46 protein-coding genes and 1 pseudogene are annotated in these 48,356 nt (G+C 72.9%); 21 read left to right on the forward strand and 26 right to left on the reverse strand.

From position 1 onward, the window contains the following. Both D476_RS31820 and D476_RS0102015 read right to left on the reverse strand, forming a co-directional pair. On the reverse strand, nt 1-1,164 hold a 1,164-nt coding region (locus D476_RS31820; protein WP_017622314.1), incomplete at its 3' end, for an NYN domain-containing protein. Beyond that, entirely contained in the window at nt 1,164-1,424 is a 261-nt protein-coding gene (locus tag D476_RS0102015; RefSeq protein WP_017622315.1) for a hypothetical protein, read from the reverse strand. The genes D476_RS31820 and D476_RS0102015, both read right to left, overlap by 1 nt. Nucleotides 1,425-1,511: 87 nt before the next feature. On the opposite strand from D476_RS0102015, the gene D476_RS0102020 reads away from it, so the two are divergent. The 3 genes from D476_RS0102020 to D476_RS0102030 all read left to right on the forward strand — a co-directional run bounded on the left by D476_RS0102020 (nt 1,512) and on the right by D476_RS0102030 (nt 4,443). Further along, a complete protein-coding gene (locus D476_RS0102020; RefSeq protein ID WP_017622316.1) occupies nt 1,512-3,302 on the forward strand; it encodes a DEDD exonuclease domain-containing protein in 1,791 nt (596 codons plus the stop codon). 72 nt (nt 3,303-3,374) lie between these two features. Then, nucleotides 3,375-4,139, forward strand: a complete 765-nt coding sequence (locus D476_RS0102025; protein WP_017622317.1) for a rhomboid family intramembrane serine protease — start codon at nt 3,375-3,377, stop codon at nt 4,137-4,139. A 28-nt stretch (nt 4,140-4,167) separates the two neighbouring features. Beyond that, entirely contained in the window at nt 4,168-4,443 is a 276-nt protein-coding gene (locus D476_RS0102030) for an Lrp/AsnC family transcriptional regulator (protein ID WP_017622318.1), read from the forward strand. Nucleotides 4,444-4,596: 153 nt separating this feature from the next. Here the strand turns inward: D476_RS0102030 and trpD are convergent, their stop codons facing one another. Together trpD and D476_RS0102040 are read right to left on the reverse strand one after the other, a co-directional pair. Continuing rightward, nucleotides 4,597-5,694, reverse strand: a complete 1,098-nt coding sequence (gene trpD / locus D476_RS0102035; RefSeq protein WP_017622319.1) for an anthranilate phosphoribosyltransferase — start codon at nt 5,692-5,694, stop codon at nt 4,597-4,599. Between the two features lie 247 nt (nt 5,695-5,941). After that, nucleotides 5,942-6,364 carry a hypothetical protein gene (locus D476_RS0102040; RefSeq protein ID WP_017622320.1) on the reverse strand — a complete coding sequence of 141 codons (423 nt, stop codon included), beginning with the start codon at nt 6,362-6,364 and terminating at the stop codon, nt 5,942-5,944. 384 nt (nt 6,365-6,748) lie between these two features. Here D476_RS0102040 and ctaE point away from each other — a divergent pair, with 384 nt between their 5' ends. The 4 genes from ctaE to qcrB are packed head-to-tail and all read left to right on the forward strand — an operon-like array spanning nt 6,749 to nt 11,119. Continuing rightward, nucleotides 6,749-7,375 (forward strand): aa3-type cytochrome oxidase subunit III, encoded by a 627-nt coding sequence (gene ctaE, locus D476_RS0102045; RefSeq protein ID WP_192826341.1) that lies wholly within the window; start codon nt 6,749-6,751, stop codon nt 7,373-7,375. Nucleotides 7,376-7,392: 17 nt separating this feature from the next. Beyond that, a complete protein-coding gene (gene qcrC / locus D476_RS0102050; protein WP_192826342.1) occupies nt 7,393-8,322 on the forward strand; it encodes a cytochrome bc1 complex diheme cytochrome c subunit in 930 nt (309 codons plus the stop codon). Next, complete coding sequence (gene qcrA, locus D476_RS0102055) at nt 8,315-9,445, forward strand: cytochrome bc1 complex Rieske iron-sulfur subunit (RefSeq protein WP_017622323.1); 1,131 nt, start codon at nt 8,315-8,317, stop codon at nt 9,443-9,445. The genes qcrC and qcrA overlap by 8 nt, the downstream gene beginning before the upstream one ends. Nucleotides 9,446-9,448: 3 nt before the next feature. Further along, on the forward strand, nt 9,449-11,119 hold the full coding sequence (gene qcrB / locus D476_RS0102060) for a cytochrome bc1 complex cytochrome b subunit (RefSeq protein ID WP_017622324.1): 1,671 nt from the start codon (nt 9,449-9,451) through the stop codon (nt 11,117-11,119). A gap of 392 nt (nt 11,120-11,511) precedes the next feature. Here the strand turns inward: qcrB and D476_RS0102065 are convergent, their stop codons facing one another. The 4 genes from D476_RS0102065 to ctaC form a co-directional block, all read right to left on the reverse strand. After that, nucleotides 11,512-12,855 carry a L,D-transpeptidase gene (locus D476_RS0102065; RefSeq protein ID WP_017622325.1) on the reverse strand — a complete coding sequence of 448 codons (1,344 nt, stop codon included), beginning with the start codon at nt 12,853-12,855 and terminating at the stop codon, nt 11,512-11,514. Nucleotides 12,856-13,095: 240 nt separating this feature from the next. Continuing rightward, nucleotides 13,096-13,521: a cytochrome c oxidase subunit 4 gene (locus D476_RS0102070; protein WP_026123141.1), complete on the reverse strand. Its 426-nt coding sequence runs from the start codon at nt 13,519-13,521 to the stop codon at nt 13,096-13,098. A 12-nt stretch (nt 13,522-13,533) separates the two neighbouring features. After that, entirely contained in the window at nt 13,534-15,213 is a 1,680-nt protein-coding gene (ctaD, locus tag D476_RS0102075) for an aa3-type cytochrome oxidase subunit I (protein ID WP_017622327.1), read from the reverse strand. Beyond that, complete coding sequence (gene ctaC, locus D476_RS0102080; protein ID WP_449289389.1) at nt 15,213-16,286, reverse strand: aa3-type cytochrome oxidase subunit II; 1,074 nt, start codon at nt 16,284-16,286, stop codon at nt 15,213-15,215. The genes ctaD and ctaC overlap by 1 nt, the downstream gene beginning before the upstream one ends. A 333-nt stretch (nt 16,287-16,619) precedes the next feature. Between ctaC and D476_RS0102085 the strand changes: the two genes are divergently transcribed. After that, nucleotides 16,620-16,871, forward strand: a complete 252-nt coding sequence (locus tag D476_RS0102085) for a sulfurtransferase TusA family protein (RefSeq protein WP_017622329.1) — start codon at nt 16,620-16,622, stop codon at nt 16,869-16,871. Nucleotides 16,872-17,049: 178 nt separating this feature from the next. On the opposite strand, the gene rpsD is transcribed toward D476_RS0102085, so the two are convergent. The 8 genes and pseudogenes from rpsD to D476_RS0102125 all read right to left on the reverse strand — a co-directional run bounded on the left by rpsD (nt 17,050) and on the right by D476_RS0102125 (nt 24,704). Then, the gene (rpsD, locus tag D476_RS0102090; protein ID WP_017622330.1) at nt 17,050-17,661 is read right to left on the reverse strand and encodes a 30S ribosomal protein S4; all 612 of its coding nucleotides are present in this window, start codon (nt 17,659-17,661) and stop codon (nt 17,050-17,052) included. 370 nt (nt 17,662-18,031) lie between these two features. Further along, nucleotides 18,032-19,003: a carbohydrate kinase family protein gene (locus D476_RS0102095; RefSeq protein WP_017622331.1), complete on the reverse strand. Its 972-nt coding sequence runs from the start codon at nt 19,001-19,003 to the stop codon at nt 18,032-18,034. 834 nt (nt 19,004-19,837) lie between these two features. Further along, nucleotides 19,838-20,191 (reverse strand): HesB/IscA family protein, encoded by a 354-nt coding sequence (locus tag D476_RS0102100; protein WP_017541402.1) that lies wholly within the window; start codon nt 20,189-20,191, stop codon nt 19,838-19,840. 401 nt (nt 20,192-20,592) lie between these two features. Beyond that, nucleotides 20,593-21,717, reverse strand: coding sequence for a glycerate kinase family protein (locus tag D476_RS0102105; RefSeq protein WP_040724960.1), 1,125 nt, complete (start codon nt 21,715-21,717; stop codon nt 20,593-20,595). A gap of 156 nt (nt 21,718-21,873) precedes the next feature. Beyond that, nucleotides 21,874-22,430: pseudogene (pspAB, locus tag D476_RS31825) on the reverse strand (PspA-associated protein PspAB). Nucleotides 22,431-22,510: 80 nt separating this feature from the next. Then, entirely contained in the window at nt 22,511-23,431 is a 921-nt protein-coding gene (gene htpX, locus D476_RS0102115; protein WP_017622333.1) for a zinc metalloprotease HtpX, read from the reverse strand. Between the two features lie 218 nt (nt 23,432-23,649). After that, nucleotides 23,650-23,928 (reverse strand): PspA-associated protein PspAA, encoded by a 279-nt coding sequence (pspAA, locus tag D476_RS0102120; protein WP_017622334.1) that lies wholly within the window; start codon nt 23,926-23,928, stop codon nt 23,650-23,652. Then, complete coding sequence (locus tag D476_RS0102125) at nt 23,925-24,704, reverse strand: PspA/IM30 family protein (protein WP_083939379.1); 780 nt, start codon at nt 24,702-24,704, stop codon at nt 23,925-23,927. The genes pspAA and D476_RS0102125 overlap by 4 nt, the downstream gene beginning before the upstream one ends. Before the next feature lie 176 nt (nt 24,705-24,880). On the opposite strand from D476_RS0102125, the gene D476_RS0102130 reads away from it, so the two are divergent. After that, nucleotides 24,881-25,471, forward strand: coding sequence for a DUF3043 domain-containing protein (locus D476_RS0102130; protein ID WP_017622336.1), 591 nt, complete (start codon nt 24,881-24,883; stop codon nt 25,469-25,471). Between the two features lie 77 nt (nt 25,472-25,548). Then, nucleotides 25,549-26,553 carry an aldo/keto reductase family protein gene (locus tag D476_RS0102135; protein ID WP_017622337.1) on the forward strand — a complete coding sequence of 335 codons (1,005 nt, stop codon included), beginning with the start codon at nt 25,549-25,551 and terminating at the stop codon, nt 26,551-26,553. A 98-nt stretch (nt 26,554-26,651) separates the two neighbouring features. Here D476_RS0102135 and D476_RS0102140 read toward each other — a convergent pair whose 3' ends face one another. Then, complete coding sequence (locus D476_RS0102140) at nt 26,652-26,855, reverse strand: hypothetical protein (protein ID WP_017622338.1); 204 nt, start codon at nt 26,853-26,855, stop codon at nt 26,652-26,654. Nucleotides 26,856-26,959: 104 nt separating this feature from the next. On the opposite strand from D476_RS0102140, the gene D476_RS0102145 reads away from it, so the two are divergent. The 9 genes from D476_RS0102145 (at nt 26,960) to D476_RS0102185 (ending at nt 38,470) form a co-directional block, all read left to right on the forward strand. After that, nucleotides 26,960-28,021 (forward strand): bifunctional adenosylcobinamide kinase/adenosylcobinamide-phosphate guanylyltransferase, encoded by a 1,062-nt coding sequence (locus D476_RS0102145; protein WP_026123144.1) that lies wholly within the window; start codon nt 26,960-26,962, stop codon nt 28,019-28,021. A 310-nt stretch (nt 28,022-28,331) separates the two neighbouring features. Beyond that, nucleotides 28,332-29,168 (forward strand): adenosylcobinamide-GDP ribazoletransferase, encoded by an 837-nt coding sequence (locus D476_RS0102150; protein WP_017622340.1) that lies wholly within the window; start codon nt 28,332-28,334, stop codon nt 29,166-29,168. A gap of 291 nt (nt 29,169-29,459) precedes the next feature. Beyond that, the gene (locus D476_RS0102155; RefSeq protein ID WP_017622341.1) at nt 29,460-30,965 is read left to right on the forward strand and encodes a leucyl aminopeptidase; all 1,506 of its coding nucleotides are present in this window, start codon (nt 29,460-29,462) and stop codon (nt 30,963-30,965) included. 96 nt (nt 30,966-31,061) lie between these two features. Further along, entirely contained in the window at nt 31,062-32,438 is a 1,377-nt protein-coding gene (gene lpdA / locus D476_RS0102160; protein WP_017622342.1) for a dihydrolipoyl dehydrogenase, read from the forward strand. A gap of 84 nt (nt 32,439-32,522) precedes the next feature. After that, nucleotides 32,523-33,929 carry a 2-oxoglutarate dehydrogenase, E2 component, dihydrolipoamide succinyltransferase gene (gene sucB / locus D476_RS0102165; RefSeq protein WP_026123145.1) on the forward strand — a complete coding sequence of 469 codons (1,407 nt, stop codon included), beginning with the start codon at nt 32,523-32,525 and terminating at the stop codon, nt 33,927-33,929. Between the two features lie 839 nt (nt 33,930-34,768). Next, a complete protein-coding gene (locus tag D476_RS0102170) occupies nt 34,769-35,677 on the forward strand; it encodes a TIGR01777 family oxidoreductase (RefSeq protein ID WP_017622344.1) in 909 nt (302 codons plus the stop codon). 153 nt (nt 35,678-35,830) lie between these two features. Continuing rightward, nucleotides 35,831-36,559 carry a lipoyl(octanoyl) transferase LipB gene (lipB, locus tag D476_RS0102175; RefSeq protein ID WP_017622345.1) on the forward strand — a complete coding sequence of 243 codons (729 nt, stop codon included), beginning with the start codon at nt 35,831-35,833 and terminating at the stop codon, nt 36,557-36,559. A gap of 58 nt (nt 36,560-36,617) precedes the next feature. Continuing rightward, on the forward strand, nt 36,618-37,562 hold the full coding sequence (gene lipA, locus D476_RS0102180; protein ID WP_017622346.1) for a lipoyl synthase: 945 nt from the start codon (nt 36,618-36,620) through the stop codon (nt 37,560-37,562). A 170-nt stretch (nt 37,563-37,732) separates the two neighbouring features. Then, on the forward strand, nt 37,733-38,470 hold the full coding sequence (locus tag D476_RS0102185) for a DUF4191 domain-containing protein (protein ID WP_026123146.1): 738 nt from the start codon (nt 37,733-37,735) through the stop codon (nt 38,468-38,470). 140 nt (nt 38,471-38,610) lie between these two features. Here D476_RS0102185 and D476_RS0102190 read toward each other — a convergent pair whose 3' ends face one another. Further along, nucleotides 38,611-39,045, reverse strand: a complete 435-nt coding sequence (locus tag D476_RS0102190) for an RDD family protein (protein ID WP_017622348.1) — start codon at nt 39,043-39,045, stop codon at nt 38,611-38,613. A gap of 276 nt (nt 39,046-39,321) precedes the next feature. Between D476_RS0102190 and glnA the strand changes: the two genes are divergently transcribed. Continuing rightward, nucleotides 39,322-40,746, forward strand: coding sequence for a type I glutamate--ammonia ligase (glnA, locus tag D476_RS0102195; RefSeq protein ID WP_017622349.1), 1,425 nt, complete (start codon nt 39,322-39,324; stop codon nt 40,744-40,746). 69 nt (nt 40,747-40,815) lie between these two features. Here glnA and D476_RS37840 read toward each other — a convergent pair whose 3' ends face one another. The 8 genes from D476_RS37840 to D476_RS0102235 form a co-directional block, all read right to left on the reverse strand. After that, nucleotides 40,816-41,301: a hypothetical protein gene (locus D476_RS37840; RefSeq protein ID WP_017622350.1), complete on the reverse strand. Its 486-nt coding sequence runs from the start codon at nt 41,299-41,301 to the stop codon at nt 40,816-40,818. Nucleotides 41,302-41,348: 47 nt separating this feature from the next. Then, a complete protein-coding gene (locus D476_RS0102205; protein WP_017622351.1) occupies nt 41,349-41,597 on the reverse strand; it encodes a hypothetical protein in 249 nt (82 codons plus the stop codon). Beyond that, nucleotides 41,594-41,869, reverse strand: coding sequence for a DUF6247 family protein (locus D476_RS0102210; protein ID WP_017622352.1), 276 nt, complete (start codon nt 41,867-41,869; stop codon nt 41,594-41,596). The genes D476_RS0102205 and D476_RS0102210 overlap by 4 nt, the downstream gene beginning before the upstream one ends. Nucleotides 41,870-42,153: 284 nt before the next feature. Continuing rightward, on the reverse strand, nt 42,154-42,789 hold the full coding sequence (locus tag D476_RS0102215) for a copper chaperone PCu(A)C (protein WP_239648569.1): 636 nt from the start codon (nt 42,787-42,789) through the stop codon (nt 42,154-42,156). Then, complete coding sequence (locus D476_RS0102220; protein ID WP_017622354.1) at nt 42,786-43,442, reverse strand: SCO family protein; 657 nt, start codon at nt 43,440-43,442, stop codon at nt 42,786-42,788. The genes D476_RS0102215 and D476_RS0102220 overlap by 4 nt, the downstream gene beginning before the upstream one ends. A 40-nt stretch (nt 43,443-43,482) precedes the next feature. Then, entirely contained in the window at nt 43,483-44,073 is a 591-nt protein-coding gene (locus D476_RS0102225) for a hypothetical protein (protein WP_017622355.1), read from the reverse strand. Between the two features lie 796 nt (nt 44,074-44,869). Further along, the gene (locus D476_RS0102230; RefSeq protein ID WP_017622356.1) at nt 44,870-45,475 is read right to left on the reverse strand and encodes a TetR/AcrR family transcriptional regulator; all 606 of its coding nucleotides are present in this window, start codon (nt 45,473-45,475) and stop codon (nt 44,870-44,872) included. Then, entirely contained in the window at nt 45,472-45,795 is a 324-nt protein-coding gene (locus D476_RS0102235; RefSeq protein ID WP_017622357.1) for a DMT family transporter, read from the reverse strand. Before D476_RS0102235 ends, D476_RS0102230 begins: the two co-directional genes overlap by 4 nt. A gap of 205 nt (nt 45,796-46,000) precedes the next feature. Between D476_RS0102235 and D476_RS0102240 the strand changes: the two genes are divergently transcribed. Then, on the forward strand, nt 46,001-48,356 hold a 2,356-nt coding region (locus D476_RS0102240; RefSeq protein ID WP_026123149.1), incomplete at its 3' end, for a bifunctional [glutamine synthetase] adenylyltransferase/[glutamine synthetase]-adenylyl-L-tyrosine phosphorylase.

Here is a 48,356-nt window from a genome sequence, read left to right on the forward strand (position 1 = left end):
CGCCGGGGCCTCCACGTCCGCGCCGTCGAACACGCAGGTGATCTCGGCCTTGGTACGGCTGGCCAGCCCCTCCAGCGCGGTCAGCAGCCGCGCCCGCTGGTCGGCCAGCGGCAGCTCCGGGTAGCCGGTCTTGGTCACGTTGTAGCCGTCCACCAGCAGGTGCATCCGCGGCAGCTCCAGCAGCCGGTCGATCAGCGCCGGGTCGTCGGCGGGCGCCCCCACCTCCGGCACGGCGCGCCGCTGCGCCGCCCGGTCGTCGGCCACCAGGTCGGCCGGGGTGGCGATGGAGCTGGGCAGCGCCAGCTCGCGGCGGAGGCCGTGCGCGGCGTCGACCAGCACGTCCAGCAGCACCCGCAGCCGCGCGTCGTCGGCGCTGCGCCCCGCCCGTGCCGCCCGGCGCGCGGCCTCCACCTGGCTCTCGGCCGCCTCCAGCCGCGCCTTGAGCCGCCGGTTCTCCGCCTCGACCGCGCCCACCTGCGAGGAGGTGATCCTGGTGCTGTCCTCGGCCTCGGCCACCGCCCTGGCGGCGCGCTCCTCGGCCTCCCGGGCCCGCTTGCGCTCGGTGTGCACACGGCGGCGCAGGTCGGCGATGGTGCTGCGCTGCTCGCGCAGCTCCTTGCGGAGCCGGTGCGTCTCCTCGCGGTGCTCGGCGCGCGCCTCGTCCAGCCGCGACCGCAGGTCGGCCAGGGCCTCGGCGGCCTCGTCGGCCTCCCGGGCGCTGTCCCGGCGCTCCAGCTCCCCGGCGACGCGGTCGACGATCTCCTGCCACCCCTCGGGCCGGATCAGGTAGGCCGCGGCCCCCACCGCCACCGGGTCGGCCGCTGGAGGGAGCACCCCTCGGCGCAGCCCCTCGGCCAGCTCGGGCCAGACCTGTTCCACCCGGGCGGCGACCAGCCCACGGAAATCGGGGTCGGTCTCCATCTGGGCGGCGATCTGCGGCCCGGCCAGGCGGGCGCGGCGGCGCGGCTCGAACTTGGCCACCCGGCGCAGTGCGGCGGGCAGCTCGGCGGCGCGCATGCCGCCGAGCACATCCGAGCCGTACTCGACCACCCGGGCGCGCACCGCCTCCGGGAGCGGCCGGTGCCCGCCGGCGCCGCCCGCGCCGCCGCCCGAACCGTCGTCCGTGCCGCCATCCGTGCCGTCGGAGGTGTCGGCGGGCTCCATCAGCCCTCCGCGCCGCTCTCGGCCGCGCCGGCGTCGGGGCGGTCCACCGCCTGGACGGCGTCGTCCGCCCCGCACCAGCGGCAGCGCACCTGCTCGATGGCCTCCTCCAGCACCCGGCTCTCCTCGACGCGCGGCTCCCCGGCCAGGTCGAGGTGCACGTAGTCGCGACTGCGCACGGTGCGCACCACGTCGAACCTGGTCAGGTTGCCGCACTGGGCGCACCGCCAGCGGCGGCCTTCGGCCGGGGCCTCGATGCTCACCTGTACCTACCTCCCTCTCATCACCGCTAATCCCGCGGTCCGGGACATCTTTCCACGTCCGGGGCTCTTCGCGGCTACCCTGTCGGCGTGCCCCAGCCCGCCGCCCGCGCCGCCGCCCCGGTCCAGGAGACCCTGGACGACCTGGGCACGCCGCTGGCCGAGGGCACCTTCCTGGTGGTCGACCTGGAGACCACCGGGGGCCGCGCCGGGGGCTCGGCGATCACCGAGATCGGCGCGGTCAAGGTGCGCGGCGGGCAGGTCGTCGGCGAGTTCTCCTCCCTGGTCAATCCCGGTTCCCCGATTCCGGCGCACATCACCCTGCTGACCGGGATCACCCAGGCGATGGTGGCCACCGCCCCGCCCATCGGGGCGGTGCTCCCGGCCTTCCTGGAGTTCGCGAACCTGGAGAGGCCCCCGGAGGGAGGCCTACCAGGGGACCCGGAGGGCGGCGACACGGTGCTGGTGGCCCACAACGCCACCTTCGACGTGTCGTTCCTCAAGGCCGCCTGCGCCGAGCAGGACCGGCCCTGGCCCCGCCCCCGGGTGGTCGACACGCTGCCGCTGGCGCGCCGCCTGGTCACCCGGGAGGAGGTGCGCGACCACAAGCTCGGCACGCTGGCCCGTTTCTTCGCGGTGCCCGACCGGCCGGTGCACCGGGCCCTGGACGACGCCCGCGCCACCGCCGGGGTGCTGCACGGGCTGCTGGAGCGGCTCGGCCCGATGGGGGTGCACAGCGTCGAGGAGCTGTGCGCGTTCCGCACGGCCCCCACCCGCGCCCAGCGCGGCAAGCGGCACCTGGCCGAGGGGCTGCCGGACGGGCCCGGGGTGTACGTGTTCACCGACGCCCGCGGCGAGCCGCTGTACGTCGGCAAGAGCACGTCCCTGCGCAAGCGGGTGCGCTCCTACTTCACCGCCGCCGAGACCCGCGGCCGGGTGCGCGAGATGATCGGCCTGGTCGAGGCGGTCACCCCGATCCCGTGCGCCACCGGGCTGGAGGCCGAGGTGCGCGAGATGCGGCTGATCGCCGAGCGCAAGCCGCCCTACAACCGCCGCTCCCGCAACCCCGAGCGGGCGAGCTGGCTCAAGCTCACCCCCGGGGCCTTCCCCCGGCTGTCCAAGGTGCGCACGGTCCGCGACGACGGCGCCCCCTACCTGGGCCCCTTCTCCTCGGCCCGGGAGGCCGAGCTGGCCCGCGAGGCGCTGCTGGACGCCTTCCCGCTGCGCCAGTGCACCCGCAGGATCGGCCCGCGCGGCGGTGCGGGCCCGGCATGCGTGCTGGCGCAGATGGGCCGGTGCGGGGCGCCCTGCACCGGCGAGGAGACGCCCGAGGAGTACGCCGAGCACGCCCGCGCCGCCCGCGAGGCCATGGTGGGCGACCCCGAGGAGGTGGTGCGCGCGCTGCGCGAGTCCATCGCCGACCTGGCGGCCGGACTTCGCTACGAGGAGGCGGCGGTGCGGCGGGACCGGCTGGCCGCGTTCCTGCGCGGCGCCGCCCGCTCCCAGCGGCTGGCCGCGCTCACCGGTATCGGCGAGCTGGTGGCCGCCCGCCCCCTGGCGGGCGTCCCCGGCTCCTGGGAGGTGCACGCGGTGCGCCGGGGGCGGCTGGCGGCGGCCGCGGTGATGGAGCCCGGCGCCGATCCGCACGCCTTCGTCGCCGCGCTCACCGCCACCGCCGAGACCGTGCCGCCCGGCCCCGGTCCGGCCCCGGCGGCGGCGCCCCAGGAGACCGAGTGCGTGCTGCGCTGGCTGGAGTCGCCGGGGGTGCGGCTGGTCGACCTCGACGCGCCCTGGACATGCCCGGCCCGAGGCGCCGAACGGCACCGCGAGCTGACAGACTGGGCGCGGGAGGCGGCCGAGGCCACCGCCGAGCCGAGCTGACTCCGACCCGATCCGGGACACCGCCCCCGTGCCGAGCCGACACCGACCCGAGCCGAACGGACCAGCGCCCCTATGGCAGGCATACCGCTGAGCGACGACTACCCGGTACGCCGGGTGCCGGCCGTGACCTACCTGCTCATCGCCGCCAACGTCGCGGTGTACCTGGCGTCCCCGATGTCGCTGATGGCGGTCTGGTACGGCGCCGACCTCGGCGAGCGGATCTGCGCGGTGGACCACTACATCTTCCGCTGGGGCGCGGTCCCGATGGAGCTGTTCACCGGGCGGCAGGCCGCCTCGCCCACCCCGTGCCCGGGCGAGCCCGCCGCCACCGCCCCCTGGCTGACCGTGTTCACCTCGATGTTCCTGCACGGGGACGCGCTGCACCTGCTGAGCAACATGGTCTACCTTTTCGTGTTCGGCCCGGTGGTGGAGGACCGCCTGGGGCGCGTCCGCTACACCGGCCTGTACCTGGCCTCGGGCGCGGTGGCGACGGTGGCCTTCGCGCTGACCGACACGGCCGCGCAGGTCCCGCTGGTGGGCGCCTCCGGCGCGATCTCCGGGGTGCTCGGGGCCTACCTGGTGGTGCAGTTCCGCAGCCGCGTGATCACCCTGGTGTTCTTCGTGCTCCCGGTCCGGCTGCCGGGGTGGGCGCTCGTGGGCACCTACTTCGTGCTCCAGTATGTTCTCTACGTCAGCGTCTCGCTGTACCCCGGCGCCGGGGAGACGAGCGTGGCCTACGCCGCGCACGTCTACGGGTTCGTCGCGGGTGCGGCCATGGCGCTGCTCATCCACCGCATCCGTTGGCGCGCCGGGACCCGGCTGTCCGACGTGTACTGAACACCCTCGCACCCAGGAGGCTCCGACCGTGATCACCGCGATCGTCATGATCAAGGCCGACGTCGACCGCATCCCGGAGGTCGCCGAGGCGATCGCCGAGATCGAGGGGGTCAGCGAGGTCTACTCGGTGACCGGCGGGATCGACCTGATCGCCGTGGTGCGGGTCCGCCGCCACGACGAGCTGGCCGAGGTGATCCCCGGCCGGGTGAACAAGATCGCGGGCGTGCGCTCCTCCGACACCCACATCGCGTTCAACGCCTACTCCAAGCACGACCTGGAGTCGGCGTTCTCCCTGGGCATCTGAGGGACGTCCAGGGGACGTCCGAGAACGTCCCAAGGACGCCCAAGGACGTACCAGGGGGCGCCTGAAGACGTCCGGGGAAAGCCGAACGCCGGAGCCCGGCGGCCTCGGAAAGGCCGGGGCCGGGGCGCCCGTAGGCTCCCCGGCCCCGGCTCCTCAGTCCTGCTTGGCCCGCTCCTGGCTGACCGCGACCCAGCGGTCGAGCACGTCCTTGGCCCGGCCCTCGTCGACGGCGGCGGCCGCCCGCTCCATCCCCTGGGCGAGCATCTCCTCCAGGCTCCCGGGCAGCTCCTCGGCGGCCGCGATCGCCGCCGCCGCGTTCAGCAGCACCGCGTCGCGCACCGGCCCGCGCTCGCCCTCGACCAGGGCGCGCACCGCGCGGGCGTTCACCTCCACGTCGCCGCCGCGCAGGTCCTCCGGGGCCGCGCGGCCGATCCCCAGCGCGCGCGGGTCGAGCACCTCCTCGCGCACCCGGCCGCCGCGCACGGTCCACACCCGCGACGTGGTCGTGGTGGTGAGCTCGTCCAGCCCGTCGTCGCCGCGGAAGACCAGCGCCGAGGTGCCGCGCCGGGCGAACACCCCGGCCACCGTCGGGCACATGGCGGCGTCGAACACCCCGACGGCCGCCGCCCCGGGCCGGGCCGGGTTGGTCAGCGGCCCGAGGAAGTTGAAGACGGTGGGCACGGCCAGCTCCCGGCGGGGCTTGGCGGTGTACCGGAAGGAGGGGTGGAACAGCGGGGCGAAGCAGAAGGTGATCCCCGCGTCCTCGGCCACCGCGGCGGTGGAGCCGGGCTGCAGGTCGATCACCACGCCCAGGCGCTCCAGGACGTCGGCGGTGCCGCAGGAGGAGGAGGCGGCCCTGTTGCCGTGCTTGACGACCTTGGCGCCCGCTGCGGCGGCGGTGATCGCGGCCATGGTCGACACGTTGACGGTGTGCGCCTGGTCGCCGCCGGTCCCCACGATGTCCACGGTGCGGCCGGGGACCGTGATGCGCACGGCGTTGTCCAGCATCCCCTCGGCGAGGCCGACGACCTCGCCCACGGCGGCGCCCTTGGCGCGCAGCGCGATCGCGAACCCCGCGATCTGGGCGTCGGTGGCCGAGCCCGACATGATCTCCTCCATCGCCCAGGCGGTGGCGGACTCGGGCAGGTCCTGCCCCGCGAGCAGGGCGGTGATCAGCGAGGACCAGGTCGGTTCGGCGGCTTCGGGGGCGGTTTCGGCTACGGATCGGCCGGCACGGGCGGAACTGCTCACGGTGCTACTTCCTCTGCTCTTCACGCCCGTCACGGGCGGGGTCTGCGGGTCAGGCTCGGGCGGACGGCGTGTGCCATCGCCATCGGGGCCATCGCGCGAGCTCGCAGTGGCGCAGAGGGGAACCGCCGGTGCACGGCCCGGCGGCGCGGTTTCGCAGCATCGGAGTCGGGTTCCGTTCGGTGATCCTGGGGACCTGACAGGGACCGGGCCCGTACCGTTCGGGCCCGGTCCGACACTACCGGGCGCCTTACCTGGCCGCCAGCCCGTCCGCGCGGCTGCGCATCAGCCCGGCCAGCGACTCGGCCAGCGCGACCGGGTCGATCGGGTGGCTCACCACCGCGTCCGCGCGCGACCACGCGGCCAGCCAGCCGTCGTCCCGGCGGCCGATGAGCACCAGCACCGGCGGGCACCGGTAGATCTCGTCCTTGGCCTGCCGGCACAGGCCCATGCCGCCGGTGGGGGCGGCCTCCCCGTCGAAGACGCACACGTCGGCGCCGCCGTCGTCGAGCCGCTTGAGCACCGCGGCGGAGGTGGCGCACTCGACCAGCTCCACCTTGGGCACGTCGGCGGCGGGGCGCCGCCCGATCGCCGCCCGCACCTGGTCGCGCACGTGCGCCTTGTCGCTGTAGACGAGCACCCGCATCCTGGGGGCGCCGGCGGCGTTCTCCATGGCTGAACCGTCCCTCACATCTCGCGCGGCGCGGATGCGCCCCGCCGCGTCACATCTCGCGCGGCGCGGGGGCGCCCGGCCGCGTCCCGGTTGCGTCGAGCCCTACGCTCTTGAGACCTTCGCCACGACAGCATGCCACCCGGAGTGCGACGCAGGCCACGCCGGAGCGGCCTGTACGGCCGCCGCCGAGACCGATATGAGACGTCCGGGGCGCCATCGGGCCCCGCGGCGGGCGTTTCGGAGCCCGCGGGGACCGGCTTGCATCACGGCCGGATCACGATCGTGGGCCCCCCGCGCGCCCTGCGGCTCCGCAGATCAGACGAGAAGCGCCCCCTTCCGGGGGGTCGTGCACCAACCTCCGCCAGATGCCGCAATAATGCAGGCGTGGCGACAGCAACCGCGAACCAAGAAACAGCACCGACACCAGTACATGGTGCGGCCAAGCGTCCTGACCTGGTGAGCGTTGGCACCATCGTGTGGTTGTCCAACGAGCTCATGTTCTTCGCTGCGCTGTTCGCGATGTACTACACGATCCGATCCGTGACCGTGGGCAACCCCGACCTCGGGGAGTGGCCGGCCGCGCACCTCAACGTCGAATGGGCGCTGGGCATCACCATCATCCTGGTGGCCTCCAGCTTCACCGCCCAGGCAGGCGTGTGGGCGGCCGAGCGCGGTGACGTCCGCAAGCTCCGCCTGTGGTTCTACATCTCGTTCGCGATGGGCCTGATCTTCGTGTTGGGCCAGGCGTACGAGTACTACGAACTCATCGTGCACCAGGGCCTGACCCTGCAGTCCAGCGCCTACGGCTCGATGTTCTACCTGACCACGGGCTTCCACGGGCTCCACGTGATCGGCGGTCTGATCGCGTTCCTGATCATGCTGGGACGCACGTACGCCGCGAAGCGCTTCACCCACCAGCAGGCCACCAGTGCGATCGTCGTGTCCTACTACTGGCACTTCGTCGACGTGGTCTGGGTCGCTCTGTTCGCAACCATCTACTTCATCCAGTAACCCGGAACGGGGAAACCGTGAAATGGATTACCGCGCGGCGACGGCATCCCCTAGCGGGGTACGTCGTCGTCCTACTCGCGTTGGCCGTGTTCGGCGTGGGCTACGCCATGGTGGCGCCCAGTGCCGACCGTGCCGAGGCCCAGGTCATGGCGGCCGCCCAGACCGGTGCCGAGCCTGCTGACGGGCAGACCGTCGACATTGCGCAGGGGCGCGACATCTGGGAGCGCAGCTGCGCGAGCTGCCACGGGCTCAACGGCGGCGGCAGTGACAACGCACCGGACATCACCGGTGCGGGCGGCGCCGCGGTCGACTTCCAGGTGAGTACCGGCCGCATGCCCTCCTCCAACCCGGACGCGCAGATGCCCCGCAAGGAGCCGGCGTGGGACCGGGAGGAGATCGACAACCTGATCGCCTACTACGAGCAGGAGATCGGGCAGGGCGCGGGCCCGGCCGTCCCCGAGGAGGCCCCGGGCGATGAGCCCGTCCGCTCGGACTACGAGGACGAGGACGCCTACAAGGAGGCCAAGGCCGAGTACGACAAGGCCTTCCAGGCCTACATCGACGGCGCCTCGGACACCGAGGCCGGCATGCAGCTCTACCTGGCCAACTGCGCGCACTGCCACAGCTGGTCGGGCGCCGGCGGCGGCCTGACCGGCGGCCACTGGGCCCCGGAGATCCACGACGCCACGCCGCGCCAGATCTACGAGGCCATGCTGACCGGACCGGGCCAGATGCCCGTGTTCACCGAGGGCACCATCACGCCCGACGACAAGCAGGAACTGATCTCCTACGTGAAGACCCTGCAGGCCGAGCCGAACGCCGGCGGGATCTTCGACCTGAACCGCGTGGGCCAGGTCGCCGAGGGCTTCATCGCCTGGACGGTCGGTCTCACCCTGATCATCGCGTGCGCGATCTGGATCACCGCGAAGCAGCGAGCCCATGACTGACAAGAGCAACAGCAACGACAACGGCGCGTCCGACGGGTCCGCCGACCGCGTCATCGGCACGCCCTCCCCGTCGGAGGGCGAGACGATCGTGGCCGGAGCCGACGACCCCGGCGCCGAGCACCCGGGGGCCTACCCCGCCGAGGAGACGCACGCGCACAGCGAGGAGGAGCAGCGCCGCGCTGAGAAGACGGCGGCGGTGTGGTTCCTCATCGCCTTCCTCGCCGGTATCGGCTTCTTCGTGGCCTACTTCGCCTTCCCGCCCAACAGCGCGGGCGAGCCGGCCATCGCCGACCCGCAGATCGGCCAGTACTCCAACATGGCGCTGGGCGGCACGCTCGCCCTGGCCCTGTTCGGCATCGGCGCCGGGATGACGGTGTGGGCGCGCAGGATCATGCCGCACTACGAGGTGGGCTCGCCCTACGACGAGCTGCCCTCCTCGCCCGAGGAGAAGGGCTCCTTCGGCGACTTCTTCATGCGGAGCGCCGACGAGAGCGGCTTCACCAAGCGGCCGCTGCTGCGCCGCACCCTGCTGCTGTCCATGGTGCCGCTGGGCCTGGCGCCCATCGTGCTGCTGCGCGACACCGGGCCGCTGCCCGGCGACAAGCTCAAGCACACGCTCTGGGAGGACGGCCTGCGGATGGTCGTCGAGGGCACCAACAAGCCGATCAAGGAGGCCGACCTCGCCGAGGACGGCGCCATGATCACGGCCTTCCCGCTGGTCGAGGAGGGCGGCGGCCACGGTGGCGAGGGCGGCCACCTGAGCCTGAACGACCAGGCCAAGACCGTGGTCCTGCTGATCAAGATCCCCGAGGGCGACTTCAAGCCGGGGATGACCGAGCAGCAGATGAACTGGACGCACAACGGGATCGTGGCCTACTCCAAGATCTGCACGCACGTGGGCTGCCCCGCGGCGCTGTACGAGCGGGGGAGCCACCGCATCCTGTGCCCGTGCCACCAGTCGACCTTCGACGCCGCCGAGGGCGCCAAGGTCGTCTTCGGGCCTGCGCACCGCCCGCTGCCCCAGCTGCCGATCGGTGTGGACGACGAGGGGTACCTCATCGCCAAGGGCGACTTCTCCGAAGCGGTCGGCCCCACGTTCTGGGACGCGGAGAAGGGGGACTAGCCGATGAGCACCACGACGCAGGCGCCCAAGGCGCTGCGCGGTGTCGGCAACTGGATCGACGACCGCTTCCATCTCGCCAAGACCGGTGAGAAGAACCTGCGCAAGGTCTTCCCCAACCACTGGTCGTTCATGCTGGGCGAGATCGCGCTGTACTCGTTCATCATCCTGCTGGTCACGGGCGTCTTCTTGACCCTGTGGTTCAACCCCAGCATGGCCCACACCACCTACGAGGGCTCCTACCAGCGCCTCAACGGGGTGCAGATGAGCGAGGCCTACGCCTCCACGCTGCGCATCGACTTCGACGTGCGCGGGGGCTTCCTCGTGCGGCAGATCCACCACTGGGCGGCGCTGATCTTCGTCGCCTCGCTGGTGGTGCACATGCTGCGGGTGTTCTTCACCGGCGCCTTCCGCAAGCCGCGCGAGATCAACTGGCTGATCGGGGTGGGCATCTTCACCCTGGCCATGCTGGAGGGCCTGTTCGGGTACTCGCTCCCGGACGACCTGCCCTCCGGTATGGGTGTGCGCATCCTGCAGGGCGTCATGCTCTCGCTGCCGGTGGTCGGGACCTACATCTCGATGTTCCTGTTCGGCGGGGAGTTCCCCGGCGAGGACATCATCCCCCGGCTGTACATGCTGCACATCCTGCTGATCCCGGGGATCCTGCTGGCGCTGATCGTGGCGCACTTCATGATCCTGTGGCACCAGAAGCACACCCAGTACCCGGGGACCGGGCGCTCGGAGAAGAAGGTCGTCGGCACGCCGATGTTCCCGGGCTTCGCCATCAAGGCGGGCGGGTTCTTCTTCTTCGTGTTCGCCGTCATCGTCGCGCTGAGCGCGTTCGTGCAGATCAACCCGATCCACCTGTTCGGGCCCTTCACGCCCACGGCCATCACCTCGGGCCTGCAGCCCGACTGGTACATGGGCTTCATGGAGGGGTCGCTGCGCATCTTCCCGAACTGGCTGGACTTCCCGATCTTCGGGTACGCGGTGCCGACCGGCGTGCTGGTGCCGGGCCTGGTGATCCCGGGCCTGATCTTCGGCGGGCTGGCGGCCTGGCCGTTCATCGAGCAGTGGATCACCGGGGACAAGCGGGCGCACAACGTCGCCGACCGCCCGCGCAACGCGCCGGTGCGCACCGCGGTGGGCGTGGCCGGGGTCGTCTTCTACGGCATCCTGTGGCTGGCGGGGGCGAACGATATCCTGTCGCACACGTTCTCCATCAGCCTGTACTGGACGACGTACTTCTTCCGCGTCGCTGCCATCGCCGGGCCGATCATCGGCTTCATCGTCGCCAAGCGCATCTGCCTGGGGCTGCAGCGCCGGGACCGGGAGACGCTGGAGCACGGCTACGAGAGCGGCACCATCCAGCAGCTCCCCAGCGGCGAGTTCATCGAGGTGCACAAGGAGTCCTCGCAGGAGACCGTGCACGTGCTGGAGAGCAAGACCGAGGTCGACCGGATCGATGACGAGGCGATCGCCTCGGTGGAGGAGTCCGAGTCCGACGGTGTGGAGGCCCCGGCCGCGCGCGGCCTCAAGGGCAGGCTCCGCGCCAAGCTCGCGCACTGGTACACCAAGGACAACGTGTCCTTCGAGGGCGTGGAGGCCCACACCGGCCACCACCTGCACCACGGTGCGGGCCACGAGGAGCACGAGGAGATGGCGGGCAGCCACTAGTCCGCCCTCGCCCGGCTCTGACCCGGCACCGAGGCCCGGCCCCCGATCCGTTCGGGGGCCGGGCCTCGTTCGTGTCCGGGGCCCACTCCCCCGGTCCCCCTGCCCCGTTCCGTCCCGTCCGTCCCGCAGCGTGTCGCTCCCGGGGACGTCGGCCCGATCCGGGCCCGCTCGCGGCCGACTGCCCCCCCCGGGAGGGGTCGGCGACAGGCGGGCGGAGTGCGGGGCCCACGCGCCTGGGCCGGATTCCGGGCGTCCCTCATTCGCTTTGTGTGCGCTCCACTCCCCCGGACCCGACCCCTATATGCCGCGGACACACGAAAGGCCCCTCACGGAGCCGTGAGGGGCCTTCTCGGGGTCGTCCGCCGCGGCGGACGGCGGCCGAGCGGGTGCGGCTACTCCTGCGGGTCGCCGTGGACCGACCCGGGGGTCCCGGTGTCGTCGGTCGTGTCGGGCTCGCCGGTCTCGCTCTTGGCCAGCCAGTCCTCCCAGGACAGCTCCCAGTACGACCAGCCGTTGTCCCACTCCACCTGGCGGTCGGTGCCGGTGACCTCCAGCGGGTCGCCCATGTAGGAGTTCTCGTAGAACCACTTGGCGTCCGAGGTCGCCATGTTCGGGCACCCGTGGCTCAGGTTGGCCTCGCCCAGGGACCCGTTCCAGGGCGCCGCGTGCGTGAACTCGCCGCTGTTGGAGAAGCGGACCGCGTAGTCCACGTCCAGCTTGTAGCCCTCCGGGCTGTCCACCGGCACGCCCACCGTGGAGGAGTCCATGACCAGGTTGGCGTACTTCTCCATGGTCAGGTGGTTGCCGCTGGTGGTGGTGTAGGCGCGGGTGTTCGCCTTCCCGACGCTGGTCGGGAAGTCCTTGATCTCCTCGCCGTCGCGCTCGACCACCATCCGGTGGCTCTGGGCGTCGATCGTGGTCCGCTGGTCGCGGCCGACCTCGAACTCCAGCCGGTGGTTCTCCACGCCGTAGGTGCCGCCCCCGGCGTCCACGCCGGCCAGCCGCATGTTCACCGCGACCTTCTGGTTCGGCTTCCAGTACTCCTTGGGGCGGAAGACCGCGGTCTGGTCGTCCAGCCAGGCCCAAGACCCCTCGTTGGGCTCCTCGGAGACGACCTCCATGGAGTTCTCCACCCGGGACTTGTTCTCCACCGGCAGGTCGAAGTTGACGATGACCGGCATGCCCACGCCGACGGTGTCCCCGCTGGTCGGGAAGTTCGACTCCAGCTCCAGGGCGTTGCCCTGCTCGGCCGCGGCGGTGGAGAACTGAGCGGTGTACTCCTGTTCCTCCCCGGCGGCGTTCTCGACCACGGCCTCCACCGTCACATCCCCGCCGGGGACGAGGTTCCAGTCGCTGGTCCAGGTGGCGCCGTCGTCGCTGAGGGTTCCGGTCACGGTGTCGGCCTCGGAGGCGCCGCCCTCACCGTCCCCGCCGCCGTCCTCGCCGGTCTCCTCGCCGGTCTGGGCGTCCTCGGACGCCGTGCCCCCGGGGACCTCCTGGACGACCTGCACGTCGGTGACCTTGCCGCCGTCGGCCTCCACGGTGAGCGGGACGTCGGGGCGGACCCCGGTGGCCCCGTCCCCGGGCGTGATCACCACGTCCACGGGGTCGGCGGCCGACTCCGACCCGGACGGGTCCGCGGTGGAGCCCGTACAGGCCGAGGCGAGGACCAGCGCCGCCCCGGCGGCCAGGCCCGCGCCAACGCCGCGCGCCGTCGGCTTCGCTGTGAGCTTCACTAGGTGCGCCCTCCTGACGTCCGCTCGGCGGGGTCCGTCCCCGCCGCATCCGGGGAGACGCCTGCGGGAGCGGAAAGGTTCCGCCCCGCCCCTCCTGGGCCCCGATCCGGACGGATACCGCCAATGGGTATGAACATCCCGAAAAATACTACCCCGGCCGGCCCACCGTCCCCGCGGAAGGCGGGGGGTGGGCCGGCCGGGGCCGTGTCTCGCGCGGGCCGGGGCCCGCCGCCGCAAGGGCTAGTGCTGGAACTCCTTGCGGTAGTACTCGAACACCCAGCCGATCGCGGTGAGGATGATCGCGAAGCCGCCGATGAAGACCATCCACCAGCCGATCGCCACGCCGACGGCGGTGAAGGCCACCGCCATCGCGACGAACAGCGGCCACCAGCTGTGCGGGCTGAAGAACCCGTACTCGCCGGCGTTCTCGGCGATGTCGCCGTCCAGCCGGTCCTCGGGGGCCAGCCCGTGGTGCGACTCACTGCGGCGCGCGGCCTGCCACAGCCAGAACCCGACCATCCAGCCGAAGCCGACGGCCACGATCAGCGCCACGGTGCCGGTCCACTCGATGTGCCCCTCGGCCGCCCAGGCCCAGTAGGCGTACAGCGCCGCCGCCAGGCCGAAGAAGGTCGAGACGCCCATAAACAGATATGCCTGCATCTTCATGGTGTCGACGCCCTACTTCTCGGAGGTGGCGGCCGCCGGGACGGCACCGGGGGCGGCCGCGTGCGGGTGGTTCAGGTCGAACGCGGGGCGCTCGGACCGGATCCGCGGCAGCGACGTGAAGTTGTGCCGCGGCGGCGGGCAGGAGGTCGCCCACTCCAGCGAGCAGCCGTAGCCCCACGGGTCGTCCACCTCGACCTTGGTGCCGTTCTTGTGGGTGATCCACACGTTCCAGAAGAACACCAGCGTGGAGGCGCCCAGCACGAACGCGCCGATCGAGGAGATCTGGTTCAGCTGGGTGAACCCGTCGCTGGGCAGGTAGTCGGCGTAGCGCCGGGGGAACCCGGCCGCGCCCAGCCAGTGCTGCACCAGGAAGGTGGCGTGGAAGCCGGTGAACAGCAGCCAGAAGTGGGCCACCGCCAGCTTCTCGTTGAGCATCTTCCCGGTGAACTTGGGCCACCAGAAGTAGAACCCGGCGAACATCGCGAAGACCACGGTGCCGAAGACCACGTAGTGGAAGTGGGCCACCACGAAGTAGGAGTCGGTGACGTGGAAGTCGATGGGCGGGGAGGCCAGCAGCACACCGGTCAGGCCGCCGAACAGGAAGGTCACCATGAAGCCGATGGTGAACAGCATCGGGGAGGCCATGACCAGCTGGCCGCGCCACATCGTGCCGACCCAGTTGAAGAACTTCACACCGGTCGGGACCGCGATGAGGAAGGTCATGAACGAGAAGAACGGCAGCAGCACGGCGCCGGTCGGGAACATGTGGTGCGCCCACACGGTGACCGACAGGCCGGCGATGGCGATGGTGGCGCCCACCAGGCTCTTGTAGCCGAAGATCGGCTTGCGGCTGAAGACCGGGAGGATCTCGGTGGCGATGCCGAAGAACGGCAGCGCGATGATGTAGACCTCCGGGTGGCCGAAGAACCAGAACAGGTGCTGCCACAGGATGGCGCCGCCGTGCTCGGGGTTGAAGACCTGGGTCCCGACCATGCGGTCGGCGCCCAGCGCGATCAGCGCCGCGGTCAGGACCGGGAACGCGATCAGCACCAGCACGCTGGTGAGCATGCCGTTCCAGGTGAAGATCGGCATGCGGAACATCGTCATGCCCGGTGCGCGCATGCACAGGCCGGTGGTGATGAAGTTGACCGCGCTGAGGATGGTGCCCAGACCGGACACGACCAGGCCCAGGATCCACAGGTCGCCGCCGAGGCCCGGGGAGCGGACCGCGTCGGACAGGGGGGTGTAGGCGAACCAGCCGAAGCTGGCCGCGCCGCCCGGGGTGAGGAACCCGCCGACCGTGATGAGCCCGCCGAACAGGAACAGGTAGTACCCGAACAGGTTCATCCGGGGGAACGCCACGTCGGGCGCCCCGATCTGCAGCGGCATGATGATGTTGGTGAAGCCCACGAACAGCGGCGTCGCGAACAGCAGCAGCATGATCGTGCCGTGCATCGTGAACATCTGGTTGAACTGCTCGGAGGTCATCACCTGCAGTCCGGGCAGGAACAGCTCGGCGCGCATGAGCAGCGCCAGGATGCCTCCGAAGATGAAGAACCCGAACGAGGTGATCAGGTACATGTACCCGATGACCTTGTGGTCGGTGGAGGTCAGCCAGCTGACGATGATCGACCCTTTGCGGGTCGGGGCGGGCCGCTGAGCGGTCCCCGGTGTCGATGTCGCCGTCGCCATCAGCGGCCAGCCTCCTCGTCCTCGGACTCCTCGTCGCGCGCGGCGGCGTCGTCGGCCTGCTCGCCCTCGGAGGCGTCCTGGGCCTGGGCGTCGCCCTCGGCGCCGTCCTGGCCGCCGTCGGCCTGCTCGCCCTCGCCCTCGGTCTGCGCCTCGGCCTCGGCGTCGCCCTGCGGCTCGCCGCCCTCGGCACCGGACTGGGCGTCCTCGGCCTCCTCGGCGGCGGCCTGCTCGGCCTGCTCCGCCTCGGCGGCCTCCTGCTGCTCGGCGTACCAAGCGTCGTACTCGTCGGGCTCCATGACCTCGACCTGGAAGAGCATCCGGGTGTGGTCGGCGCCGCAGAGCTCGGCGCAGCGGCCCATGTAGGTGCCGGCCGTGCCCTCGTTGACCTTGACCTGGAACTCGTTGTCGTGGCCCGGGACGACGTCCATCTTGAAGGCGAACGCCGGGATCCAGAAGGAGTGGATCACGTCCGGGGAGTGCAGGTCGAAGTGGACGACGTCGCCCTCGCGCAGGACCAGGGTGGGCATCTGGTCCGGGGTGCCGACCTCGGAGAAGAGGATCTCGGGGTCGGCCTCCTCGTCTCCGCCGGCGGCCTCGGCGGCCTCGGCCTTGGACTGGTCCAGGTAGTTGAACTCCCAGCTCCACTGGAACGCGACGACCTCGACGTTGGCGTCGGCCTGTTCGTCGGTCTCCAGCAGGTAGGTCTGGTCGCGCGCCGTGAAGTAGAAGAGCACGGCGATGACCACGATCGGGAGGACGGTGTAGAGCGCCTCGATCGGCATGTTGTACCGCACCTGCGGCGGCAGCTGCTCGGAGCGCTTGCGGTGGAAGATGATCGACCAGACGATCAGCCCCCACACGAGGAGACCGACCGCGAACGCCGCCACCCATGAGCCCTGCCACAGCGCGAGCACGCGCTGCCCCTGCTCGGTGATCGGCTCCGGCACACCCAAACGAGTGAACTCGTTCGACGCGCACCCGGTCGCGGCCAGTCCCAACGCGGCGAGCACGGCGCCACGTGGTGCCCATCGGCGCACTGCCTCGCGCCGATTCCTATGGCGGGTCGGACTCACGGATTGCCTTCCCAGCGGTGATGCCCGCGTCGAGTGCGCGGGCGGTCGTCTATCCGAAGCTTGTCAGGGGGAACATTATCGCGAACCGCCCGCTGCGCCGTTCACGGGTGTGCCTGGTCAGCGTGTTGCTCGACACCCCTTTCACGGAGCGGGCGGCCCGGGTCCGGCCAGCGGGCCGGAGCGGTGTCCCCGTCCCGCTCGGACCGCCCCCCTCGAAGGGGCTCCCGGGCGGGCTAAGGCGAGAGTATCGCTGGATTTACAGCACCCTTAACCGGGTGCCCGTTATCCGCGGGCGCGGGTAAAGATCAGGACACAGAGCAGGACGAGCAGGCGATGGAGGAGCCGCCCGTGGGGGATCAGCCGCTGGTGACCGTTGAGGCGGTCGGGCGCAAGTGCCCGATCCCGATCATCATGCTCGCGGAGCGCATCCGCGAGGTGCCGATCGGCTCCGTGATCGCCGTGACCGCCGACGATCCGGCCGCCTCGTCCGACATCCCCGCGTGGTGCCGGATGAAGCTGCAGGAGTTCGTGGCCGAGGTTCCGCTGGAGCGCGGGAGCGCCTTCCACATCCGGCGGAGGTACTGAGCCCGCCCCGCGGGCGCGCGCGGCCGTGTCCCCGCCGTGACCATCGTGATGTTGGTCCGATCGGGTGCGGGGCCCGGGGCGGGCGCCCGCGGGGCCGGGAGGACCGGGAAAAGGCGCGAGGGCCGCGCCCCGGACGGATCCGGGGCGCGGCCCTCGCCGCGCACGCTCCCCGAGGGGGTCAGCGCGCGTAGTACTCGACGACGAGCTGCTCGTCGAAGGGCACCGGGACCTGGTCGCGCTTGGGGCGGTCGACGACCGCGCAGCGCAGGTCCTTGTGGCTGACCGCCAGGAAGCCGGCGATCTTGTCGTCGGCGTGCACGCCCTCGGCGGCCTCGACGAACGGCACCATGTTCCGGGACTTCTCCCGGACGCCGATCACCTGGCCCGGCTTGACCTGGAAGGACGGGATGTCGACCTTCTTGCCGTCCACGGTGATGTGGCCGTGGGTGACGTACTGGCGGGCCGCGTAGATGGACGGCGCGAAGCCGGCCCGCAGCACCAGGGTGACCAGGCGCAGCTCCAGCTCGGAGATCATCTCCTCGCCGGTGCGGCCCGGGCGCTTCTTGGCGTTGTCGTAGACCCGCGCGAGCTGCTTCTCGGACAGGTCGTAGTACCAGCGCAGCTTCTGCTTCTCGGCCTGGCGGACCGCGTAGTCGCTGGTGGAGCGGCGGACGCGGCGGCCGTGCTCACCCGGGGGGTAGGGCCGCTTCTCGAAGTAGCTGACCGCCTTACGGGTCAGCGGGGTACCCGCGCGCCGGGACAACCGCACCTTAGGTCCGGTGTAGCGCATGCTTTCCTCTTTCCGCTTCGTGAGTGGAGGGAATCCCAGGTAAGGCTCGCCTAGTTCTGGGAGGAGGCCCACAGGCCCCCCGGGTCGCGGCGGCATGGCCGCCTGCGCGCCGTTCCCCGCCGGTGCGGCCGACCCTGGCCGCGTGCCGGTGGTGGCGCGTGCGGAGGTGCTCCCATCCGCACGAACGCCGCCGCGCGTCTCAGCGCGGCGGCCGGATCACCCGCCCGGACGGCGCCGGGCAGGCGGGGTCGGTGTCCTACTTTACGCGGTCGGGCGGGGTGCCCGGGCCACGAGCCCCAGCGCACGGCGTCCCACCCCGCCGTCGCGGTGCCCGCGCCCGGTCCCCGCCCGGGTCCGGCGCGTGCCGGTGCTACGCCAGGTGCGGCTCCACCTCGTCGGCGACCTCCTTGCCGTAGCTGGCGGTGATCCGCGCGAGCAGGCCGGCCGTGGTCAGCTCGTACTCGGTCGGACCGTTGACCTCCAGGCTGTGCACCGCGATGCAGTTGCCCACCTGGGCGGCGCGCTCCAGGGAAAGGCCCCAGGAGGTGGCGGCCAGGAACCCGGCGCGGAAGGCGTCGCCCACGCCGGTGGGGTCGACCTTCTCGGAGACCTCGGCGACGTCGACGCTGACCGGCGGCTCGCCCTTGCGGTCGATCCGCACGCCCTTGGCGCCCAGGGTGGTGACCCGGATGCCGACGCGGTCGAGGATCTCCTCGTCGCTCCAGCCGGTCTTCTGCTCGGCCAGGCCCTTCTCGTACTCGTTGGTGAACAGGTAGGCCGCGCCCTCGATGAGGTTGCGGATGTCGGCGCCGTCCATCAGCGCGAGCTGCTGGGAGGGGTCGGCGGCGAACGGGAGGCCGGTACGGCGGCAGTCCTCGCTGTGCCGCAGCATGGCCTGGGGGTCGTTGGCGCCGATCAGCGCCAGTTCGAGGCTGTGCTCGGCGGCGAGCGCCGCCAGGTCGATCTCGCGCGCCTCGGACATGGCGCCGGCGTAGAACGAGGCGATCTGGTTCTGCTCGCGATCGGTGGTGCACACGAACCGGGCGGTGTGCTTGCGGTCGGAGGTGCGGACGCCGGAGGTGTCCACGCCGTGCTTCTCCAGCCAGGCGCGGTACTCCGCGAAGTCGGCGCCGACGGAGCCGACCAGCAGCGGCTTGAGGCCGAGGCGGCCCATGCCGTAGCTGATGTTGGCGGCGACCCCGCCGCGCCGCACATCGAGCTCCTCCACCAGGAATGACAGGGAGACCTGCTCCAGCTGGTCGGCGATCAGCTGTTCGGCGAATCGCCCGTCGAAGGTCATCAGGTGGTCGGTGGCGATCGATCCGGTAACCGCGATGCGCACTCGGAGTGCTCCTTGGGTCGGGGAGATCTGAACGGGGCACAAGCCTACCTACGGGCTCGGCGCCACAGGGAAGGACCCTGCAGGCACTCGGTGTCCGTGCACGTCCGAGCGCATACGCCGACGGGCCCCGGCGGCGGGGGACGGGACAGGGCCCGGCGCCCCGCCGGTGGTCCCGGCGGCCGCGCCGCCACCACGGCTGCGGGCCCCTCGGCCGCCCTCCGGACCGTCATGCGTGCACGGCTCGCACGCCTCGCGGTGGCCGGGCCTGCCGCGGTCCGGTTCCGCGCACGTCTCCGCAGGTCTGCGCACGGCGGCCGGACCCCTGTCCCGGGACCGGGAGGAGCGACGGCCGGATCGTTGATGGGAAGCGTGCGCCCCGGCCGGTGGCCGTAGACCACGAGCGACCGCTCGGCCGGGGCACCGGTCGGCCGCTCGTGCCCGATCTCGGCGTGGAGCGCACAGCCTCCCCGGCACCCCCGGCCCATGGCCTCCGGCAGCGCACCCGGCACGGCGCCCCGGCCCCCGACCGGCCCTTCAGGGCCCAGACCACCGCCCCGATCTTCCGGCGCGCCCGGCCCCGCACACACCGATCACGGGCGCCCCTCCCCGTGTCCGCAGCCGATGCGGAGTTGCCCATCAACGTTCTCGGGCCCACCCCGTTCGTGCCGCCCGTACAGGCGGCCGCCCCCGAAGGCGGCGCGGGCGCGTCCGCCCCGGAGACGGCGACGGGCCCGCCCCGGCGTGTGCCGGGACGGGCCCCAGACCCTCGGCGGCGACGCCGACCTGGGCGTGCCGCGCGTCGGCCCCGCGGGGCCGGTGTCTCTACCGCTCTCCTTAGTTGAAGGAGTCGCCGCAGGCGCAGGAGCCGGTGGCGTTGGGGTTGTCGATGGTGAAGCCCTGCTTCTCAATGGTGTCGACGAAGTCGATGGTGGCGCCGATCAGGTAGGGGGCGCTCATCCGGTCGGTGACCACCTCGACGCCGCCGAACTCGGCCGTCACGTCGCCGTCGAGCTCGCGCTCGTCGAAGAACAGCTGGTAGCGCAGGCCCGAGCAGCCGCCGGGCTGGACGGCCACGCGCAGCCGGAGGTCGTCCCGGCCCTCCTGGTCAAGGAGCGCCTTGACCTTGCCCGACGCCTCGTCGGTGAGGATGATCCCCTGCGCCGTGGCCTCGTCGCTCTGAACCGTCATCTGCAAGCTCCTCCAAGAAGGCGTGTACGTCGGCCCCCGGTCGCCGGGCGGCGCCGGTGGCCGTCCGGATCCCCGCACGGCCGCGCACGGGTCCCATCGGTCCTCAGCGGTCCCAACACCGAGGTCCGACGGCGCATTCCGCCCCGCTCGGGGCGCCTCGGTGCACCACCTCCAGGTTAGGTGCTGCACGCGTCCCCCGCCATCGCGGCCCGGGGGCCTACGTCACATGGGGGCGGGGCCGCGCCCCCGTCCGCCTCCTTGGGAGGGCATCCGCGGGAACTGTACGGCCATCCGCGGCGGGTGGGCTGCAGGCCGGGAATCCGAGGACAGGCCCGCCCCGATTCCGCGACACCCGTGCCGACCTGGTCGGCCGGAAGCCGCGCCGCTCCAGTGCCGGAGCCTCAGTCCCCTCGTCCGGCCCTGTCCACGCGGGGCCAGGCGCGGGCGATGGCGGCGGCGAGGGCGCGCAGCTCCTCGGCGGAGCGGGCCATCGCGGCCTCGGTGGACCCGGCGGACTCCACCAGGGAGTAGGCGGCGGTGACCCCGGCCTTGGCGGCCTCGTCCGGGTCGGCGGAGACCGCCCCGGCGGTGACCACGCACGGCACCCCGTGCCGGGCGGCGGTGCGGGCCACCCCGTGCGGCAGCTTGCCGCGCAGCGACTGGAAGTCGAACGAGCCCTCGCCGGTGACGACCAGGTCGGCCCCGGCGGCCAGGGAGTCCAGGCCGACCGCTTCGAGCACCCGGGCGACGCCGGACTCCACCGTCCCGCCCAGGACCAGCAGGCCGTACCCCAGTCCCCCGGCGGCGCCCGCGCCGGGGGCGGCGCGCAGGGTGCCCTCCGGGTCGGTGGCGTCGGCGAAGTCGGCCAGTGCGGCGTCCAGGGCGCGCACGGCCCCGGGGTCGGCCCCCTTCTGCGGTCCGAACACGGCGCTGGCGCCGTGCTCGCCGAGCAGGGGGTTGTCCACGTCGGTGGCGGCGATCAGCCGCACCCCCTCGACGGCGCGCAGGGCGGGCGCGGTGTCGGCGGCCTCCAGCCCGGCCAGGGCCCCGCCTCCGGCGGCGAGCCGGTCGGCGGGCCCGGCGCCGAGCGCGGCGAGCATCCCGGCGCCGCCGTCGTTGGTGGAGCTGCCGCCCATGCCCACCACGACGGTGCGCGCCCCGGCCTCCACCGCGCGGGCGATGAGCTCGCCGACCCCGCGGGTGGTGGTGCGGGCGGGGTCGCGGTCGGCGGCGGGCACCAGGTGCAGGCCGCAGGCCAGGGCGCTCTCCACGTAGGCGGTGTCGCCGTCGAGCAGCACGTCGGCGCGGACGGGGGCGCCGAGCGGGCCGGTGACCTCGCAGCCGAGGAGCCGACCGCCGATCGCGGCGTGCAGCACCTCCACGAAGCCGGGGCCGCCGTCGGAGAGGGGCACGGTCCGTGTGTCGGCACCGGGGTGCACGTCGCGCCAGCCGGTGGCGACGGCCTCGGCGGCTTCGACGGCGGTCAGGGTGCCGGCGAACTTGTCTGGGGCAATCACGATTCGCACCCGACCAGTCTGCCCCGGCCGCCCGTCCGGGACCAGGGGATCGGGCAGATTTTATCCACTTCGCGATAACTCGTTTCCGTGGAACGGAAAATTTCCCGCGCCCCTCCCCGGTCCCGCACCGCCCCGCGGCGGCCGGTCAGAGGTCGGGGGCGCCGGTCACAGGCCCGGGGCGCCGTAGACCGGGAACCAGCGGCTCTTGTCCTGCTCCATCGGCAGGGGGCCGCCNGCAGCTCCAGGGCGTTGTCCCGGCGCTGGCCGCCCAGCGGGGCGAACGGGTAGAAGGTGCCCCGCTTGTACAGGTAAACCAGCGCCACCGAGCGGCCCTTGGCGTCGGCGAAGGCCGTCAGCGAGCACAGCAGGGAGGGGCCGAAGCCCGCGTTCTCCAGGCTGGAGTTGACCGCGTGCACGTCGGTCACCAGGTCGGAGATGCCGCTCTCGGTGGAGGAGCGCAGCACCAGCCAGGTGTAGCCGAAGTCGTCGGCGGTGGTCTCCACCGGCGGGCCGCCGTCCGCGTCGAGCAGCGCGGTGACCTCGCGTTCGAGGTCGGCGAAGGCCTTGCCCTCGGCGGCGCGGAAGGCGACCGACCCGGTGCCGGTCGGGGTGAACCCCGCCGCGGCCTCCAGCGTCACGGCCGCCGACGGCAGCGCGAACAGGGCGTCCAGGTCGGGACGGGCGGGCTTGGACCGCCCGAGCAGGGCTCGGAGAAAACTCAACACGACTCCTCATGTGCGTGCGGCGCTCGTCCGGAGACTACTCCTGCCGCCCTTGCCGTCCGTCGGCCCACGCGCGCCCGCTAAGCTCCGGTCCCCAGCTGCCGGGAGATGGAGGAGAGCTGCTCCAGGCGGCGCTCCACCGGCGGGTGCGTGGCCAGGAGCTGGCCCATGTTGAACCCGCTCTTGGAGAAGGCCGGGGTGAAGAAGAAGGCGTTGAACGGCTCGGCCTGGCGCAGGTCGCGGCTGGGGATGCGGGCCATGTCCCCGGTGATCTTGGTCAGGGCGCTGCCCAGGGCCGACGGGCGGCCGGTCAGGTACGCGGCGGCGCGGTCGGCGGCCAGCTCGCGGTAGCGGGACAGGGCCCGGGTGAGCAGGAAGCTCAGCGCCCACACGATCGCGCTCACCACCACCACGGCCAGGGCGATCATCGCCGGGGAGGGGCCGTTGCTGTTGCGGTTGCCCCCGCCGCCGAACGCGGCGAAGCGCAGCCCCATCTGGGTGAGGAACCCGGCCACGATCCCGAGGAACCCGGCGATGGTCATCACCATGACGTCGCGGTGGGCCACGTGCGACAGCTCGTGGGCGAGCACCGCCTCCAGCTCCTCGGGCTCCAGGCGGCGCAGGATGCCGGTGGTCGCGCAGACCACGGCCTTCTTCTCGTTGTGGCCGGTGGCGAAGGCGTTGGGCACGTCGGTGTCGGCCACGGCCACACGGGGCTTGGGCATGTCGGCCATGGCGCAGAGCCGGTCGACCACCGCGTGCAGCTGCGGCGCCTGCTCGGGGGTCACCTCGTGCGCGCCCATCGCGTACAGGGCGATCTTGTCGGAGGTGAAGTACTGGACCACGGCGAAGCCGACGACCAGCAGGACCACCAGCGGCCAGGGCAGGCCGACCAGGATCAGCGCGATGATGAACGCCACGTACACCACGCCCAGCAGCGCCATGGTGAGCACCATGCGGGCGGTGAGCCCCCGGTCGGGGGTGAACTTCGAGCCTGCCACTGCGTGCCTGCCTTCGTCTGGTTTGCCCCTCGGCGCCCAGTCTAGGCGGGACGGCGGCGGAAAAGGGTGAGAGCCAGGTGAGACACGCGGGCCGGGCGGCGGCGGCCGGGCCGCACCGTCCCCCGGTACGGACGATACAGGGCCGCCGCGGCGTACCGCGGCGGCCCCGGGTGCCCTGTCCGGTCAGGGCGCGCGCTCACCGGAAGACGGGCGAAGGGTCAGTCGGGGATGAGCCCCTCGTCGCCGAGCATCGCCCGGACCTCCTCCATCGAGGCGTCCGAGGGGGGAAGGACGAAGTCCGACGGGTGCAGCGACTCCGGCGGGAGCGGCTTGCCGTGTTCGCGGATGCGCTCCAGCAGGGTGGCCAGGGCCTCGCGGAACGCCGCATCGTCGCCGGACTCGATGGCCTCCTCAAGGGTGGTGTCCACCGAGTTCAGCAGGTCCATGTCGGCCTCGGAGAGATCGAGCTGGCCCTCCCCCATGATGCGGACGATCATGCTCCCTCCCCCTGCCGGTTCGGCTGGGACTGGGCGTCGGAGCCGCTCTCGAGCTGCGGGGCCGCGCCGCCGCCGCCCTGGCCCAGCTCCTGCTTCATCTTCTCCAGCTCCAGTTCGACACCGCTGGAGCTGGCCATGCGGTCCAGCTCGGACTGGATGTCGTCCTTGGAGCTGCCCGAGACGTCGTCCAGGGCGCCGGACTCCAGCAGCTCGTCCACGGCGCCGGCGCGGGCCTGCATCTCGGCGGTCTTGTCCTCGGCGCGCTGGACCGCCATGCCCACGTCGCCCATCTCCTCGGAGATGCCGGAGAAGGCCTCACTGATCTGCGTCTGGGCCTGCGCGGCGGTGTAGGTGGCCTTGATCGTCTCCTTCCGGGTGCGGAAGGAGTCGACCTTGGCCTGCAGGCGCTGCGCGGCCAGGGTGAGCTTCTGCTCCTCGCCCTGAAGCTGCTCGTGCTGCTGCTTGAGCCCGTCGATCTGGGACTGCAGGCCGGAGCGGCGGGTCAGGGCCTCGCGGGCGAGGTCCTCGCGCCCCTGCTGGAGCGCGGCCCGGCTCTGGTTCTCCAGCTTGCCCGACTGCTGCTCGAGCTGCTGGATCTGCAGCTCGACACGCTTGCGGGAGGTGGCGACGTCGGCCACCCCGCGCCGGACCTTCTGCAACAGTTCCAACTGCTTCTGGTAGGAGTAGTCGAGTGTTTCCCGAGGGTCCTCGACGGAGTCCAAGGCCTTGTTCGCCTTGGACTTGAAGATCATGGAAAGTCGCTGAAACACGCTCATCGGCGTGGCCGTCCCCTTCTCGGTCCGTACGATCGGCTGTTCCCGGCGGGCGCTGTGCCCCAACCCTACGCGCTCTGACCGGCCCTCGCCATGCAGCGCCATTCACACCACGGGGAGCCGATACCCTGATGGATGTGTTCCGACGTCGCTCCGCTTCCGAATCCAAAGAGCCGGCCGTGACCGGTGCCGCCGAGACCGCTGAGGGCTCGCAGAAGGGCTACACCCCGAAGAAGGGTGTGCCCACGCCCAAGCGCCGGGACAGCCAGGCCGAGCTCCGCCGCCCCCTCAACGCGCCGCAGTCGCGCAAGGAGGCCTACCGGCAGTACCGCGAGCGCCGTGCCCGCGAGCAGCAGCGCACGGCCTCCAAGTCCGGTGCCCCCAAGGGCGAGGAGCGGTACTTCCGCCCGCAGGACTTCGGGCCCGCGCGCGCCTACGCGCGGGATGCGGTCGACTCCCGGCGCAGCCTCAGCGAGTTCTTCCTGTACTTCTCGCTCGTCATCATCGTCGCGCTGATCGCGGCACCGGTGGAGATCCAGGCCGCGATCACCTACATCGCCTGGCCGGTCATGATGGTCACCATCGTGGTCGAGGGCGTCTTCATCGCGCGCAGGGTCAAGAAGTACACGGCCGAGCACTTCCCCAATGACGACAACCTGCGGGGCATCGGGCTGTACGCGGCCATGCGCCAGCTCCAGATCCGGCGCCTGCGCCTGCCCAAGCCGCGGGTCAAGCCGGGCGAGCCGATCGGCACGGCCGCCAAGGGCTGACCGCCCGCCGCACCCCCGGAACCGACGCGCGGGGCCCACTCTGCACAGGGCGGGCCCCGCGCGCATATCGTGCCCCCATGGAATTCCGTCACCTCGGCAGCAGCGGTCTCGTCGTCAGCGAGATCTCCTACGGCAACTGGATCACCCACGGATCGCAGGTGGAGGAGGACGCGGCCGTCGCGTGCGTGCGCGCCGCCCTGGACGAGGGCATCACGACCTTCGACACCGCGGACGTGTACGCGCGCGGGCGCGCGGAGGAGGTGCTGGGCCGGGCGCTCAAGGGGGAGCGCCGGGACGGCGTCGAGATCTTCTCCAAGGTCTACTGGCCCATGGGCGAGGGGAAGAACGACCGGGGGCTGTCGCGCAAGCACATCGTGCGCGGCTGCGAGGAGTCCCTGCGGCGCCTGGGCACCGACTACCTGGACCTGTACCAGGCGCACCGGTTCGACTACGAGACGCCCCTTGAGGAGACCATCCGGGCCTTCGACGACCTGGTCCGCCAGGGCAAGGTCCTGTACGTGGGGGTCTCGGAGTGGCGCGCGGACGAGATCGAGCGGGCGCAGAAGATCGCCGACGACATGGGCTTCGACCGGCTGGTGTCCAACCAGCCGCAGTACAACATGCTGTGGCGGGTCATCGAGTCGGCGGTGGTGCCGGTGTGCGAGCGCGAGGGGCTCGGGCAGATCGTCTGGTCGCCGATCGCGCAGGGGCTGCTCACCGGCAAGTACGCGCCCGGCCAGGCCCCGCCCGCGGGGTCCCGCGCGACCGACGAGTCCGGCGGTGCGCAGATGATGGCCAAGTACATGGACGACGAGGAGCTGCTGCGCCGGGTGCAGCGGCTGCGCCCGATCGCCGACGAGGTGGGGCTGAGCATGGCGGCCCTGGCGGTGGCGTGGGTGCTGCAGAACCCGAACGTCTCCTCGGCCATCATCGGCGCCAGCCGCCCGGAGCAGGTGCGCGACAACGTGCGGGCGTCGGGCGTGATCCTCGCCCCTGAGGTGATGGAGAGGATCGACGAGGTCCTGGGCGAGAGCATCCGGCGCGACCCGGGCCTGACCCTGAGCCCCGAGCGGCGTCCCTGAACGCGGCGGGGCCGGGGCGGCGCCCCGTACGCGCCGTTCCGGCCCCGCGCGGGCTCCAGCGACGCACCCGCGCCGCCAAGGCAGTGAGGCCGGGGCCCTCAGCCCTCGCCGAGGCTCATCGTGTACTGCACGCGCTCATCCTCCAGAAGGCTGACCTGCTCCACGCCCGCCTCGGCCAGGTCGCGCCACTCCTCGCCCAGCCAGCTCTCGGCGTCCCCGCGCGAGGGGAACGTCTCGGCGGGCAGGTCCTCGCCCTCAAGGACCGCTCCGCCTTCCTTCTCGTAGCGCCAGCTCCAGGCCATGGGGCTCCTTCCTTCAGCCGCGCCGGGCCACCCGGCCCGGCGGTGCCGAGCCTACGCGTCCTGGTGTTCACTGGCGGGGGTGCGNCTGGTGTTCACTGGCGGGCATGCGCATTCGTTTCTTGGGGACCGCCGCGTCCCGGGGCTGGCCGGTGCCCGAGTGCCGGTGCGCCTCCTGCCGCCGCGCCGCAGCCGAGCCCCGGCGGCCGCTGGCCGTCCATGTGGAGGGCTCACTCCAGACGGCCCTGCGCGCCGAAGGCCGAACGTTCTTCGGGGGCGACTCGGTGCTCCTTGAGTGCGATCCTCCGGAAGCCTCCTCCACCCCTCCGGACCCCCTCTCCGCCGACCGAACCTCCGATGCACCGTCCGGCAGGGAACGGCAGGGTCCCGGTGCCTGGCTCCCACCCGATGTCGCCGTCGTGCACGCCGACGCCCCTGAGGCCATCGGGGATCTGCGGCGCCGCGGGGTCGTCCACGACCGGACGCGCTTCCTCCTGGTCGGCGGCGGCCACGGGGTGCACTCCCCCGCCGAGCTGCGGCGCCGGGCGGCGCTGTGGGGCGCCGAGGCGGCGGCCGACGGGCAGGTCGTCGAGGTCGCCCCGCTGCCGGAACCCGCCGAGCCGGTCGCCCGGCGGGTCCTGGTCACCGGCGGGGCGCGCTCGGGCAAGTCCGCCGAGGCCGAGCGGAGGATGCTCGCCGAGCCGCGCGTGGTCTACGTGGCCACGGGACCGCGCCCCGAAGGGGATGCGGCGTGGGTCGAACGCGTGGCCGCGCACCGGTCCCGCCGCCCGCCGTGGTGGAGGACCGAGGAGACCGGGGACGCGGCGGCGGCGCTGGACGAGGCGGCCGGGACGGGCGAGGCGGTCCTCTTCGACTGCGCGGGCACCTGGCTGGCAGGGGCCATGGAGGAGGTCGGCATGTGGTCCGACACCCCGCCTGCGGACGCCCGGGAACGCCTGGACCGCCGCATCGGGGAACTGCTCGATGCCTGGCGCCGCTTCCCCGGCCATTCGGTGGCGGTGACCAACGAGGTCGGATCGGGCGTCGTCCCTGCGACGCGGAGCGGTGGCCTGTTCCGCGACATGCTGGGCCGGTTGAACCAGGGCTTGGCCCAGGAGTCGGACGAGGTCCTGCTGGCGGTGTCCGGAAGGATCATCGAGTTGCCGTAGTCGGCGCCCCGGTGGCCATCGCCCCCGAACCGGCAGGCGCCCCACTCACGGTCCCAGCCCGGCGGCGGGCCACCGGAGCGCAAGGTGGCAGGCGCCCCCTGCCCGCGATGATCTCGACAGAAGTGCTGCCGTTCCGGCGGTTGCAACAGCACCCTCGTCGAGATCATCACCGAGGGGGCCGTCCGCAGGGCGAGGGACGGCGGTGGGCCCGGCTGATCGGTGGCATCGCCGCACGCCGACGGTGGCGGACGCTCCGGCGGTAGGATCGGCGGCCCCCGTCCCCGTTCGCCCCGTCGCTTGAGGAGTCCGCATGCAGTCCGACGCCGGTTCCGGTCCCTCCCGGCCCCCGGGGTCCGCCGGGAGGGGGAGCGGCGCCGCCCTCGACGGGCTCCGGATGGCGGCGGGCACGCTCACGGCCGTGCCCGTCCGGGTCGACCGGGTGGACCGCGCGGTCGCCGGGTGGGCCATGCGCTGGGCCCCCCTCATCGGGGCCGGGCTGGGGGTCGCGGGCGGCATCGTCGTCTCCGTCGCCGTGGCCGTCGGGCTCACCCCGCTGCTCGCCGCCGCCCTCGCCCTCGGGCTGCTCGCGGCCCTCACCCGGGGCCTCCACCTGGACGGGCTGGCCGACCTGGCCGACGGCCTCGGCAGCGGGAAACCGGCCGACGAGGCCCTGCGGATCATGAAGCGCTCCGACATCGGCCCCTTCGGGGTGGTCACCCTGGTGCTGGTGCTGCTGGTGCAGGCCGCCGCGCTGGCGCAGGCCGCCTCGGCGGGCCCACTGGCCGGGGCGGCCGCGCTGGTCGCCGCCGCCGTCGCCGGGCGCCTGGCCATCACCCTGGCCTGCACGCCCGCCGTCCCCTCGGCGCGCCCGGACGGGCTGGGGACCTATGTCGCCGGGACCGTTCCGCACGCCGCGGCCTCCGCCTCCGCCGCCGTGGGGCTGGCCCTGGCCGCCCTGGCCGGGCTCCTGCACTCCCCCGGCGCGGCGCTGTCCCTGGCCTTCGCGGTCGCCCTGGGGGCGGCCGCGTCGGTCCCGCTGCTGCTGCACGCGCGGCGGCGCCTGGGCGGGATCACCGGGGACGTGCTGGGCGCGCTGTGCGAGACGTCCGCCACGGTCGCCCTCGTCGCGGCGGCGATCGCCCTGTGAGCCCCGCCGCATCCGCGGTCGGCGCCCGCACCGGTGCGCCGCCCTGTAGCCATCATCACATTTCTTCACACCCCGGCCGGGGCCGCGCCCGGCCACCTGCGGTGACCGGCGCGAACCCGCCGTTCCGGAAGATGCGGGGGATCGTCACGGACGGGGCGCTTCGCGCCGCCATCACCGGAAAGAAACGGACTTCTTCACATACGGGTGAACACGCGGCCGCCTCCGGCCCGGCGGTGGGCGCGCCGGGTGCGGCGTGCCCACCGGGACGTCACAAGGACTAGCATCGGACCCGTGAGCACGTCGCTGTCAGTCATTACGGAATCCCCCTGTTCGCTCGACGCCGACGCCGTTGTCGTCGGCTACCACTCCGGGGCCGACGGCCCGGAGCCCGCGTCGGGCGCTCACGACGTCGAGGCGGCCTACCCCGGCGGCCTCGCCCGGACCCTGTCGCTTCTGGGAGCGAGCGGCGCCCTTGAGGAGGTGCACAGCCTCCCCTCCGCCGGCGCGACCACCGCCCCGGTCGTGCTCGCCGTCGGCCTGGGCCCCGTCCCCGACGGCGCCCCCGACCCCGACCACGTCGCCCGCGCCGCCGGTGCCGCCCTGCGCGCGCGACCGGCCGAGGCCGCCCGCGTGGTGCTGGCCCTGCCCGCCGGCACCGCCGAGCTGGCCGGGGCCGCCGCCACCGGCGCGCTGCTGGGCGACTACGCCTTCACCCGCTACCGCACCGGCGAGGACGCCGAGCGCGCCCCCGCCTCCGCCTTCCAGGTGGTCAGCGCCGCCGAGGGGGCCGCGGCCGCCGTCGAGCGCGCCGAGCCCGTGGCCGCCTCGGTCAACCTGGTGCGCGACCTGGTCAACACCGCCCCCGCCGACCTGGTCCCCGAGGACCTGGCCGGGGTGGCCGAGGAGGTCGCCCGGGAGCACGGCCTGCAGGTGCAGACCCTGGACGAGAAGGAGCTGGCCGAGGGCGGCTACGGCGGCATCGTCGGCGTCGGCCAGGGCTCGGCCAACCCGCCGCGCCTGGTGCGGCTGGCCTACTCCCACCCGGAGGCCTCCTCCACGGTCGCCTTCGTCGGCAAGGGCATCACCTTCGACTCCGGCGGCCTGTCGCTGAAGCCGGCGGGCGCCATGGACTGGATGAAGTCCGACATGGGCGGCGCCGCCGCGGTGCTGGGCGCCATGCGGGCCATCGCGGTCCTCAAGCCGAAGGTGAACGCGGTGGCCTACCTGGCCATCGCCGAGAACATGCCCTCCGGCACCGCCCAGCGCCCCTCCGACGTGCTGACCATGTACGGCGGCACCACGGTGGAGGTGCTCAACACCGACGCCGAGGGCCGCCTGGTCATGGCCGACGCGATGGTGCGGGCCCAGGAGGACGGGCCGGACCTGCTGGTCGACGTGGCCACGCTGACCGGTGCGCAGCTGGTGGCGCTGGGCACCCGCGTCTTCGCGGTCATGGCCTCCGACGACGACACCCGGGCCTCGGTCACCGCCGCGGCGGACGCCGCCGGTGAGGCCGCCTGGCCGATGCCGCTGCCCGAGGAGCTGCGCAAGGGGCTGGACTCCTCGGTCGCCGACATCGCCAACGTGGCGGGCGAGCGCTGGGGCGGCATGCTCAGCGCGGGCGTGTTCCTCAAGGAGTTCGTGGCCGACGGGCAGCGCTGGGCCCACCTGGACATCGCCGGGCCCTCCTTCAACCAGGGCGGTCCGCACGGCTACACCCCCAAGGGCGGCACCGGCGCGGCCACCCGCACCCTGGTGCGGATCGCCGAGGACCTGGCCGGCGGCGCACAGGACTGAGACCGGGCGCGGCCGGGCGGGACACGCGCCCGGCCGCACCGCATCCGTCACCGACGGACGAACACCACTACATCCACACCAAGGAGTGTCCTTCCCGTGAGTGAGAGCGGCGGCACCTTCGACCTCGTGATCCTGGGCGCCGGCAGCGGCGGCTACGCGGCGGCGCTGCGCGCGGCCGAACTGGACATGAGTGTCGCCCTGATCGAGAAAGACAAGCTCGGCGGCACCTGCCTGCACCAGGGCTGCATCCCGACCAAGGCGCTGCTGCACGCGGCCGAGGTCGCCGACTCCGCCAAGGAGGGCGAGAAGTTCGGCGTCAAGTCGAGCTTCGAGGGCGTCGACGTCCCCGCCGTCCACAAGTACAAGGACAAGGTCGTCGGCGGGCTCCACAAGGGCCTGTCCGGGCTGATCAAGTCGCGCGGGATCACCGTCGTCGAGGGGGAGGGCAAGCTGACCGGCCCCGACGAGGTCACCGTCGGCGGCGCGGTCTACAAGGGCCGCAACATCGTCCTGGCCACCGGCTCCAAGCCCAAGACCCTGGGCCTGGACATCGACGGCGAGAAGGTCATCACCAGCGAGCAGGCGCTGCGGATGGACCGGGTGCCCGAGTCCGCCGTGGTCCTGGGCGGCGGCGTGATCGGCGTGGAGTTCGCCAGCGTCTACCGCTCCTTCGGCACCGAGGTCACCATCGTCGAGGCGCTGCCGCACCTGGTGCCGGTCGAGGAGGAGTCCAGCTCCAAGCTGCTGGAGCGCGCCTTCCGCAAGCGCGGCATCAAGTACGAGCTGGGCACCCCGTTCGAGAGCGTCAAGACCACCGACTCCGGCGTCAGCGTCACCCTGCAGGGCGGCAAGACCCTGGAGGCCGAGGTGCTGCTGGTGGCCATCGGCCGCGGGCCGGTCTCGGAGGGCCTGGGCTACGAGGAGCAGGGCATCCCGATGGAGCGCGGGTTCGTCCAGGTGGACGAGAACCTGCACACCGGCGTGGGCAACGTCTACGCGGTCGGCGACCTGATCCCGACCCTGCAGCTCGCGCACGTGGGCTTCGCCGAGGGCATCTTCGTGGCCGAGCGCATCGCCGGGCTCAACCCGCCGGCCATCGACTACGACGGCGTCCCGCGGATCACCTACTGCGAGCCGGAGGTGGCCTCGGTCGGCATCACCTCGGCCACCGCCAAGGAGCGCGGCTACGACATCGTCGTGACCGACTACAACCTGGCGGGCAACGGCAAGAGCCAGATCCTGCAGACCTCGGGCGCCGTCAAGGTCATCGCCGAGAAGGACGGCCCGGTGCTGGGCGTCCACATGGTCGGCTCCCGGGTCGGCGAGCTGATCGCCGAGGGACAGCTCATCTACAACTGGGAGGCGCTGCCCGCCGAGGTGGCGCAGCTCATCCACCCGCACCCGACCCAGTCGGAGGCGCTGGGCGAGGCGCACCTGGCGCTGGCGGGCAAGCCGCTGCACGTCCACGACTGACGCGCCCCCGCGGGGCGGGCCCCGGGCCCGCCCCGCTCGCTTCTTCTCCGCGCTTCATACGTTCTTCGCTGCTAAGAGGACCCCATGCCGACTTCCGTTGCAATGCCCGAGCTGGGCGAGAGTGTCACCGAGGGCACCGTCACCCAGTGGCTCAAGAAGGAGGGCGACACCGTCGCGGTCGACGAGCCGCTGCTGGAGGTCTCCACCGACAAGGTCGACACCGAGATCCCCGCCCCCGCCTCCGGTGTGCTCACCAAGATCCTCGTCGCCGAGGACGAGACGGTGGAGATCGGCGCCCAGATCGCCGTGATCTCCGAGGCGGGCGAGGCCCCGGCCGAGGAGGAGGCTGCGCCCACGGCCAAGGAGGCGCAGCCCGAGCCGGAGCCCGCCGCTCCCGCCCCGGCCCCCGAGCCCGAGCCCGCTCCGCAGGCCGCCGCCCCGGCGCCCGCGCCCGCCCCGGCCCCCGCGCCGGAGCGCCCCGCCGAGCCCGCCCGCGCCGAACGCGACACCGGCGCCCCGGCGGTGGACGTGGAGACCATCAGCGGCACCGGGACGGCCGCCGGAACCGACGCGGTCACCGAGGCCTACGTGACCCCGCTGGTGCGCAAGCTCGCCGCCGAGCACGGGGTGAGCCTGGCGTCGGTGCGCGGCACCGGCGTGGGCGGCCGCATCCGCAAGCAGGACGTGCTGGACGCCGCCGCGGCCGCCGCCGAGCCGGCCGCCCCCGCGGCCCCGGCCCGCACCGCCCCGGCGCCCGACACCACGCTGCGCGGCCGCACCGAGAAGATGTCCCGGCTGCGGCAGACCATCGCCGACCAGATGGCCGAGTCGCTGCGCATCTCGGCCGAGGTCACCCAGGTGGTCGAGGTCGACATGACCAACGTCGCCCGCCTGCGCGCCCAGGCCGCCGAGCAGTTCGCCGGGCGCGAGGGCGTGGAGCTGGACTTCTTCGGCTTCTTCGCGCTGGCCGCGGTGGAGGCGCTCAAGGCCCACCCGAAGCTGAACGCCGTCATCGACAGCGACAGCTACGAGGTCACCTACCACGACCTGGAGAACCTGTCGGTGTCGGTGGACACCGAGCGCGGGCTGCTGGCCCCGGTGATCAAGGACGCGGGCGACCTCAACCTGGGCGGCCTGGCCCGCAAGATCTCCGACCTGAGCCGTCGTGCGCACACCGGGGAGCTCAACCCCGACGAGCTGAGCGGCGGCACCTTCACCATCACCGACACCGGCACGGTGGGCGCGCTGTTCGAGACGCCCATCATCAACCAGCCGCAGGTGGCCATCCTGGGCACCGGCGCCGTGGTCAAGCGCCCGGTCGTGGTGGAGGACCCGGAGCTGGGCGAGGTCATGGCGGTGCGCTCGATGGCCTACCTGGCCCTCACCCACGACCACCGGCTCATCGACAAGGCCGACGCGGGCAGGTTCCTGCAGGCGGTGAAGGAGCGCTTGGAGGAGGGCGCCTTCGAGGCCGACCTGGGCCTGGCCTGACGGCGGTCCCGGACTTCAGGCGCACCCGGAGGCCCCGGGGCGCACCGCGGTCCTCCGAGCGGCGAACGGCGCGGCCGCGGCCCCTTCCGAGGGGTCGCGGCCGCGTCGTGTTCCAGGGCGTGGGCATCGGCGGGCCGACCGGTGCCGTCCGAGGGCGGCGGTTCCATCACCCGACCGGCCCGGAATCGCCCCTTTCGCCACGCTCGATGCGCATACCGGAGCTTCCCACCCGGTATGCCCACTATGCGCCGCCCGCTCGGACCGCGAGGGGCCTACCGGACGGAGGCGGGGCCGGAGACCCGCCCGTCTCACTCCGTGGCCGCCGACCAGGGCGGCCGCGCAGGCGCCGGACGGCCGACAGCGCTACCGCTGGGCCTGCCCACCCCGGTCGCCGCCGCCCCGCGCCCCTGCGCCCCAGTGGCGCGTGCCCGCCAGGCGACCGGAAAGCGGCGGCCCCACCACGGCAGCGGGGCGGCGCCCTTCCGGACGCCGCCCCGCCTTGTTACCCCACCATTCACCATCCCCCTGGTGATCCCCATCACCAAAGGTCGGCCCGGGCCTCGCACCGAAGTGCGCCCGGATAAGCCCACCGTAGAGGGGTGCTCACCCGCCGCGCAGGCATTCCGGGGAATTGCCCGGGGAATCGGGCGAGGACTGTCCGAAGACGCCCGTGATCTCCGGTTTTCGGTGGTCACCGCGCATCCGGGCGACCGTGCCGCCGCCCCCGCCGGTCCCCGACGCCCCGACGCCTCCGCCGCGTCGCCGCCGATTCCGCCGCGCCGCCCTCCCGCCGACGCCCCCACCGCACACCGGCCGCCGAAACGGGTAGGACCGTTCCCATGAAGGTCGCGATCACCGGGTCCACCGGTCTCATCGGAAGCGCCCTGGCGCGCTCCCTCGCCGACGACGGGCACAGCGTCGTACGCCTGGTGCGCCGCCCCGCCCGCGACGAGCACGAAGCGCGGTGGGACCCCGAGGGCGGCACGGTCGACACCGGACCCCTGGCCGGAACCGACGCCGTCGTGCACCTGGCGGGCACCCCGCTGGGCCCGGCCCGCTGGACCACCGCGCGCAGGCGCGCGATCCGGCAGAGCCGTGTGGCGGGCACCCGGACCCTGGCGGCGGCGCTGGCGGGCATGGACGCGCCGCCGGGGCGGCTGCTGTCCGGGTCGGCGATCGGCTACTACGGCGACACCGGCGACCAGGCGGTGGACGAGAGCGGCGACAAGGGCCAGGGCTTCCTGTCGGACCTGTGCCGGGACTGGGAGCGCGCCACCGCCGAGGCCGAGGAGGCCGGGATCGCCACCGCCCACCTGCGCACCGGCCTCGTGCTGTCCGGGCGCGGCGGGCTCCTGGGGTCGGTGCTGCCGCTGTTCCGGCTCGGCCTGGGCGGGCGCCTGGGCGACGGGCGCCAGTACATGAGCTGGATCAGCCTGGGCGACCACGTGGGCGCGATGCGCTTCCTGCTGGAGCGGCCCGGCCTGACCGGCCCGTTCGACCTGTGCGCGCCCGAGCCGGTGACCAACGCCGCCTACACGCGGGCGGTGGCGGCGTCCGTGGGGCGGCCCGCGCCGCTGCCGGTGCCCGCGTTCGCGATGCGCGCGGCGCTGGGCGGCTTCGCCGACGAGGCGGCGCTGGTGAGCCAGCGGGTGCTGCCCGCGCGGCTGGAGGAGGCGGGGTTCGGGTTCACCCACCCCACGCTGGGTCCGGCGCTCATGGCGGCGCTGTCCGAAGCCTCCGAGCGGTAAGGGGCCGGCCACCGCCGGGAACGGCCCGGGCGGCGGCCCCCGGGGCGGCGGTCGAACACCGCCCCGGGGCACCTTATTCCCGCAGGGACAGGGCGTCGCGGAGGGCCGGGGCGCCTTCCTCCGGAGCCCTTCCGAGGGCATAAGGTGGGATGTATGAGTGAGCTCGTCTTCGCCCGGCTCGGCGATGACCCGGTCCCCTATCAGGAGGGCTGGGACCTCCAGAAGCGGCTCCACCAGAGCCGCGTCGCCGACCTCATCCCCGACACGGTGCTCATGCTCCAGCACGAGCCCGTCTACACGGCCGGGAAGCGCACCAGCACCTGGGACAGGGAGCAGACCTGGCCCGGAACCCCCGTCTTCGACATCGACCGCGGCGGCAAGATCACCTGGCACGGCCCCGGACAGCTCACCGTCTACCCGATGGTGCGCCTGGCCGACCCGATCGACGTGGTCGCCTATGTGCGCCTGCTCGAAGAGGCGATCATCCGCACGCTGGCCGAGTACGGCCTGACCGGTCGGCGCATCGAGGGCAAGACCGGGGTGTGGCTGGACGCCGACCCCTCCCGCGGGCTGATCGAGCGCAAGATCGGGGCCATCGGGTGCCGGATCTCGCGCGGGGTCGGCATGCACGGTTTCGCCCTCAACTGCGACAATGATCTCTCGTGGTTCCAGAGGATCGTCCCGTGCGGCATCCCCGCCGACGAAGGGGACGTCACCAGCATCTCGCGCGAGGTGGGGCGCGGCGTGACCGTCGCCGAGGTCCTGCCGCGCGTGGAGGCGCACCTGGCCGAGGTGCTCGGCGCCGAGTCCTACAGCCACAGCGACGGCGTGCCGCCGGACCTGCCGGGGGCCCAGGCCCCGGCCGAGCCGGCGGGCGCCTGACGGCGCCCGAGCACGACGACGACCTCCCCACGAGGGACGAGGAAAGGAAGGGTCCGCGTTGACCATCGCTCCCGAGGGCCGCAAGCTGCTGCGGATCGAGGCCCGCAACAGCGAGACGCCCATCGAGAAGAAGCCGCCGTGGATCAAGATCAAGGCGAAGATGGGGCCCGAGTACAGCGAGCTGCACTCGCTGGTGAAGCGCGAGGGCCTGCACACGGTCTGCCAGGAGGCCGGGTGCCCCAACATCTACGAGTGCTGGGAGGACCGCGAGGCGACCTTCCTCATCGGCGGTGACCAGTGCACCCGCCGGTGCGACTTCTGCCAGATCGCCACCGGCAAGCCCACGGCGCTGGACCGGATGGAGCCGACCAAGGTCGCCAACTCGGTGCGCACCATGGAGCTGCGCTACGCGACGGTCACCGGTGTGGCCCGCGACGACCTGGAGGACGGCGGCGCCTGGCTCTACGCCGAGACGGTCCGCAAGATCCACGAGCTCAACCCGGACACCGGCGTCGAGCTGCTGATCCCCGACTTCAACTCCGACGACGAGCAGCTCGGCGAGGTCTTCGGCTCCCGCCCCGAGGTGCTGGCGCACAACGTCGAGACGGTGCCGCGGGTGTTCAAGCGGATCCGCCCCGGGTTCCGCTACGAGCGGTCGCTGGAGGTCATCACCAAGGCGCGCGACGCCGGGCTGGTGACCAAGTCCAACCTGATCCTGGGCATGGGCGAGGAGCGGCACGAGATCAGCGAGGCCATGCGCGACCTGCACGGGGCCGGGTGCGACCTGCTGACCATCACCCAGTACCTGCGGCCCTCCAAGCTGCACCACCCGATCGACCGGTGGGTCAAGCCGGAGGAGTTCGTGGAGCTGGCGGCCGAGGCCGAGGAGATCGGCTTCGCGGGCGTGATGTCGGGGCCGCTGGTGCGCTCGTCCTACCGGGCCGGGCGGCTGTACAAGCAGGCGATCGAGAAGCGCGAGGCCGAGGCGAAGGCCCAGGCCTGAGCCGCGTCGCCGCGCACCGCCCCGTCCGCACCGCCCCGCGCCGCCCCTCGGGCGCCGCACACCGCCCACCTGGGAAGGCCCCGCAGGCGATCCGGACAAAACGAACATTGCAAAGTAATCAAGCTGAAACGGCGGCCCCCCGCCNCCCCATGGGCCATATCCTGGAGGGCATGGCGAAGAAGCCCAAGGACACCAACACCTCCCAGGCGGCCGCAGGCAAGGGCGGCTCAGAGGAGCAGAAGCGGCCGGGCCGGTTCAAGCAGCTCGGCATGGTCGCGAAGGTCGTGCACAAGCAGAGCCCCAAGTCGATCCCGATCGCGGTCGGGATCTTCCTGGGCCTGGTGGCGCTGTCGGTCGTCGGCGGCCTGGTCACCGGCGGGGGCTGGCTCTACTGGCTGAGCCTGGGCATCCCGATCGCCTTCCTGGCCGGGTTCATCTTCTTCACCCGGTCGGCGCAGAAGATCCAGTACAAGATGCTCGACGGGCAGCTCGGCGCGGGCATGGCGGTGCTGGACAACATGCGCGGCGACTGGTCGACCGAGCCGGGGGTGGCGGCCACGCGGCAGATGGACGTGGTGCACCGCGTCGTCGGCCGCCCGGGCGTCGTCCTGGTCGGCGAGGGGGACCCGTCGCGGCTGCGCAAGATCGTGGCCGCGGAGAAGAAGCGCGTGTCGCGCGTGGCCTACGAGATGCCGATCTATGACGTGATGGTCGGCAACGGCGAGGGCCAGGTGCCCATCTCCGACCTGCAGAAGCACATGATGAAGCTGCCGCGCAACCTGGACAAGGCGAAGGTGGCCGAGCTGCGGTACCGGCTCAAGGCGCTGCCGTCGGCGGTGCAGATGCCCAAGGGCCCGATGCCCAAGGGCGTGAAGATGCCGAAGGGCCCCAAGCCCCAGACGCGCTGAGGTGACGACGGGCGCTTCGCCAGCGATACGACGGCAAGGAGCCGCCCGGCCCCCTCGGGGCCGGGCGGCTCCTTCGTTCGTCCGCCCCCTCCCCCGGCGGTCCGCGGCGCACGGCCGTCGGGATCATCGGGACACGGAGGCTACAGGCGCTTGGAGACGGTCCCCGCGGCGCGGTCGTGCAGGCCCCGCTGGTCGCGGTCGTGGACGACGGCGGGGATGACCAGGCACAGCAGGACGGTGCGGAGGACGACCGCCAGGGGCCAGGGGATGCCGCGCTCGCCGGTCGACGCGATGCCGATACCGGCGATGCGCTTGCCGAGGGTCGTGCCGAACAGCACCAGCAACAGCGCCGTCATCACCGCGAACACCAGCAGGGCGGTGGACGAGCCCTCCCGCGGATCCGCGCCGAGGAGGCCGTAGGCGATCGCCAGGCTCAGCACCCAGTCGAGCGTCAGCGCCACGAGCCTGCGGCCCACGCCGGGCACCGAGCCCGGGCCTTCCTCGGGCATCCCCAGCCGGTTGCCCCGGTAGCGGAATGCGGCCTCCTCAGGGCCCGCCTCACCGTTTCTCTCCATGGGACCAACGGTATCGGCGCCGCAGGGTACGTGATTCCGGACACTCTCGCGGGGGCGCCCGGAAACACCGTTTCCCGGTGTGACGCCGGATACGCCCCGCTGGACAGGGGAAACGCCGCACCCCGTAACGCGCAGGAAACATACGAGACATGGCCGAGAAACGCCGCCCTCCTAGCGTCGTCACCGTGGCCGAGGAGGGGGTCGCGGAGAGCGGATGACACCGGGCCGAGGCCCGCGCCACCGCCGCCCCCTCCCACATCTGCTCGGAGGTATGTCTTGTTCAGCAGCGCCGATGAGGCCCTCGCGTTCATCAGGAACGAGGGCGTCGAGTTCCTCGACGTCCGGTTCACCGACCTGTTCGGTGGCGTGAACCACGTCACGATCCCCACGGAGAACGTCGACGAGGACACGTTCACCAAGGGCCAGATGTTCGACGGGTCCTCGATCCGCGGATTCCAGGCGATCCACGAGTCGGACATGCTGCTGCTGCCCGACCTGAGCACCGCCGTGCTGGACCCGTTCCGCGAGTTCAAGACGCTGAACATGACGTTCTTCGTCCACGACCCGCTGACGCTGGAGTCCTACAGCCGCGACCCCCGCAACGTCGCCCGCAAGGCCGAGTCCTACCTGAAGAGCAGCGGCATCGCCGACACCGCCTTCTTCGGGCCCGAGGCCGAGTTCTACATCTTCGACGACGTCCGCTTCGAGACGCGCGCGAACACCGGCTACTACCAGATCGACTCCATCGAGGGCGCCTGGAACACCGGCACCGCGCAGAACGGCGGCAACCTCGGCTACCGCCCGCGCTACAAGGGCGGCTACTTCCCGGTCGAGCCGGTCGACCACTACAGCGACCTGCGCTCGCGCATGGTGCGCAACCTGATCGACGCCGGCCTCGACGTCGAGCTGCAGCACCACGAGGTGGGCACCGCGGGCCAGGCCGAGATCGGCATCAAGTTCGGCACCCTGCTCCAGCAGGCCGACCGCGTGCAGCTGTACAAGTACATCGTGAAGAACACGGCCAACGCCGCGGGCAAGACCGTGACCTTCATGCCCAAGCCGCTCTTCGGCGACAACGGGTCGGGCATGCACTGCCACCAGAGCCTGTGGAAGGACGGCGCGCCGCTGTTCTTCGACGAGTCGGGCTACGCCCAGCTCTCGGACACGGCCCGCTACTACATCGGCGGCCTGCTCAAGCACGCCAACGCGCTGCTGGCCTTCACCAACCCGACGGTGAACTCCTACCACCGCCTGGTGCCGGGCTACGAGGCCCCGATCAACCTGGTCTACTCCCAGCGCAACCGCTCGGCGTGCATCCGCATCCCGCTGACCGGCCCGAACCCGAAGGCCAAGCGCCTGGAGTTCCGGGTGCCGGACCCGTCGGCCAACCCGTACCTGGCCTTCTCGGCGATGCTGATGGCGGGCCTGGACGGCATCAAGAACAAGATCGAGCCGCCGGAGCCGATGGACAAGGACCTCTACGAGCTGCCCCCGGCCGAGGCCGCGGCGGTCGAGACGGTCCCGGCGTCCCTGGAGTCCGCCCTGGACGCCCTGGAGGCCGACCACGAGTTCCTGCTGGAGGGCGGGGTCTTCACCCCGGACCTGGTCGAGACCTACATCGACTTCAAGCGCACCGAGGAGATCGACTCCCTGCGCCTGCGCCCCCACCCGCGCGAGTTCGAGCTGTACTACGACATCTGATCCGGGTGCCGTAGGCGGACCGGATCCGCCGCAGGGGCCGCCGACCGTGCACGTGGTCGGCGGCCCCTTTCATGTGTCCGGTCTGTACCGCCAATCCGGCGGGAAGTCCGAGCCCCCGCAGTCGGCGCTGTTCCCACACCATTCATCGTCCCGGCCGCAATACCTGACGAGGCGGAATCCCCAGACGGAGAGGCCGTCGCCGTCGATGTCCCCGGCGTGGACGGGGAGCACCGTCCCGTCCGGTTCGGCGAGGAGCATGCGGGAGGGGACGATGGTGTCGTCACCCACCCAGCAGCGCGCGGACAGGGCCCGGGAGGCCCGGGAGGCGAACTCCCACTCGGCGAGGGGCGCCCGCGTGGACCCGCAGGAGAACCAGGTGGAGGAGATCCGGGGTTCCGCCGCGTAATCGAAGTGGCCATAGTCGACGGGCAGCACCTGAACACCCGCGAGCTCCCCGCCCAGCCAGACGGGAACCCCGAGAAGGTCCGAGCAGAGCCGCCGGACGTCCTCCAGGGAGACGACCCGGTCCACGGTGACGTCATACGAGCCCGTCATGTCCGCCTCCTTCGAGCCGCCGAGTGCCGTCCCTGTACGACCGCCGGTCAGCCGGTCCAGGTGACGGTGTGGACACGTACGACCGTGTGGGACGTGTCGACGTAGAAGAGGACCGCACCGTCCTCCCCGAAGGGGGCCCACCGCCATACGGGATCGGCGGGATCATCGCTCCACCCGGCGCTCCAGGGGTCACGCCCCACGGCGCCGAGTGTGTCGACCAACGCGGTGAAGGCCCGCGACGGGAGTCCGAGGGTCTCGGCATCCCCCTTCGCGGTGAACTCGACTCGATAGCTCACATCGCCTGCCGACGAGCGATGATCTCGTCGAGGCTGGTGAAGTCCCCATCACCGGTGCGCGCCTGTTCGCGGCTCTCCTCGTACCCGTCGCCGTTGCGTGCGAGAGCGCGAAGGTGCCATGTTCGGAGCATCTCTTGGAGCTGGTCGAAACGGTGAGGGTCGTCCGCGGCGATATGGGCGGCCTCCCTGTATTCCCGGAGGAACCAGGCCTGGTCGCGCTCGGGCAGCATCTCCATGATCTGCGCCGGGTCGTTCAACGGACGGGTGGCCACGGGCGCTCCTTTCCGTCGGTCGTTCCAGTGTGCCACGGAGCGACCGGCTGGGCGCCGCCTCCCCGAGCGCCGGTGGATCCTCCCGATGGCGGCGGCCACCGCGAGCGCTCCGAGAGCCGCTCCGACATGCGGCCACGGGCCACCCGCCCGGCACCACCGCGCACGTCGGGGTGGGGGGAGACAAGCGACCGGGCGGCCCCGATGCCCGGGGAAGGGCAGCGGCCCCGTGTACCGCGAAGGGCCGGACCCTGGTGCGGGTCCGGCCCTCTTCAGTGCGGGGCAGGTCAGTGGTCCATGTCGCCGTGGTCCATGTCATCCATGTCGCCATGGTCCATGTCGTCCATCGACTCCATGTCGCCGCCGCTCTCGGCGTTGTCGCCCATGACGTCCTCCACCTCTGCCTCCACCTCGACGGTGCCGGACTTCTCGAAGCGGAGTTGCAGGGCCACCGTCTCGCCCGCCTCCAAGGGGTCCGGGTCCATCAGCATCAGGTGCAGCTTCCCCGGCTCGAAGGAGACGGTCTCCCCCGCCTTGACCGGGATCTCGTCGCGCTCCTCCATGCCCGTGGTGCCGTCGTCCTTCTGCACGCTCTCGTGCATCTGGACCTCGTCGGCGACCGCGGTGTCCGCCCCGATCAGGGTGTCGTCGGCGCCACCGGTGTTCTCGATGGTCACGTACGCCGACGTCACGTCCGGCGTCAGCGGGACCCGGACCGTGGCGTCCGACGTCTCGATCTGCGGCTCCTGCGCCGCGCAGCCCGCGATCGCCGCCAGGGCGAAGGCACCGGCGGCCCACGACACCGTGAGGGCACGGCCGCCCACCATCGTGCGCCGTCTCGTCATGGCGCGCCGCGCCGCCATCGTGTGCCGCGCCGCCGTGGTGTGCCGCGGCGCCATCGTGCGCCGTCGTCCCGCCATCATGCGTCCTCCCCGATGACGGTCTCCAGGTCCTCGGCGATCTGCTCCGAGCCGGTGCCGTAGGACCACATGATCTGCGAGTTCCCCTCCGGGTCGAACAGCAGTGTCTGGCCGCCGTGGTCGACCTGGTAGTCCCCGGAGCGGTCCTCGGGCCGGGACACCGAGATGCCCAGCTCGTCGGCGGTCGCGTCGGTCTTCTCCAGGTCCGTGGTGAGCCCCACGAACGAGGGGTCGAAGCTGCTCAGCCACATGTCGAGCAGCTCGGGGTCGTCCCGCTCCGGGTCCGCCGTGATGAACACGGTCTGGAACTCCTCGCGCTCGGACTCGTCCAGCATCCCCACCGCCTGGGACAGGTCCGCCATGGTGGTCGGGCAGATGTCCGGGCAGTTGGTGAACCCGATGAACACCGCCGTGTACTTCCCGGCCGAGTCCTCCTTGAGGTCGTAGGGCTCGCCCTTGTTGTCGGTGAACTCGGTGGAGGGCAGCGTGAACGCGCCCGCGATCTCGCTGCCGTTGTAGGGGGAGTCCCCGCTGCCGGTGGCCGCCTGGCCGCCGCATCCGGCCAGCAGGGCCGTCGCGGCCGCCGCACCGGCGGGCGCCCTCNCTCGCGTCTTCCTCAGGTTCGTCGCGTTCCGGGGGTCGCGTGGTCCGCGCACGCCGCGCCGGACGGCGGCCGCCCCGGGAGACGTCCGAGGGTCAGGCCGCTGTCGCGCACGGGCGCGGGGCCCGCGGCGGCGGGGCCCGGCCGGCGAGGGTGTGCCGCAGGAAGCGGGTCGTGAGGAAGGCGCGGGGCGGCTCCACAGGGAGCGACGGCGCGGGCGGCGGCAGCGCCCCGGCCTTCCCCCGGACCGGGAGCCGGGCCCGCAGCAGGCGCAGGACCGCCCACAGCGCCTCTTCTCCCGAGCTCAGCCACCACCCGGTGACCAGTGCCGCCCAGATGTGGGCGGCCAGCATCCCGAAGTCCGCGTGCACGGCCGCGCTGCCGCACAGGTGCTCCACGGACAGGGGCCCTGCGCCGGGCAGCGGCGAGGTCGCGGCGGAGAACCCCATGTGCAGCAGGAGCTGGGCCCCGAACAGTCCGGGCGCGAGCGAGGCGATCGACCGCCGCCCCCGCGCGAACGGGAACGCGGCCAGGGCCACCAGCGCCCAATAACCCGCCACGACGCCGGGCAGCGGCGCGGGCGCGCCCGCCGCGGTGTGGCCGAACAGCGCGACGCCCGTGCACACGGCGGCGAAGAGCGCCGCCCTGAGCAGGGCGAGTCGGAGTCCGTACGAGGCGTCTGACATGGCGGGACTCATCATCCCAGCGGTCCGGCGGACCCATGAACCGGGGCGGGGTCGACGCACCGGGGCCGGTCACGGGAGGGCGGAGCGCTCATCCCCGCGCACACGGCGGTCGCGCGCCCCGCGCCGGTCGCCCGGGCACCGCGGGGAGGGGGACGGATCGCCGTGTCGTCTTCGCCACTCCCGGCGGCCGACCGCCGTGCCGGTGCCCTGGCGTGGATCGGTCGTTGCACCACCCCTGACCGCATGCGTGCCATGGCCCCCTTCGAGATCCGCGACGACCACCGCTCCAGGGGCCGCCGCCCCCTCGAACACGAACGGGCGGAACACCTCCGCCTGGTGAACGCTGGATACACCGAACACCCGCGCCTGTGCCTGCGGACCCGTGGGCATCCACCGCAGGACCGGCACCGCCCGACGCAAAGGACGCCGCCCCGCCTCCGCCCGGCTCCGGTTGGCGGACTCACCCGCTCGGTCACGTCCGTGGGGTCTCCGTCAGACCAGGTCGGCAGGGCGGCAGTAGCGTCGAGGCGGGCCCGTCCCCCCCTCTCGGGGGCATGACCGGCGCCCCGCTCGTCGATGGGCGGCCGAAGGCGGCCCGCCGTCGGGCAGGGCGCCGGTGCAGGGGCACCGGCGGACGGAAATCCCGTGGCCGTGCTCTCGTCGGCCGTCCGCCGACGGCTGTCGCGGCCGCCGAAGGTGACGCCGCTGCAACGGACACCGTCCGCCGCTCTCCCTCTCCGTCCCGGGCCGGAGAGCGGCAGGGACGATGGGGGCCGCCACCGCTTCCGCCCCCGGGTCATTCCAGGCCCAGCGCGTGGGCGAGGACCGCGCGTGCCTCATCCGGGTCCACGTCGCGGTCGTCGAGCAGGGCCTCCAGGCACAGCCCGTCGGCGGCGGCCACCGCCGTGCGCACCGCCACCGGGTCGTCGGTGTGCCGCCGCGCCACCTCGGCCACCAGGTCCATCCACCGGCGGGCCTGCGCACGCAGCGACGGCCTGCGCACCGCGAGGAGGGTGAGTTCGTACTCGGCCAGGCAGCGCCCGCGCTGCTCCGGCGAGCCGCCGCCGATGATGGCCTCGGCGAGGGTGTCCAGCGTCCCTCCGCCGTGCTCGGTCGCCTCGCGCACCCGGCACACGTACGCGTCGGCCGCCTCGGTGAGGGCCGCCACCAGCAGGTCGTCGATGGTCGCGAAGTAGTACACCGCCGAGCTGGCCGGGATCCCCGCCTCGGCGGCCACCGCCCGGTGGGTGACGCCCGCCGTGCCGTCGCGCTCGATCACCCGCAGCGTCGCGTCGATGATCGCGGACCGCCGCCGCTCGCCGCGCGCGCGTCGGCCGTCCTCCTTCGCGCCGTCGTCCTCTGGGCCCCCCGGCCGTGCGCCGGACCCGTCCTGCGAGGTCAATGCGCTCCCCCCGTCTCGATCGCCAATACGCCGCCGATGATCAGCAGGACACCGGCGACCTGCACCCAGGTGAGCGTCTCGCCCAGGAACAGCGCCCCGATGACCGCCACCAGGGACACGCCCACCGCCGCCCAGATGGCGTAGGCCACCCCCACCGGCATGCCCAGCTTGAGGGTCTGGGCCAGCAGGAAGAACGCGGTCCCGTACCCGATGGCGGTGATCACCGACGGGACCAGGCGGGTGAACCCCTCGGAGAAGCGTAGCGAGACGGTCGCGGTGACCTCGGCGAGGATCGCCCCGATGAGCAGCAGCCAGGGCATGGGCCCTCCCCCTTCCGTCGCCGCCGGGGCCCAAACGCCCGGCGATATTTTTGAACTATGGTTCAACTTAATTCCTTGAACGATAGTTCAACAAGGCCTGTTCCGCTGCTTTCGGGTGATGCGCGCCACGCCCGCCCCGTGCCGCGGACCCGCCCACCCGCTCTCCCCCGCCCCCGGACCTGCGGGCTAACGTTGACCCGTGACCATGCGCGAGGGGACCCCCACGACCACGGCCGGCGCCCTGGCCCGGCTCGGCTTCGGCGACGGCGAGCGGGCGCTCCGCCTGCTCCGGGAGGCCGGCATCGACCCGGCCGACCACCGCGACCTCACCGCGGCCCTGGGCGCCGCCGCCGACCCCGACCAGGCCCTCACCGGGCTGGTGCGCATCGCCGAGCAGGCCGACGACCCCGGCGAGCTGCTGGAGGCCCTGGCCTCCGACGCCGACCTGCGCGCCCGCCTGACCGCCGTGCTCGGCGCCAGCGACGCCCTCACCGACCACCTGGTGCGCCACCCCGGCGACTGGCGCGAGCTGCGCGGCCCCGACGCCGCCCGCACCCCCTCCGCCGCCGAGCTGCGCGACGGCTTCCTGCACACCGTCGGCGCCGACCCCACCTCCCCCGCGCCCGCCGCCGACCCGGACGCCGCGGGCGGCGCCCCCTCCCGCGCGCTGCGCGCCGCCTACCACCGGCGGGTCCTGCGCCTGGCCGGGCGCGACCTGACCGGCACCGCCGACCTGCCCGACGTCGGCGCCGAGCTGGCCGACCTGGCCGCCGCCGTACTCGACGCCGCCCTGGCCGTGGCCCGCGGCGAGTCCCCTGAGGACGCCGCCCGGTGCCGCCTGGCCGTGATCGGCATGGGCAAGTGCGGCGGCCGGGAGCTGAACTACGTCAGCGACGTGGACGTGGTCTTCGTCGCCGAGCCCGCCGACGGGGCCGACGAGCACGACGCGATGCAGGCCGCCACCCGACTGGCCTCCCGGATGATGGCGATCCCCGCCGAGACCGACGGGGAGGGCACGCTCTGGGAGGTCGACGCCGCCCTGCGCCCCGAGGGCAAGAACGGCCCGCTGGTGCGCCCGCTGTCCGGCCACATCGCCTACTACGAGCGCTGGGCCAAGACCTGGGAGTTCCAGGCCCTGCTCAAGGCCCGCCCCGTGGCGGGCGACGCCGGGCTCGGCGACGACTACGCCGCCGCGATCGGCCCCATGGTCTGGCGCGCCGCCGACCGCCCCGGGTTCGTGGAGGACGTGCAGGCGATGCGCCGCCGGGTGGTGGCGCACATCCCCGCCGCCGAGGCGGCCCGCGAACTCAAGCTGGGCCCCGGCGGCCTGCGCGACATCGAGTTCAGCGTGCAGCTGCTGCAACTGGTGCACGGGCGCGCCGACGCCGCCCTGCGCTCGGGGAACACCCTGCAGGCCCTTGAGGCGCTGTCGTCCGGGGGCTACGTCGGCCGCTCCGACGCCGCGGGGCTGGCCTCCTCCTACCGGTTCCTGCGCCGGGTGGAGCACCTGCTGCAGCTGCACAAGCTGCGCCGCACCCACCTGCTGCCGGACGCCTCCTCCGCCTCCGGGCAGGAGGCGCTGCGCCGCCTGGGCCGCACCCTGGGGCACGCCGCCAACCCGGTCTCCGACCTCACCGCGGCCTGGAAGCGGGTCGCCGGTGACGTGCGGCGGCTGCACGAGAAGCTGTTCTACCGGCCGCTGCTCAACGCGGTCGCCCGCCTGCCCGGGGACGAATCGCGGCTCACCCCCGAACAGGCGGGCGAGCGCCTGGGCGCGCTCGGGTTCGCCGACCCGAAGGGCGCGCTGCGGCACCTGCAGGCGCTCACCTCGGGGGTGTCGCGCCGGGCGTCCATCCAGCGCACGCTGCTGCCGGTGATGCTGGGCTGGTTCTCCGACGCGCCCCGGCCCGACGCCGGGCTGCTGGGGTTCCGCCAGGTCAGCGACGCGCTCGGGGCGACCCCGTGGTACCTGCGGCTGCTCCGCGACGACGTGCGGGTGGCCGAGCGCATGGCCCGGGTGCTGGGCACCAGCCGGTACGCCACCGACCTGCTGCTGCGCGCCCCCGAGGCGGTGGCGATGCTGGCCGGGGACGAGGAGCTGGCCCGGCGCCCCACCGCCCAGCTGGCGACCGAGGCCGAGGCGGCGCTGCGCCGCCACGACGACGGGGAGACGGCGGTGGCGGCGGTGCGGGCGCTGCGCCGCCGGGAGCTGTTCCGCACCGCCGCCGCCGACCTGCTGGGGGTGGCCGACATCGGCGAGGTGGGCCGGTCGGTGAGCGCGATCTCCCGGGTGACCGTGGACGCGGCGCTGCGCGCCGCCGAACGGACGGCCGCCGCGGAGCACGCGGGCAGGGCCGGACAGGGCGGCGGGGGGCCGGACGGCGGCGCCCCGGCCCCCGCCCGCATGGCGGTGATCGGCATGGGGCGCTTCGGCGGCCGCGAGCTGACCTACGCCAGCGACGCCGACGTGGTGTTCGTGTACGAGCCGGTCGAGGGCGCCGACCCGGAGGAGGCGCGGAGGTACGCCGAGGCGCTGGTCCGGGAGATGCGGCGGGTCTTGG

Source organism: Nocardiopsis chromatogenes YIM 90109, from assembly GCF_000341185.1.
Classification (GTDB): Bacteria; Actinomycetota; Actinomycetes; order Streptosporangiales; family Streptosporangiaceae; genus Nocardiopsis_A; species Nocardiopsis_A chromatogenes.

Coding starts and splice junctions, on each gene's coding strand:
- D476_RS0102025 (WP_017622317.1), top strand. CDS start 3,375: ATGGCAGGCATACCGCTGAGCGACGACTACCCGGTACGCCGGGTGCCG.
- D476_RS0102040 (WP_017622320.1), bottom strand. CDS start 6,364: ATGGAGAACGCCGCCGGCGCCCCCAGGATGCGGGTGCTCGTCTACAGC.
- qcrA (WP_017622323.1), top strand. CDS start 8,315: ATGACTGACAAGAGCAACAGCAACGACAACGGCGCGTCCGACGGGTCC.
- qcrB (WP_017622324.1), top strand. CDS start 9,449: ATGAGCACCACGACGCAGGCGCCCAAGGCGCTGCGCGGTGTCGGCAAC.
- D476_RS0102070 (WP_026123141.1), bottom strand. CDS start 13,521: ATGAAGATGCAGGCATATCTGTTTATGGGCGTCTCGACCTTCTTCGGC.
- ctaD (WP_017622327.1), bottom strand. CDS start 15,213: ATGGCGACGGCGACATCGACACCGGGGACCGCTCAGCGGCCCGCCCCG.
- D476_RS0102085 (WP_017622329.1), top strand. CDS start 16,620: ATGGAGGAGCCGCCCGTGGGGGATCAGCCGCTGGTGACCGTTGAGGCG.
- rpsD (WP_017622330.1), bottom strand. CDS start 17,661: ATGCGCTACACCGGACCTAAGGTGCGGTTGTCCCGGCGCGCGGGTACC.
- D476_RS0102100 (WP_017541402.1), bottom strand. CDS start 20,191: ATGACGGTTCAGAGCGACGAGGCCACGGCGCAGGGGATCATCCTCACC.
- pspAA (WP_017622334.1), bottom strand. CDS start 23,928: ATGATCGTCCGCATCATGGGGGAGGGCCAGCTCGATCTCTCCGAGGCC.
- D476_RS0102125 (WP_083939379.1), bottom strand. CDS start 24,704: ATGAGCGTGTTTCAGCGACTTTCCATGATCTTCAAGTCCAAGGCGAAC.
- D476_RS0102135 (WP_017622337.1), top strand. CDS start 25,549: ATGGAATTCCGTCACCTCGGCAGCAGCGGTCTCGTCGTCAGCGAGATC.
- D476_RS0102140 (WP_017622338.1), bottom strand. CDS start 26,855: ATGGCCTGGAGCTGGCGCTACGAGAAGGAAGGCGGAGCGGTCCTTGAG.
- D476_RS0102145 (WP_026123144.1), top strand. CDS start 26,960: ATGCGCATTCGTTTCTTGGGGACCGCCGCGTCCCGGGGCTGGCCGGTG.
- D476_RS0102150 (WP_017622340.1), top strand. CDS start 28,332: ATGCAGTCCGACGCCGGTTCCGGTCCCTCCCGGCCCCCGGGGTCCGCC.
- sucB (WP_026123145.1), top strand. CDS start 32,523: ATGCCGACTTCCGTTGCAATGCCCGAGCTGGGCGAGAGTGTCACCGAG.
- D476_RS0102170 (WP_017622344.1), top strand. CDS start 34,769: ATGAAGGTCGCGATCACCGGGTCCACCGGTCTCATCGGAAGCGCCCTG.
- lipB (WP_017622345.1), top strand. CDS start 35,831: ATGAGTGAGCTCGTCTTCGCCCGGCTCGGCGATGACCCGGTCCCCTAT.
- D476_RS0102185 (WP_026123146.1), top strand. CDS start 37,733: ATGGCGAAGAAGCCCAAGGACACCAACACCTCCCAGGCGGCCGCAGGC.
- D476_RS0102190 (WP_017622348.1), bottom strand. CDS start 39,045: ATGGAGAGAAACGGTGAGGCGGGCCCTGAGGAGGCCGCATTCCGCTAC.
- D476_RS37840 (WP_017622350.1), bottom strand. CDS start 41,301: ATGACGGGCTCGTATGACGTCACCGTGGACCGGGTCGTCTCCCTGGAG.
- D476_RS0102215 (WP_239648569.1), bottom strand. CDS start 42,789: ATGATGGCGGGACGACGGCGCACGATGGCGCCGCGGCACACCACGGCG.
- D476_RS0102225 (WP_017622355.1), bottom strand. CDS start 44,073: ATGTCAGACGCCTCGTACGGACTCCGACTCGCCCTGCTCAGGGCGGCG.
- D476_RS0102235 (WP_017622357.1), bottom strand. CDS start 45,795: ATGCCCTGGCTGCTGCTCATCGGGGCGATCCTCGCCGAGGTCACCGCG.